This window comes from Coriobacteriia bacterium (assembly GCA_041658765.1).
Taxonomy (GTDB): domain Bacteria; phylum Actinomycetota; class Coriobacteriia; order Anaerosomatales; family JBAZZO01; genus JBAZZO01.
This window is the reverse complement of record JBAZZO010000010.1, coordinates 1-55,806: the sequence shown is the minus strand read 5'-3', so window position 1 is coordinate 55,806 and position 55,806 is coordinate 1. Positions and strand designations below refer to the sequence as shown.

Genomic DNA, 55,806 nt, shown 5'->3' with positions numbered 1-55,806 from the left:
GGACGACAACGCGCAAGGGGAGCTGTACTTGACCGACATGATCGCCCTGTTCCGCTCTGAGGGCATGAAGGTGATCGCCGTCGAGACCGACGAGCCCCTCGAGGCGATGGGCGTCAATAGCCGTGTCCAGCTCGCCGATGCGGCGCGGACGCTCCAGCGCTGGGTCAACGAGTCGCACATGCTCGCCGGCGTCACGATGACCGCTCCCGACCTGGTGTGGATCGCGCCATCGGTGCGTATCGGGCGCGACGTCGTCATCGAGCCCATGTCGTTCCTGATGGGATCCACCGTGGTCGGTGACGCGGCGACGATCGGGCCGAACGCGCGCCTGACCGACGCTCATGTAGGGCCCGGCGCTGTCGTGGACTCGTCCGTGCTGGTAGGTGCCCGGGTCGGTGCCGGTGCGAGCGTGGGTCCCGTGGCTTACCTGCGGCAAGGCACCGTCCTTGCCGACGGCGCGAAGGCCGGCGCATGTGTGGAGATCAAGAACTCCACCGTCGGTGAAGGCTCCAAGGTGCCTCACTTGTCCTATATTGGAGATGCGACCATCGGCGCGGACGTGAACGTCGGAGCCGGCACGATCACGTGCAACTACGACGGACGCGAGAAGCACCCCACGGTCATCGGCGACGGCGCCTTCATCGGCTCCGACACGATGCTCGTGGCGCCGGTGACCGTGGGCGAGGGAGCGACAACGGCCGCAGGCAGCGCGATCACGCGAGACGTGCCGCCGGGGTCCCTCGCGGTGGAACGGAGCGAACAGCGCACGGTACAGGGGTGGGCCGCGAAGCGGGCCGGCCGAGGGGACGACAGCGAGGAGAGCGCGCAGTGATGAGTCAAGCCGGCAAGCGGATGCTGGTCTTCGCGGGCTCGCACAACCCCGAGCTCGCGGAGGGTATCGCGAGCCATCTCGGCGTCGAACTGGGCAACATCAAGATCAAGCGCTTCGCCAACGGCGAGATCTACGTCCGCTACCTCGAGAGCGTGCGCGGCGCCGACGTCTTCATCGTCCAGTCGATGTGCGGACAGGTCAACGCGAGCATCATGGAGATCCTCATCATGATCGACGCCGCGAAGCGGGCGAGCGCGAGGTCCATCACGGCCGTGATCAGCCACTACGCTTACGCGCGCCAGGACAAGAAGACGGCGGCTCGCGAGCCCATCACCGCGAAACTCGTCGCGGACCTGCTCACGACGGCGGGCACCGACCGCGTCATCACCATGGACCTTCACCAGGGCCAGATCCAGGGCTTCTTCAATCTCCCCGTGAACCACCTCACCGCTCTGCCGATCCTCGCCGACTACTTCGACAGCCACGAACTCGAGGATGTCACGGTCGTGTCGCCGGATGTCGGACGCGTGAAGGTCGCCAAGAAGTTCGCCGACATGCTCGGCGGGGGCCTCGCCATCCTTCACAAGGGTCGTCCGGAGCACAACGTGGCGGAGATCACGCACGTGATCGGTGAGGTCGAGGGCCGGACGTGCATCATGATCGACGACATGATCGACACGGCGGGGTCCGTCATCGAGGGCGCGAAGGTCCTCGCGAAGCAGGGCGCCAAGGACGTCTACGTCTGCGCGACGCACGGGCTCTTCTCGCCTCCCGCGTACGAGCGGATCGAAGGCTCGGACATCGTCGAGATCGTCGTCACGAACACGCTCCCCGTTCCGGAGGCGCGGCTGCACGACAAGATCCGAGTGCTGAGCGTGGCGCCGTTGTTCGCTCACGCGATACAGAACGTGTTCGCGGACGAGAGCGTCTCCGAGTTGTTCGACCCCGATTTCCAGTTGTGACCGAGCGGGCTTCGTCGCCCGCGTGAGGAGGGATCCCCGTGGCAGAAGGCATGGACATCACCGCGCAGCCCCGTGAGCTCGTGGGCAAGACCAGCAGGCGTCTTGTCGCCGAAGGCAAGCTTCCCGCTGTCCTGTACGGACAGGGCCTTGCGTCGACGCCGCTCTCTCTCGACAAGCGCGACTTCGACAAGATGTACCAGCATGGAGGCATCACCTCGACGCTCGTCATGCTCCACGTCGAGGGGCGCGAGCCGGTCAACGTCATCGTCAAGGAGATCCGGCTCGATCCCGTGCGCGGCTCCATCGAGCACGTCGACTTTCAGGCCGTGGACATGAAGGCCGAGCTGCACACCTCCGTCTCGATCCACTTCGTGGGGCAGGCTGTCGGCGAGCGTACCGGTGGCGTCCTGATGCACACGCTGCGCGAGCTGCATATCGCGGCGCTGCCGAGCGACCTCCCCGAGAGCCTCGAAGCGGACGTGTCGGCCCTCGAGGTCGGCGACAACCTCCACGTCTCGGACATATCGGTCCCGGCGGGTGTCACCGTCCTCGACGAACTCGACGCCATCGTGTGCTCGGTCGCCGCGCCGAGCCTCGCGCTCGAAGAGGAAGAGGTCGTCGGCGAGGAGGCACCGGAGCCCGAGGTCATCGGTTCCGGCGAGGAAGAGGCCTGATCGAGAGAATGGCCCGACTAGTCGTCGGTCTGGGCAACCCCGGTCCCGAGTACGTCGAGACCCGGCACAACGCCGGGTTCATGGTCGTGGACCTTCTCGCCGAGAACCTTCGCGCGGCGTACTGGAAGGACCTCGCCGGAGCGAAGGCGGCTCTCGTGCGGATAGGGGACGAGGACCTGGTGCTCGCGAAGCCTCAGACGTTCATGAACGTCTCAGGCAAGTCCGTCGCTCGGCTGATGAGGTCCTACGAGGCCTCGCTCTCCGACCTCGTCGTCGTCCACGACGACATCGATCTGCCGGAGGGATGCGTGCGCGTTAAGTGGGCGGGCGGCCACGGTGGTCACAACGGACTGCGCTCGCTGGTCGAGACCCTCGGCAGCGGAGACTGGGCGAGGGTCCGCGTGGGGGTCGGAAGGCCGCCTGGACGGATGGACCCCGCGGACTACGTCCTCGAACCGCTGCGCCGAGAGGCGGCGGACAGGCTCGCCGCGGTGCTGCCGGAGGCGGCGCAGGCGGTCGTGCACGTGCTCGAGCACGGTGTCGACAGTGCGATGGCGGAATACAACGCGGGTTAGCCTGGGCGTTCTGGGTCGTTCTCGTCAGTCCAGGTAGCCCATCGGATTGACTGGCGCGCCGTTGACACGCACCTCGAAGTGAAGGTGCGGGCCGGTGGAGAGGCCGGTCGTGCCCACGGCTCCGATGCGCTGCCCGCGCGTGACCCGCGAGCCGACCGAGACGGCGATCGCCCTCTGGTGCGCGTAGAGGGTCACCACGCCGTCACCGTGGTCGATCATCACCGTGTTGCCGTAGCCGCCGCGGTATCCCGCGGAGATCACCGCTCCGCCACCCGCCGCCACGATAGCGCTGCCTTCTGCGGCCCCGATGTCGATCCCCGTGTGCAGGCGCCTGACGTTGAGGATAGGGTGGATCCGGTAGCCGAACGGCGAGGTGATGCGTTCGCTGGAGGGGACCGGCCAGGCCATCACGCCGTTGTAGTGGCCTCCACCGTGTGAGGTGTTCGCCAGTTCGGCGGCGATGCGCTCGCTCTCGCGGTCCTCGGCCTCGGCCTGCGCGCGCAGGCGCGCGGCGTTCGCCCGGTTCTCCGTGACCAGGCGCGCCTTCTCGTCCTTGGCGGCCTGTTCCTGGGCCAGGCGGCCGCGGTGAGCGGCATCGAGGCCGCGGAGTGCGCGCTCCTCGACGTTGGACTCCGCGCGTTTCGTCGCCACGGCTTCGAGGTCGCGTTCGAGCGCGATCTTGGCGTTCTCTAGGGAGACGCGCGTGTCGGCGAGGTCGTCGGCGATCTGGCGGTCGCGCTCGACGACGCGCTCCACCAGCGACGTGCGCGCTATGAGGTCGCCGATGTCGGCGCTGCCGAGCAGTAGCTCCAGATAGAAGAGATCGCCCTGCTTGTAGGAGTTGCGGATGCGCTGAGCGAGCACCTCTTGCTGGGCCTCGTACGCGGATTGCGTGCGGGCGATCTCGTCCTCGCGTTCCGCGACGTCCGCGCGCAGATGCGCGAGTTCCGCTTCGAGTCTGGCGCGGCGGACCGAGACGCTCGCGATCTGTGACTCGAGAGCGGCGACCTGGCTCTGGATGCCCGCGATCTGAGTCTCGAGGGCGCGCGTCTCGGCGAGCAGGCGATCGGCTCGCGCCTCGGCTTCCCGGGCCGCGAGACGCGCGGCTTCGGCGCGACGACGTGCGGCATCGAGATCGGCGCGCGTCACGGCGGACGCGGGCGGCGAGAGGACGAGCGCCGCGAGGGATGCGGCGACGAGGATCATGATGGCGCGGCTGCGAAGCATTGCTGCGGTTCCTCCGGTCGAGCTGGCTGCTACGACGTGTTCTTCCGCCGGAAGGCGCCGGTCGCCCTGGATTCTACCGCCGCGAACGGGGAAGATGCAATCCATGGGGTCCGGCGGTCCGGCGGCCGCATGACACGAGAGAGGTGGGTCCATGGCAGAGAACGAGGCTCCGGTCTTCTCGCAGGATCAGTCGGGTCCTGCGTCAGACACTAGCAAGCTGCTTGCCGCTCTGGGCTACGTCGTGTGGCCCGTCGCGCTCGTCGCGGTCCTCATCGAGCCCTACAAGGCGGAGCACTACGTCAAGTTCCACGCCGTGCAGGCGCTCGGGTTCAGCTTTGGGATGGCGGTCCTGTCGACCGTCGCGGTGGTCGTGCCGCTGATCGGCACCACGATCGTATCCCTCGCCTGGTTCGTGATCGCCGTCCTCTGGGCCGTGAAGGCCTACAACGGCGAACTCGCCCAGATGCCGCTGGTCTACGACTTGGTGAAGAGCTACATCCGGTAGCGTCAGCGCGAGCGCGGTTCGGCGACGGTCTCGAGCACGAAGCGCTCGTCGGGCGGGGCCGGTGTGATCCGGGCATGCCCCTCGTCGTCGACCGTGTAGAGCGCCAGCCCATGGTCGCGTGCATAGGCGTGGGCCTTCTCGACACCCATGACGAAGAGCGCCGTGGAGAGGATGTCCGAATCCAGCGCAGACATCGCTCCCGCCACGGTCAGCGAGCGTAGTCCCCGCACCGGCTTCCCCGTGCGAGGATCGAGGATGTGGTGGTACCGCACACCGTCGCGCACGAATCCCAGCTGGTAGTCGCCGGACGTCGACACCGAACCGAGCGTCGTCGTACCTTTCACCACCGCGACGATCCTCGCCGGTTCGCGCGGATCCTCGATGCCGATACGCCAGGCGCCCCCGGGTTTCCGCCCGACAGCGAGGACGGTGCTCCCCGCCGAGAGCAGCGCGCCGTCGATCGAGGGAGCCGTCCCGATGATCTCGCCCGCCCGCTCGATCGCGAGGCCCTTCACGGCGCCGCCGAGGTCGATCCCGGGCAGAGACGCGGATGTGCTCTCGGAGTCTGGAGCGCCACGGAAGCGTGCAGATGCGCCGCGACGCTCGAACATCCCGGAGGCCGCCACGACGCGCCGCAGCTCGCCGGGGTCCGGCACGCTTCCGGTACCGCCGAAGTCGTAGAGTCGCGTTGCGCCCCACAGCGTCGGCACGAAGGCCCCGCCAACGCCGAGACGGTCCATCTCGTCGAAGACCGTGACGGCACCGGCCGGGAGCCGCTGCCAAGCGTAGGGGTCGGCGTTGAAGCGAGAGATCATCGAGCTCGCGGTGTACGGATCGAGCTCTCGGTCGAGCACGTCGATCGCGCGGAAGGCGCGGTCGACGACTGCGCTCACCGCCGCCCTGTCCCTGCCGTATACGGTGATGGTCACGACGGTCCCGAGCGTGGAGCGGCTGACGGTCGTCGCCGGGGCCCGTCCTAGTCCGAGGCGCGAGCACCCGGTGGCGAGAAGGGCGGTCGAGACCAGGACGAGGATCAGGGGCGCAGCGATCCGCGGACGGGGTCCGGTCTTGCGCATGTGTGGGCTCATCGGGGTCTCCTCGAAGGTATGTTCGACACGGAAGAGTAGCACTCCTGCCGACGAGGGGAGTGGGGTGAGTTATGATACTCCAATGGGCGTCCTCGTTTCGGTGGTCATTCCGATGTATGACGAGGCGGCGGGAGCGGCCCGGACGCTCGCTGAGGTCGGCGAGACGCTCGGGCGTCGCGGGTGGGAGTACGAGCTCATCCCGGTGAGCGACGGCAGCCACGACGCGACACCCGCCGTCTTGGAGACGCTCTCCGTGCAGGACTCTCGCGTGCGACCCGTCATCTACCCGGTGAATCGAGGTCGCGGCTACGCCCTGCGCCAGGGATTCGCGCTCGCGTGCGGCCGGTTCGTAGCCACGCTCGACGCGGACCTCTCGTACTCGCCCGACCATGTGGTCGCGCTCGTGGACCACCTGCTCGAGCACCCCGGTATCGACTTCGTCCTCGGCTCCCCGTACATGCCGGGCGGGGGCTGGATCGGAGTCCCTCGCTTCCGCCTGGCCGTCTCGCGTCTCGGCAACCGGGTGCTGCGCAATGCGTTCTCCGAGCCGATCTACACGAGTACCGGCATCCTGCGCGCGTACCGCATCGAGGTGCTGCAGGCGCTGGATCTGGAGTCGGACGACAAGGATATCCACCTCGAGGTGTTGTCCAAGGCGCTCTCCCTTGGGTTTCGCTCGGCCGAGGTCCCGGCGACGCTGACGGCGCGCACGCGCGGATCCTCGCACCACAGGATGGGGGCGACGGTCGCGAGCCATCTTCTCTTCACCGTCCTCGCCCGCCCGGCGATGCTCTTCGCGTGGCTCGGGCTCGCGCTCGTGCTCGCCGGGGTCTCCATCGGGGTCTACTTGATCCACGTCTTCCTCACGGGGGGCCTGAATCCCGAGAGGCCGCTCGTGACGGTCGCCGTCGTGCTCTTCCTCGGCGGACAGAGCGCGCTCGGGTTCGCGGTCCTCGCGACGCAGACGATCCAGGTCCAGCGAGAGCTTCTTCGCATCCAGCGGGACGTCCTCGCGCTTCGGCGCGGCGGACGCGCCGGCGGCGACGGTTAGCGGGATGAAGGCATTCGTCGAGCTGACTCCCGAGTACGAGGACGCTTGGCGGACGTTCGTGGAGCGGACCGCCGGCGCCGGCCCGTACCACCACCTGGAGTGGGAGCGTCCGGCGGCCGTTCTCGGGCAGATCCCGCGCCATCTTCTCGCCCTCGACGGCGACGCCGTGAGCGGCGTGCTTCCCCTGTACGAGACTGGCCCGCGCCGTGCGCGGAAGCTCGTCTCCGTGCCCGCGCGGGACAGGGGCGGCCCGCTCGCCGCGGACGAAGCGAGTGCTAGGGGACTCGTCGAGGCCGCGGTGTCGCTCGGGGAGCGCGCAGGAGCGCGCCACGTCGAACTGCGTTCGGTCGGAGGGTTGCCCCCCGCGGTGGTCGCCGGATTCGAGGAGCGTCGCCACTATTCGACGTCGGCCATCGACCTTGCGGGCCGTGACGCCGGGAGTCTGTGGGCGGGGCTAGACTCGGACGAACGCGCTTCGGTGCGAAAGGCCGAACGGTACGGCGTCGAGACCGGTTGGGAGACGGACGCGTCCGCGATGCGTGCGTTCTACGGCGTCTTCCTCCGGACGAGGAGGAGACTCGGAGTGCCCCCCTACCCGCTCGAGTTCTTCGAAGCGATGAGGTCGGCCCTCGTCCCCGCCGGTCTCGCGCGGCTGGTGCTGGCTCGCGTGGACGGGCAGGCGGTCGGTGGGGTGATCGTCCTCGTCTCGGGCGGCAGGGCGGTGTACGGCTACGTCGCGGCCGATGAGCGCTTCTCCAAGATGCACATCGGCGACCTGCTCGTGTGGCGATGCCTGGAAGCCGCGGTCGAGGAGGGGCTCGCCGTGTTCGACTTCGGGGCCAGCTCGCCATACCAGACCGGTCTTCGGGCGTTCAAGGCGAAATGGGGCGGGCAAGAGGTCGACCTTCCGAGCTACCGGCGCGTCCTGGCCGGGCGGCCCCTTCCCGAGCGCGACAGCAACGCTCCCGGGTTCCGGTTCGCGCGCAGGGCTTGGAGCTGTCTTCCGCTGTGGCTGACGCGGCTCGCAGGTGCGCCCATCGCGAGACGGGCGGACTGACATGGCGCCGCAGGTCACGGTAGTCGCCTCGCCCGGGTCGCTCGCCGGGCTCCTGACGGTCCTGCAAGCCGAAGGGTTCGCTGTCGCTGTCGACGGAGACGTCGGCGGATCCGCGCCGCGCGTCGCGATGAAGGACGCAGCGGTACTCCTGACGGCGGACGCCGCGGTCGCCGCCGAGGCGTCCGCGCTCGTCGTCGTCCTCGACGAAGGCGGCCGGTTGGCGCAGCTCGCCTCCGATCGCGGGGTCTGCGACGTCACCGGCCGTCTTTCCGCGGACTTCGCGGAGATCCGCTGGGCGGACCGTTCGCGTGCGGGGGCGACGTTGCGGGAGTACGGACTCGATCCAGCCAGGGTGCCGATCCGCGGGATAGCCGTGTGCGAGCCGCGGCGGGACGCGGAGGTGCTCGCGGTCTTCGAGACAGAGGGTGCGGTGCTGCCCGCATCGATCCGATCCGGCAGCACGGTGGTGGTCGCCTTCGACGCGGGGCGGTCCATGGCGGACCTGCTCTCCGAGGCGTACGCGCAGCGAGATTCCGGGGCGATCCCGTTGCCCGGGTTCCTCGCGGCTGCGTACCGCCATGCGCCGTGGCGGTTGAGGCTGCTCGCGTACTCGAGACTCCTGCGGTCCTTGCGGCGTGACGTCGAGGCGAGCGCGAGGTTCTCGACCAAGTCTCCCATCGAGCCGTCCGGTTTCTCCCTGCAGAGTCTCGTCGTCGAGGCCTTGGATTCAGTCTCGGGAACGGTGCCCCGGGTCTGGAGATGGCCGTCGGCGGCGGGTTCCGCCGTGTGTCTCACACACGACATCGAGCCACGCAGGTTCGCTTTCGAGAAGGGCCTGCCCCGACTCCTCGACGAGTTGCGCGCCGCGGGGGTGCGCTCGTCTGTCGACGTCGTGGCGGATCCTGGATTCCCGCTCCCGCGCGAGACGCTGCGCCGCGCTGCGGGGGACGGACACGAGATCGTCTCTCATGGCCTGCGCCACGACGCGTCGTTCTTCGGTATCGCACCCGACCAGCGGGCCGTGGAGGTGCGGGTCTCCGTGGATCGGTTGCGCTCGACCGTCGGTGCGCCCGTGCGCGGTTTCCGGGCGCCGTGGCTCATGCGCACGCCCGACCTGCCCGCCGCGCTCGAGGAGGCGGGGCTCGCATACGGGTCGTCCACGGTGGACGCCGATACCTCCCTCAAGGCGGGCTGGCACGGTACGGGCGTCGGCTACCTCCTGCCCTTCCACCCCTTCGGGCTCGTCGGCAGGCACGGGATCCTCGAGCTTCCGGTCTGTGGCCCACAGGACATGGAGCCTGTCTTCGCCGGACTGTCGGTCGGCGAAGCCGAGGACGTCTTCGCGCGCAAGATCGGGTGGGTCCGCGATACGGCTTCGCTCGGGGTCATGCTGGTACATGCGGGAGTCTACGGCCGGGACGACCTGGAGACCCGGATGCGCCTTCTGCGCCGCGTGATCCTGGAGACGTCAGGTGAGGACGTGTGGCGCGTCCCGATGGGAGAGGTCGCCTCGTGGTGGATCGCCCGGGAGGAGGTGCTCGCCGTGCCCGCGCGGAACGGAGGTCCGGTGCGCGTCGTCAACCGGGGAGCGACCGGGATCGATGGGGTGACCCTGGCGTGGCCCGACGACGCCGCGCCCGAGAGCGTGGCGGTCGGTGGCGTCGGCCTTCCTCTGGTGCGGCGTGCGGGTCGCGTTCTCGCGGTCCTGCCGGTCTTGCCGCCGGGGTCGAGCACCGAGGTGATTTGCGGATGAGCGCCGAGACACGCCTGGCGTGTCCGGTCGACCACTCGCCGCTAGATCACGCGTCCGATACGGCGACCTGTCCGTCGTGCGGGAGACGTTTCGTGTCGACGGACGGGATCTGGCGGTTGCGCACCGGCACCGGCGGAGCGGCCGGGGTGGACGAGGTCGAGGCCTGGTTCGACGAAAGAGCCGAGCACATCGGCGACGAGCAGGTGCTGCGCGGCTTCTCCTCGAGATGGCACGAGCGGCTCTTCGAGATCGATGTGGCGGCGGTCGAGCGTCTGCTCGAGCCCGGTCCCGGCGACGTGCTGCTCGACATCGGATGCGGCAACGGTCTGTTCCTGGGTCGCCTCGCGCATCGTGTCTGCGAGGCGATCGGCGTCGACCTGTCGGCGAGCATGCTGCGCCGCGCCCGAGCGAACATCGGCGATGCCGGCGTCGTGTTGGCGCAGGCCGAGGCCGCGGCCTTGCCGATAGCGGATGGGAGCGTCGACCGGGTCGTGAGCATCGAGATGCTGCACTACCTCACGCTGCCCGAGGTCGTCGTCTTCCTGGCCGAGGTCCGGCGCGTGCTGTGTGGGGGAGGTCGAGTGTTCCTCGGCGGCATTCCCCTGAGGGGCAGCCTCCGCGCGGTGGAGGCCGCCATCGGCCATGCTGTCGCGGGGGCATTCCACCTGCACCTCTCCGACACGTACTTCAGCCGCGTGCCCACGACGCGCTTCAGGTTGCGCGAAGTGACCGAAGCGGCTCGAGCCGCGGGGCTCGAAGTCGTCGAGGCGGGCACGATGCACCATACGCTGCCGTCCGGACGCGTTCCCGGCCTCGGGCGCCTGGTCCCGCTTCGACTCCAGCACGTCCTCGCCCCGCTCGATTACCGGGCGTGCGTCCCGCTTGCGAGCGACACGGCCTACTGCGTCCTGCGGCGTTCCGAAGTCGACAACGGGACGGCGGCCACGCCGTGAGCCGCCACGGCGGGATCGACCTGCCCGACACGGGGGAGCGCACCCATCCTCCGAAGCCCGGTGAGCGACCGTCGCTGTGGTGGACGCGTCACCTTGCGCGATACGAGTTCGCGGCGCGGCAGGCCTCCTTGGGCGCCCGCGTTCTCGACGATGGATGCGGTACCGGATACGGCACGGCTCTTCTGGCCGAGCGTCTGAGGGGGACGACGGTCGGGGTCGACGTCTCGGAAGACGCGATCGGCTTCGCGCGCGGGTCGTTCGCTTCGCCGGACGTTCGTTTCGAGGTGGCGGACGCCGCGCGGCTCCCGTTCGAGGACGCGGTTTTCGAACTGGTCGTCTCGGTCGAGGTCGTGGAGCATCTCGAGCGGCAGGAAGCCTACCTCGACGAAGCGCGTCGCGTGCTGGTCCCCGGTGGGACGCTCGTGCTCACCACGCCGAACGGCACATGGATGCGTGAGGCCGGGCATCCCGAGAACCCCTTCCACACCCACGAGTTCTCACACGATGAGTTGGGGGACGCACTTCGCGCCCGGTTCGGCGATGTCGTGGTGTACGGCGAGTCCGTCGCCGACGCCGACGCGGAGGGCTACCAGGCCAGGGTAGACGGCATCCGGAGCCGGCTTCCCGGGCCGCTGAAGGCCCTGACGACGCGGCTGCGGCCCGATGGGCTGGTCGTGCGTCTCGCGCGCGCCGTGCTCGTCGGCGGGCCGCCGCCCCTGCGAGTCGAGGACGTGATCTTCAGCGAGGACGGCGCGAAGGGCGCCGCGTACTTCCTCGCCGTCGGCAGGCGCTGACTAGCGGCCGGTCTTCCGCGAGGCGAGCGCTTCGTAGAGCGCCTCGATGCGGCCGATCACGCCGCGCTGGTCGAAGAGACTCTCCGGCTCGAGGTCGGGCTCGCGGCGGCCCGGCTGCGGATGCGCAAGCGCCCGCGCGAGTGCGTCGACGAGGTCGCAGACGTCTCCTGGATCCACCACGCTGCTCCTCGGGTTCAGCGCCGCCACCTCGGCGGAACCCCCGACGCGGGTCGTGACGACCGGCAGACCGACCGCGGCGGCTTCCATGAGGCAGACGGGGAGACCCTCGCTCCAGCTCGGCAGGACGAGGACGTCGGCGGCGTCCATCCAGCGCGGCAGCTTCTCGTGCGGCACCCCGCCGAGGACGGTCACGCTCCCGGCCGCGATCTCGGTCACGAGGCGATCATGCACGAAGTCGGTGAGCGGTCCTCCCCCTGCCAGGACGAATCGCGCGTCCGGAACGGTGGCGAGGACTTGCGGGATCGCTTCCACGAGGAAGGGGATGCCCTTCCGCTCGGTGAGGTCTCCGACGAAGAGCGCCAGCGGCACGTCCGCCGCGAGTCCCTCTTGCTCGCGGGCGAGAACGCGATCGCCGGGGACGAAGATCCGGGTGTTGGCTCCGACGGGCCACCGGTGCACCGACGCGGCGGGCGCCGAGAACTCGCTGACGATGATCTCCTCCAGCTCCTCGCTCACCGCGATGGTCGCGTCGACGTGCCGGAGCGTGAAGCCGGTGAGGAAGTGAGCGATGCGCGAGCCTTCGGTCGCGAGGACGATGTCGGCCCTGTGGGCGGTGACGACGACGGGCCGGCGGAGGAGGTACCGGCCTGCCAGCAGGGCGATGAGGCCGGTCGGTATCACCCAGTGCCCGTGGAGGACGTCGCACCTCTCGCGGCGTCCGATCCAGACGGCGGCGGCGAGACCCGAGACGAGCAGTGTGGCGACCCGGAGCACGGGGATCCTCTCGTACTCCCCCAGCAGGTGTTGCGCCGACCAGAAACGGAAGCGGCGCACGGTCACGTCCCCGTCCCGTTCGAGGAGAGGGTCGTCGGAGAACAGGCGCGGCGCGAGGACCGTCACGTCGTGCCCGGCCGCCGCGAGGGCCTCGGCGTGGTCGCGGATGAAGACGCCGAGCGTCGGCGTTCGATGTGTGGGATACGAGGTGGTGAGCATCAGGACTCGCACGGGACCTCCTCGTCTCCTCTATCGGCCGGCCGCTTGAAGAGCAAGAGCGCGAGACCGAAGACGGCGGGTAGAGCGGCGATCACGCGGAGCAGGAAGATCGAGAGCAGCGCCACAGCGGCCGGCTCGCCGAAGCGCGCGAACGACCAGACGATCACCGCTTCGGCGGAGCCGAGGCCGGCGAGCGTGAGCGGGAAGAGGTAGGCAAGGTTGGTGAGCGGACCGATGACCATCACCCAGGCCCAGGGGATGGCTTCGGTGAACACGCGGTACACGCAATACAGGTCGGCGAAGCCGATGACCCACCCGGCGAGCGCCATGCCCAGCAGCACGGTCCTCCTGCGTGGCGACAGCGTGGCTCCTGCGAGCATGCGCTCGGGATCGAGATGGACCCGGAACAGCGCGGTGGTGACGCGGTCCAGCGTCCGCCAGGGCACGATGCGCGGCACGGTGTAGACGATCGACAGGGCGACGGCGAGTGCGCCGAAGAGCGCCGCGGCGTAGGGCACGTGCAGCGACAATGCGGCGGGAGCGCCGAAGAGGAAGAGGGCGAGCGCGCCCGCGACCTTGTCGATCATGCTCGACGCAAGGAGCTCCTCGCGCACGCCGTACCATCGGTAGCCGTAGTAGCACTTGGCGAAGTCGCCCCCCGAGGCTGGCAGGAAGGTGTTCAGCGCCGACCCGACGACGGTTAGCGCGAGCGCTTGACGGTAGCGGAGGCGGGCGCCGTCCTGGTTGACGACGAGGAGCCACCGCCAGGCGTTGAGCGCGACGCTCGCGGCGACGAGCGCGACGGCGGGCGCGAGGAAGCGCGCGTCGGCCTCGCGCAGGGCCTCGCGCATGTGCCCGATGTCGGCGAGTCGCAGGAGGTAGAGAAGGACGAGCGCGGACACGGCGGCCTTGAGCAGCGAGCCTCTGTCGATGCGGCGTCGCGTGGGAGCACTCATGGCGACGGCGTCGTCTCGCGAGAGAGCGCGTCTTCCACTATCGCGCGGACGAGCCGCATCTCGGAACGGTTGTCTGTGAGCTGCGCGTGCCACACCAGGTTGTACCCGATCCAGTAGATGCGCCCCTTCCCCAAGGGCTGCATCAGGATCGCCGGCTTGCCCGCGATCCGGGCGAGCACGCGGACGGGCGTCGTCACGCGCACGGGTTCGTAGAGAGCGCCGAACCATCGGCCGCCTCCCTCGTCGACGAAAGGAGCGGCGGCGATCCGGCCGAGTCCAGGATGGCGCTCGACGAACCACGGCGCGACGGTGAGCGGCGCATCGGGTTCGACGCCGCCTCGTCGGATGAGGGTGCCGAAGAGGATGGTGTCGGAGAGGACGAAAGGCGGGTCGCCCATGTTGCGCGATGCGTCGAGGATCAAAGAGCCGCCGTCGCGCACGTATCGCGCGAGTAGGCCCTCGATGCGGTCGCGCTCGTGCCATCTGACGCCGTACGCGGCGACCACGGGGTATCGTGCCAGCTGCTCGGGGGTGAACGCATCGAGGTAGGCCGTGCCGACCCAGCCGTACTGTCCCGCGTCGAAATCGAGGTAGATGCCGTATCCGGTGAGCCTCTCGAGGTAGTTCTGCCACGATCGGCCGAGATAGAGGACGCGCGGCAAGGGGCGGGGCCGGGCGCCGGGACGACGCCGGAGGACGGTGACCCCTTGCGCCGCGTCGACGGCGTCGTACCCCTTGAACGGCTTGGAGCGGGTCGTCACGTAGTACGCCGCGGCGTTCTTGTCCAGTTCGTGGTCGAACGCCGTGAGGTTCGTGAAGAACGGCATGGGCCGAGCAGCCGAGCCGAGATACCAGCTGGTGAGCGGCCAGAGGTCGGAGTAGACGGTCTCGGAGGAGACGCCGGGGTCGTGCTTCACGAGCCATCGCGCCGTCGATCTGGCCCCGGCGACGAGGTAGTCCGGCGTTCGCGACGTGTGCGCGGCGTTGAGCGCGACGGAGGCGAGTACGAGCGCGACGAGCGGTGCGGACAGCCACACGGCGGCAGTCGATCGGTGCGCGCCTCCCGCCGTCCGCGCGCGCGGGTCGCCGAGCGTCTTGGACCAGGAGTCCCAGCCGAGCAGGCACAGGAAGACGAGCGTCGGCGCGACCATGATCACGTAGCGCGGTACCCGGAAGAGGTCCAGGGCGTGGAAGTCCGCGTACGCGAGGGCCCAGGCGATCATGACCCCGGCGAGTGCGGTTCCCCGCGGGGTGCGCGGGTCCGCGCCGTCGAGGTCACGCGGGCCGACCCATCTCCACACGAGGTAGATGACTATCGGTATGAGGAACTGGCCGGCGAAGAGCCCGCCCTTGACCAGCCCGTATCCGAGCCCGGCGACCGCCGCAGCCGATAGGAGAATCCGGCTCCACGGGAGCCGGGACCGGTTCGGCGGCAGGACGCGCGAGATCAGGCCCGCGGCCGCCCCGACCACGATGAGCCAGGCCAACGGCGAGACCGGTGACGGGAGCACCAGCGCTGCGAGCGACTTGGCCTGTGCCGCGAAGCCGGTCCCGAGCAGGCCGGCCGCTGTGACCGGTGTGACCGCCGACGTGTCCTGGACCGCTCCGAGTGCCACGGCGAACGGGAAGAGCATGTCGGCGAAGCGACGGTGGTAGAAGACCCCCGCCGGCACGTACGTCGCGATGGCGAGCGCGATCGCGCCACCGATGCGGCCTGCGTCGCGGAACGGGCGCGCTCGGAAGACGAGCCACAACAGCATGGGGAACGCGAAGAGCAGGGCCGTGTAGCGAGTGAGGACCGCGAGGACGAAGACGGGCGCCGCCGCCAGGTACCAGCGGCTGTCCTCCTCGGTCGCTTTGGTGAGGAAGACCAGGGCCCACATGCTCAGGCCGACTGACGCGAAGTCCGTGTAGCCGGTCCCGATGTAGTCCCAGAGCGGCGGGAAGGCGAGCAGGGCGAGAGCTCCTGTCGCCGCCTTGGGCGCGGAGAACCGGCGCAGCAGCAGCAGGTAGAACGCGACGATCGCCGCGAGCGAGAGAGCCGCGTCGGCCCACTGGACGACCGCGGCGTTGCGCGCGGTGAACCGGAAGACGAGAGAGACCAGGAACGAGAGGAACGGCGGGCGGTGCAGCTCGGTGTACCCGACGCCCTTCCCGGCGAACTCGGCGGCGTTGACCAGGAAGGCGTACGAGTCCCAGCCGGGACCGACGCGGACCTGAGCGAGCGTCTTGAACGCGATCAGCGTTCCCGCCGCCAAGCCTGTGAGGGAGAGCATCTCGACCCGCAACGTGGCGCGGGAGCGGCGGGGTCGTGGCGCGCGCGGCATGGGTTATCGGGCCCCTCCATCCTGGGGCGGGTCGCCCCCGGTCCATGCTACCATGCTCACACGTCGCCCAAACTGAGGCGGGGACCGCTTCCAGGGAGCCCGGGTTGTTCGAAGTGGTGCACAAGCGCCGTCTCTCGGAGGCGGTCTTCGAGATGGGGGTGTCCGCCCCTCTCGTCGCGCGCAAGGTGCGCGCCGGCCAGTTCCTCATGCTCCGTATCGACGAGACGGGCGAACGCGTGCCGCTCACGTTCTCCGACTGGTCGGTGGAGCAGGGGTGGGTCCGCTTCATCTTCATGGTGGTGGGCAAGACCACCCGCAAGCTCGCGTCGCTCGACACCGGTGACTCGATCGCCGACGTAGTCGGACCGCTGGGAACGCCGACGAGCGTCGGGGGGCTCGGCCGGGTCGCCGTCGTCGGCGGCGGGGTCGGCGCCGCGGTCGCCTATCCCGTTGCGCGGGCGATGTGCGCCGCGGGCGCTCGCGTGACGGTCGTGCTCGGCGCGCGCAGCGCCGACCTCCTCATACTCGAGGACGAGTTCCGTGCCCTGCCGCTTGAAGGCCTCGTCGTCTGCACCGACGACGGCAGCGCCGGCCGGAAGGGGCTCGTGACCACTCCGCTGAAGGAGCTGTGCGAAGCGGGGACCATCGACCATGCCATGGCGATCGGCCCCGCGGTGATGATGAAGTTCTGCGCGGCGACCACCCGCGAACACGAGGTGCCGACCACGGTCAGCCTGAACCCCATCATGGTCGACGGCACCGGGATGTGCGGCGCCTGCCGGGTGACGGTCGGCGGTGTCACGCGATTCGGTTGCGTGGACGGGCCCGACTTCGACGGGCACGAGGTCGACTTCGAGGAGCTCATGAGCCGTCAGCGCGTCTACGTCGACGACGAGCGCGAGGCGGACGCCGACTACCAGCGGGAGTGCGCGTGCCGACCGGCGACGTGACGGGGCCGGGTCGCCGCCGGGCCTCGAAGGAGCCGCGCAATCCGATGCCGGAGCGCGATCCGCTCCTGCGTGCGGCCGACTTCGACGAGGTCTCGCTCGGATACGACGCGGCGACAGCCCTGGCGGAGGCGGAGCGGTGTCTCCAATGCGCGAACCCGACATGTATCGCCGGCTGTCCGGTGCAGGTCGACATCAAGTCGTTCATCGCAAGGATCCTCGACGACGACCCGGCGGGGGGCGTCGCGGTCCTCAAGGAACGCAACGCCCTGCCGGCGGTCTGCGGCCGCGTCTGCCCGCAGGAGGAGCAGTGCGAGGCGGCATGCGTGCTCGCCCGCAAGGGCGAGCCGGTCGCCATCGGACGCCTCGAGCGGTTCCTCGGCGACTTCGACCTCGCCTGCGACCTCGAGCACCGGTGCGTCCCCGTGCTCGGCGCGGACACCGGCCGCCGTGTCGCGGTCGTCGGCTCCGGCCCCGCCGGGCTCGCGTGCGCCGGCGAACTGCGCCGTCTCGGTCATGCCGTCACCGTCTTCGAAGGCCTGCACGCGGCGGGCGGCGTGCTCGTCTACGGCATCCCCGAGTTCAGGCTCCCGAAGGCGATCGTCGCGGCGGAGATCGAGGCGCTGCGGATCTCCGGAGTCGAGATCGTGCTCGACACGGTCGTCGGCGCCACGGTGACGGTCGACGAGCTTCTCGGGGAGTCGGGCTTCGACGCCGTCTTTCTCGGCAACGGGGCGGGCCTTCCGGTCTTCATGGGCATCCCCGGCGAGAACCTCAACGGTGTCTACTCAGCGAACGAGTTCCTCACCAGGGTGAACCTCATGCGCGCCTACGACTTCCCGCACCACGACACCCCGGTGCTGCGCGGCCGGCACGTGGCGGTGGTCGGCGGCGGCAACGTCGCCATGGACTCCGCGCGGACCGCTCTCCGTCTCGGCGCGGACGCGGTCTCCCTCGTCTACCGGCGCAGCGTCGAAGAGATGCCGGCGCGACGCGAGGAGGTGCATCACGCCGAGCAGGAGGGCGTGGTCTTCGAGACGCTCTGCTCTCCGGTCGAGGTGGTCGGCCGCGACGGCTGGGTGACCGGACTCACCGCGACGCGCATGGAGCTCGGAGAGCCCGATGCGTCCGGGCGCAGGGCGCCGATGTGCGTGCTCGGCAGCGAGTTCACCCTGGGATGCGACACGGTGGTCATGGCGATCGGAACGCGCGCGAACCCTCTGCTGACCGGGGCGACGCCCGGTCTCGAACTCGACGGGCGAGGTTACGTGATCGCGGGCGAGGACGGCGAGACCAGCCGCCCCGGCGTCTTCGCGGGCGGCGACATCGTGACCGGTTCGGCGACGGTCATCCTCGCGATGGGGGCGGGCAAGAAGGCCGCGCGCGCGATAGACGCCCGGCTCAACGCGCCATAGCATGGTCCGCGTGGTTAGTTGTGGGTGACGTGCGGTATACTCCGGGGCGACGTGCGGTTCACTGGGGGAGACGGAAGGGCGGGACCGATGGACACGGCCGTCAATGTCCTGGTCGTCGACGACGACACCTCGATCGTCGAGATGATTCGGCTCGGTCTCGAGACCGACGGGATGAAGGTCTACGGCGCCGGTGACGGCGCCGAGGCGCTCGACATCATCGGCCGTGAGACGATAGACGTCGTCATCCTCGACATCATGATGCCCAGGGTCGATGGTTGGATGACCCTGATGGAGATCCGCAACAACCCGAACACGGCGCACCTCCCGGTCATCATGCTCACCGCCAAGACGCAGGACCTCGCGAAGATCCTCGCGTTCAAGCAGGGCGTCCAGCAGTACGTCACCAAGCCGTTCAACATCCTCGAACTCTCCGCGCGCGTGAAGAGCCTCGTGCGCAACAGGCCGCGTCCCGTCGAGGGCGACGGCGGTGCCGAGGGCGAGTTCCGTAAGCTGGCCGTGCGCAAAGGCGGCCGCACGGTGCTCCTCTCCATCGACGACGTCGTCTACGTCTCGGCGAAGAACAAGTCGACGTACGTCCACACGTTCGAGAACCAGTACCTGGTCGATCTCACGGTGAGCGAGCTCGAGGAGAAGCTGTCCAAGGAGTCGTTCAACCGGATCCACCGCAGCTACATGATCAACCTGAACCGGATCAAGGAGATCCTGCGCGCCGACGGCGGGTATGCGGTCGTCGTGGCCGATCGCGACGAGACCCAGATCCCGGTCGCGCGGCGGCAGGTGCGAGGGTTCCGCGAGGCGGTCGGCATCTGATGACTCGCGCCGCCCGGTCCGCCCGCGCACGGTTCGCGGCGGCGGCCACCGTGGCGCTGCTCTCCCTACTGGCCCTCTCCCCGTCCGCCCGCGCCGATCGCACGGTCGGCCTGTCGACGGGCACGTTCGAGTTCCATGTGGCGTCGGGGCAGTCGGGCGAGGGCACGCTCGAGGTGACGAACGACGGAGACGAGCCGCTAAAGGTCCTCGTCTATGCCGCGAACCAGACTGTCGACGCGAAGGGCAATCCGCGATACGTGGCTCCCGACCGCAACGACCCGGAGACGTTCCTCCGTTCGCCTGCGTCCTGGCTCGTGATCAAGGTGCCCGAGCAGACGAAGACGATCGGCAACACACCCTATCTGGAATTGGATCCCGGCCAGCGCGTGCCGGTGGAGTTCTCGTTCACCGTCCCCGCCGGCGTGGCCCCCGGCGACCATCAGGTGCTCCTCTTCTTCGAGATGTTCGACCTGCCGAAGGACAGTCCCGGTGTCTCGTCGAACGTCGCCGGCCGTCTCGGCGCCCGGATCCGCTTCCGCGTCGAGGGCGTCGTCGCGCAGCGTATCGAAGTGCGGCCGTTCGTGGTGCGCAACCTGCTGATAGGCGACAGGCTTCCCTACGTCTTCGACGTGTACAACCTGGGCAACGTCGACACCGTGGTCGACGGTTCCCTCACGGTCTGGGACGGCAACGAAGTGGAGCGCGTCCGGCGGGGTGTGCTGGAGTCGTCGCCCGTGTACGCGGGGACGAACATCGAACGCTCGGGGAAGCTGGGACTTCGCGGTCTCGCTCCCGGGCGATACACCGTACGTCTGGTCGTGTCGTACGCGCGGGAGGGTGCCGCTCCCGGCGAGCTGCCCGTCGAGGTGAGGAAGACGCGCACGGTCTGGGTGGTGCCGCTGTGGCTTGCCGTCGCCGTCTCGGTCGTGGCCGGGGGGCTGGCCTTGTGGCTGGCGTGGCGCGGCGCGGTGAGATCCGCCGCCAGGCAAGCGGAGAAGCGCGCGCGCAAGGCCGAGCAGGCGGGCGGGGGGATCTCCTAGTCGAGCGCGAGCGCGAAGCCGGTCGAACCGGCCGGCAGCGGGATGTTCTTCCACTCTCCCGATGTCGGCGCACCCTCCACGGTGCGCGCGCCCTGCGGGGTCTCCAGGGTGAGGTGCCACCCGGCGTTGGCCCGCACGAGCACGGCGGTGTCGGTGAGGCGGAAGACGGCGCTAGGGCGGATCGTCGCGGAGACGGAGACCGAACCGGCGGAAGAGGCGATGGCGGACGGCACGGTGCCGAGCGCCAGTGCGAGAGCGAGCACCACGACCGTCGTGACCCGCGTCCTCCGCATCGCTCGCACCTCCCCGAGACCAGGTTATCCGCTCATCCTTACACACTCTCCTATCGGCAGACGAACGGCTGAGATTAGCGCGGAGCGGTCATTCTAGCGCGACGAAACGACGAGCGGTCGCTCGGAGGCGACCGTTCGGCGGGACGATGCGAGATGCGGGCGATAGCGCCAGGACGCTACTGGGGGACGACGGTGTAGCGGATCGAGCCGGCGTGAGACGAGCCGGGCGTCGCCGTCCAAGGCATCGCGACCACGACGGTGTCCGTGTACGTGCGGGTCGGCGGGCCGGTCCTGGGCTTCGCGCCCACGCCGGGACCGCTGACCGACAGCCCCATCGTCTCCGGAGAGCTCTCGATCACATCCCGGGTGATGGTGTACGCGTTGTTGTACGTGACCGAGAGTTGGACGGTGGCCGTGGCGCTCTTGCCGGGGTCGAGCGAGCCGACCGCCCATGAGGTGGGGGTGACGGAGACGGTGAGCTGACCCGTGGCCGCGGAGGAGACCACGCCGGCCTGGGCCGGCGGCACTGCGGCGGCGAACGCGAGAAGCGCGGCGAGCGCCAGAACCGGCTTCCAGCCCACCTGGTCACCTCCCATGCTCGAGTCCATCGCGACCTCGCGGACAAGTATCCGCCATCGGGCTTCCACGCGCACGGACGCCCGCCCCGAGAAGCGGGAGCGGGCGTCCGGGGAGAGGTAGGTACTGCGCGGGCTAGTTCTGCGCCGCGGTGTAGACGATCGTCGTGTTGGCCGTGCTGCTCGCGCTGACCGACCACGGGAGCGTCAAGCCGTAGGTGTCGGTGAACGCGTTCCCCGCGCCCTTGGTGCCGGCGGTCGAGAGCCCGAGGGAGGTGGTGAGCCCCATCGCGGCGTCGGCGGTCTTGTTCTTCGTCACGGTGAAGTCCTTGTTCGAGTCGACGTTGAGCGAGACGTTCTTCGTCGCCTGGGCCACTCCCGGGTCGACGTTGCCGAAGTCGACCGTGGTGGTGGAGACGGTCATCGTGATCTTCGGGTTGGCGAACGCCGTGACCGCCACGCTCTCCGGGTTGGCTGCCATCGCGAACGCGACGATTCCGAACATCGCGACGGCGACCACCGTGGCGACCAGCAGGGCTCTCTTCATGTCCGTTCCCTCCTTGTGGGGCACGCACCCGGTGGGTGCGTCTGCAAGCTTTCTTTGGCGTGCTGGACCCCACTAGTGCATCAAGCGAGCCACGACCCGTATATACGGGTGCTGTTCCGCCGTTCGGCAAGATACCGTGACGGGTGGCACAATGTATGCCGCGAACGCCGACGAGCGGACGCTCCGGCGACAGACGGTGTGGAAGGAGATGGGCCTGGCCCTCAGTTGCGGAGGCTGCCCAAGGGGGCCGGGAAGCGTCCGCCGCGGTGCGCGAGCACGCTGCCCGCCCAGCCGTTGACGGCCATCACCGGCGCGGCGCCGAGGAGGCCGCCGAACTCGACGCGGTCGCCGACGCTCTTGCCGGGCGCCGGGATCAGGCGGGCCGCGGTCGTCTTGTGGTTGATGACGCCGATGGCGCAGACGTCCGAGATGACGGCGGCGATGGTCTCCACCGTGGTGTCGCCCGGCACGGCGATCATGTCGAGGCCGACCGAGCACACGCTCGTCATCGCTTCGAGCTTCTCGATGGTCAGCGCGCCCGACTCGACCGCCCGGATCATCCCCGCGTCCTCCGAGACCGGGATGAACGCGCCGGAGAGGCCCCCGATGCTGCTCGTGCCCATCGCGCCGCCCTTCTTGACGGCGTCGTTGAGGAGCGCGAGCGCGGTGGTCGTGCCGGGGCCGCCGCACCGCTTCACGCCGATGGCTTCGATGATGTCGGCGACACTGTCGCCCTCCGCGGGGGTCGGCGCGAGCGAGAGGTCGACGATGCCCATCGCGACGCCGAGGCGCTTCGCCGCCTCGCGAGCGATGAGCTCGCCGGCGCGGGTGATCTTGAACGACGTGGCCTTGATCGCCTCGGCTACCGTGGTGAGGTCCGCGTCCTCGGGAAGGGCGCGCACGACGGCGCGCACCGCGCCGGGGCCCGAGATGCCCACGTTGACGACGGCGTCCCCTTCGCCCGAGCCGTGGACGGCGCCCGCCATGAACGGGTTGTCCTCGACCATGTTGCAGAAGACGACGAGCTTCGCGCAGCCGATCGCGTCCCGCTCGGCGGTGAGAGCGGCGGCCTCCTTCACGACCTCGGCCATGCGCAGGACGGCGTCCATGTTGATCCCGGCGCGCGTGGAGGCGACGTTCACGGACGAGCAGACGCGCTGGGTCGCCGCGAGAGCGCGCGGGATGCTGTCGATGAGCCGGCGGTCGCCGTCGCCGACGCCCTTGTGCACGAGCGCGGAGAAGCCGCCGATGAAGTCGACGCCGACCTCGCTCGCGGCGCGGTCCATCGCCTCGGCGAGAGGCGTGAGGTCCTCCTCGCGGCAAGCGGCCGCAAGATGCGCGGCGGGCGTGACGGAGATGCGCTTGTTGACGATGGGGATCCCGTACTCGCGCTCGAGGGCCTCGGCCACCGGCACGAGCCTCGCGGCACGCGCGGTGAGGCGGTCGTAGACGCGCCGCGCCATCTCGGGCAGCGAGTCGGTCGCGCAGTCCATCAGCGAGATGCCGAGCGTCACCGTGCGGATGTCGAGGTGCTGCTGTGTGATCATCAGCAGCGTCTCGCGGATCTCCTCCGGGCTGATCTGCATGCTCTCCCCCTACACGCGGTGCATGTAGCGGAAGACGTCCTCCCGCTGGAGCGTTATCTGCAGGCCGAGCTCGCCCGCGACGGCGGCGAGGCGCGCCTGGACCCCGTCGAACGGGGTGCGGTCCTCGTCCACCGTGACGAGCATCGTCATGGAGAAGACCCCCGAGATGATCGTCTGCCGGATGTCCTCGATGTTGGAGCCGGTCTCGGCGAGCGCGGCCGAGACGCCCGCGACGATCCCGACGCGGTCCTCGCCGAGCACCGAAAGTATGGCGCGTGTCTGCATGGGGGATGCCTCCTCGGTCGACTCACCGGCGCGGCGCGCCGAAGGCGGGTGACGTGTCCCCACAGGCTATACTCTAGTAACGGCTCCCTCAAGCGGAGGATACGGATGCCCGTCCCGATAACGCCCGTTCGCTCCGGCGACGTCGTGAAGCTGAAGAAGGCCCACCCGTGCGGCGCGAACGAGTGGGAGGTCTGGCGCGTGGGGATGGACATCGGGTTGGCGTGCCTCGGCTGTGGCCGCAAGGTGCGGCTGCTGCGATACGACTTCGACCGCCGGTTCCGCGGCTACCTGCGTCGAGCGGGCGAAGGCGCCGAGTAGGGTCGCGCTACGAGCCGCCGATGCGCTCGATCCGTCCGGGGACCCGCATGCGGTTCAGCTGCACGTGCACGTGGTCGCCGCCGTTGTCGGTGTATCCCGCCAGCTGGTGGTGGACCCGGTTCGAGAGGAGCCGCACTGCCGCTATCCGTGTCGTCCCGGCATCGACCCGTTCCCCGGCCCGGACTCTGACGCCGGTGATGTGGATCAGCACCACGTCCACCTCCGGCCAGCCGTCCGGCTGGATATGGACCTCGACGTCGGGCCAGCGGTCGTAGAGCTTGTACGGGTGGACGGCGAGGACCTTGCCGCTCACGGGCGAGTAGACGGGGGTGCCCGCGTCCGCGCCCACGTCCGCCGCGGTGTCCGGGAAGCCGCGCCTGCCGCTCCGCCAGAGCCTGAGGACGTCACCGCGGAGGACCGCGGGGTCGTCCTGCTCAGCCCCGTAGACCTCCGCCGCGTCCGTCGCGGGCGTCACCGTCGCGAGGGCGCCACGCGGCGCTCCCGCTTCGGGCAGGAGCGAGGTGATCGGGAACACGTTCTTCCCCGAAGCCTGGTGGTATGCGATGCGCGTGACGTCCTGTGGGCGGACGGGCAGGCGCAGGGGGAGGCTGCGGTACGTCGCGAACAGCGGTGTCGGCGTCTCGATGGTCTCGACGACCACGGCGCCGGTCGCAGCACGGCTCACTACCGCTCGTGCCGCTCGCGCCGGACGCGGTGGCTTCGAGGGAAGACGGGTGAGGACGAGCGCGCCGCCGCCGAGCGCGAGCACCACGCACGCGGCGATCACGAACGGCTCGGGACGCCGGGCCTTGCGGGGCTGCACGCGGGGGAGCGGGGTCTCGTTCATCGCGCGACCTCGGCGCGGTCGCCGGAGATGACGATCCGGGTCCCGCGCGCGGCGCTCAGCCGGCGAAGGCGCTCGAGGATCCTCTGCGCGGCGGTGCCGGTGACGACGGCCGGCGCGCCGTGGCCGTCGAGGTAGACCGGGACGATCCCGACCGACCCGACCCCGCTCGGACCGACCTCGGCGGTGAGGACGAACGCCTCGCCGGTCTCGCGGGAGTAGTGGTCGAAGACGAAGTCGCCCAGAGAGTAGGCGATCAGCCCGCCGTGGTACCTCTCGACGCCCTGGATGACGTGGGGGTGGTGTGCGAGCACGAGGTCGGCCCCGGCGTCGATGGCCCTGCGGGCGTCCCGCACCTGTTCGGCCGTCGCGTCGGGACTGTACTCGACCCCCCAGTGGAAGGAGACGACGACGTAGTCGGCGCGCCGCTTCGCCGCCCGAACGGCGGCGGCGACCTCGCCGGGGCGTCCCCGTCCCGGCGCGAGCCCGGGGCTGTCCGCGTCGGCGACGAACCCCGGCGGCAGCACGTGGCTGAAGGCGAGGTAGGCGACTCTGGCGCCGCGGCGGCTCACAAGAGCCGGTCGCCGTGCGGCGGCCGAGTCGGCCCCTGCTCCGGCGTGCGCGATCCCGGCCTCGTCGAGCGTCGAGACGGTGTCCGTCAGGGCGATGCCGCCGTAGTCGAGGACGTGGTTGTTCGCGAGCGAGATGAAGTCGAACCCGGCCGCGCGCAGTCCCGCGACCGCGCGGGGATCCCCGCGGAAGGTGACGTCCTTGCCCGGGAACCTCTCTCCGCGGACCGAGAGCGGGCTCTCGAGGTTGCCGGCCGTCACGTCCGCGCGGGCGAGGAGCCCGGCGACGCTCGCGAGCGGGGCCGCGCCCCCACGGTCGCGCACGAGCAGGGCGACGTTGCGGTCGAAGATCATGTCTCCGACCCCGGCGACCGTCAGTGTCGCCGCAACGGCGGGTACCGGCGCCGTCACCGGAGCGCTCGTCGGATGCGAGACGGTGGACGACGCGGGAGAGGGTGTCGGCGATGCGGCGCGCGAGACGGGAGGCGCGGCGTCGGGCGTGGGGCCACGGCTGCGGCGCGCCCAGGCCAAGGAGCCGAGGCCGATGACGATAGCCATCGATAGAAGGGTGAGGACCAGGGCCGCCCGGGTGCGACGGCGGCGTGAGGCGTGGCGGGCCGTGCGGGTCTCGACTGTGGGGGGCATAGGCTCGCGAAGAAGACAGGCGCGAAAGCGCGGGGGGACAGACCGAAAACGAGTATACTACGCCAATCGGCGTCGGCGGTCGGTCGTGCGAGCGGACCGGGGGACCGCCGGATACCTGCAAGGGGGACCGGATGGAGAAGCTAGAGAGCATCCTGCACGCCGAGGAAGAAGGCAGGGTCCTGCTCCGCGATGCCGGCGAGGATGCAGCCCGCATCGTCGCGGAAGCTCGCGCTGAGGCGGCCGCCCTCATCGAGCGCGAGAGGGCGTCGGCACTCGCGGAGGCGTCCGGCCTGCGCGAGCGGGCGGCGCGAGAGGCGGCTTCCCAGGCGGAGGACATCGTCTCCGCCGGCGAGCGCGAGCGGACCGATCTGCTCGCCTCGGCGAAGACCCGCGTGCCCGCGGCACTCGACGCGGTCGTGCACGGACTGACGGACTGACGATGTCCGTCGCGACGATGATGCGAGTCACCATCTTCGCGCACCGGGCGCGTCTCGACGACGTGGTGGCGCGGCTCCAGCGCGCGGGCGTCATCGAGGTCACCGCCGAGCCGGTCACGCACGGCGAGGACGCCGAGGAGTTGCCGGCCGTCACGTCGGCGCCCGGCGACGAGCGTCTGCGGCGTCTCGACGAGTACGCGGCCGACGTCCACTTCTTGCGCACGTTCCTGTCCAAGTATCGGTCGTCGGAACAGCCGTTCTCCTCGTTCGTGAGCGAGAAGTTCCACATGGACGAGGCGGAGTTCCTGCGGCTGAAGCCGGACACGGGTCTCTTGGGGCTCTACCGAAGGTGCGAGGCGATCTCCGACAAGTTGGCCTCGCTCGATCGCGAGCGCGCCCGCCTCCGCGGGCTGATCGCCGACCTAGCCCCATGGGTGGGCTTCCATCTGCAGATCGCCGAATGGCGCGGGACCGAGCACGTGGTCCTCATCACCGGTACGGTGCCGGCGCACGATGGCGCGCGCATCCGCCAGGGACTGCGAGAGATCGCGGACGAGGTCACGGTCGAGGAGCTCGGCCCGGTGGGCTCGCGCTCCGCATGGGCCGTCCTCGTCCATCGCGAGTCGCTCGAAGCCGTGCGCGCGGCGCTGTCGTCCTCGGACTTCGCCGAGGTCGGATTCGCGGGACTGTCCGACTATCCCGCCGAGGAGTCCGCGCGGGCCGAGGCGAGGCTTCTGGCGATAGAGGACGACTGCGAGGCGCAGGCGAAGCGCGCCGGCGAGTTGGCCGCCCAGAACTTCGACCACGTCGTCGCGCTCGACGACGCGATCGCCACGGCCCGTGAGGCGCTCACCATCCGCGAACGGTTCGCGGAGACGGAGAGGACGTTCGTGGTCTCCGGCTGGGTGCCGGAGTCCGCCCGTCCCCGACTCGAGCGCGCGCTCGCGCCCCTGGCCGAGGAGGTCGAGATCGACCTGCGGGAACCGACGGATGAGGAGCGGCCGCCGGTCGAGCTCGAGAATCCGTGGTTCCTGCGTCCCTTCGAGACGCTCACCGACCTCTACGGAAGGCCCAGCTACGGGGGTCTCGACCCCACGCCCCTGCTCGCGCCGTTCTTCTTCCTCTTCTTCGGCATCTGCATCGGCGACGTCGGCTACGGGGTCGCCCTCATGGTCGGGGCCTGGCTCATCAAGACGCGTCTCGACGTCGCGCCGGGCGTGAAGCGCTTCATGGACCTGCTCATGATGGGCGGCGTCGCCGCGATCCTCGTCGGCGTGCCGACGGGGTCGTATTTCGCGGCGCCGGCAGACCTGCTTCCCGGGTTCTTGCGCGCGCTCATCGTGCTCGACCCGCTCAACCAGCTCCTGATCTTCCTCGCCATCACCCTCGCCCTCGGCGTGACACAGGTGGTCTTCGGCGTGCTGATCGCCGCCTACGACGCCGCACGCCACGGCGACTGGAACTCGGCGGTGCTCGACCAGCTCTCGACGCTGCTGCTCTTCGCGGCGGTCCCGGTGGGGTTCCTGCTCCCGACCGGGCGGGTCGCGGTCGTGGTGATCACGCTCGCCGGGATGATCCTCGCGAAGGGCCACGTCTTCGAGGCGCCGTGGCGGGTCGAGGGCGCGGCGACGTGGGACCGCGCGGCCGGGGTCGCTTGGACGGCGCTGCTCACGGCGTGGGTGCTCGCGCTTGCGTTCCCCGTGCCGGTGTCGCTCGGATGGCCGCTGCTCGCGGCGACGCTGGTCGGCATGTTCGTTTCGCGAGCGGTGCGCGCCGCGTTCCTCGGCACCTTGGGCGGTCTCTACGAGGTCTACGGGATGTCGGGGCTGATCGGCGACATCCTCTCGTACACCCGCCTCGCCGCACTCGGGCTCTCGGGCATGCTCGTCGGCATGGTCTTCAATATCCTCACCGGCATGTTGTGGTCGATCCGGGGAGGGGTCGTCGCGACCATCGTGGGCATCGTCGCGGGGGTCGCGCTGCTGCTCGTCGGCCACACGTTCAACGTGGTGATCAACCTGCTCGGCGCGTTCGTGCACCCGGCGCGCCTGCAGTTCGTCGAGTTCTTCAGCAAGTTCTACGAGGGCGGAGGAAAGCCGTTCTCACCGTTCCGATATCGGACGAAGTCGTTGGTCCTAAACCCGGGTGCGGGTCAGGAAGGAGGAGCGTGATCGTGAAGGATACTTTTCTAGGGCTCGCTGGTCTCGATTGGGCGTTGCTCGGTGGAGGGTTGGCCGCCATCCTCGGCGGCATCGGCTCGGCTTGGGGCATCGCGATAGCGAGCGCGACCATCTCGGGCATCGTCGCCGAGGACTCCGAGAAGTTCGGCAAGCTGCTTCCGTTGGCCGCCATGCCGGGCACGCAGGGCATCTACGGTTTCATCGCGGCAGTGCTCGTGCTCATCTTCTTCAACATCCTCGGCGGGACGTCCACGCTGACGGCGCCGCAGGGATTCAAGGTCTTCCTGGCGTGCATGCCGGTGGCCTGGGCATGCTGCGTGAGCGCTGTGTACCAGGGCCTCACCGGCGCGTCGGCCGCCGGGATCGTGGCGCGGCGCGGCGAGGACTCCGGCAAGGCGCTCATCTTCCCGGCGCTGGTCGAGACGTACGCGGTCATCTCGCTCATCGTCACCATCCTCATGCTCCTCTCGCTGCGCGCGACGTTCGGGGCGTAGGGCATGGCGCTGCAGGACATCCTGGACAGGATAGGCGCCGACGCCGCCGCGGAGGCGGGCGCCGTGCTCGATGGCGCCCGTGCGGAGGCGGAAGCCCTGGTCTCGACCGCCCGCGCGTCCGCGGAGGCCGAACGAGCGCGGATCGTGGGCGCGGCCGAGACGGCCGCCGCGCGCGACGCCGGCCGGACGGTCGCTGCCGCCCGGCTCGCCTCGCGAGACGCGACGCTGGTCGCGAAGCGCGAGCTCGCCGAGAGCGTCCTCGACGCGGCCCGCGAGAGGGTGCTAGCGCTCGACGCCGCCGCGTACGCCGCTTGGATCGCCGCGAGGGTGGCGGCCGTCTCGCGTGGCGGCGAGTCGGTGCGCGTGGGCGCGTCGGAGAGCGCGAAGGTGCGCGCCGCGCTGCCCGCCGCGTTCGCGGCGGCCGGCGCGGAAGTGACGCTCGACGCTGCGGCGGCGGACACCGATCGCGGAGTCGTCGTGCTCTCGGCCGGCGTCCGCGCGGAGATCTCGCCCGAGGCCGCCTTGGCCGACGCCCGCGAGGAGTCGCTCCTGGCAGCGGCGCGGATCCTGTTCGACGAGACCGGGGGAGGCGCCTGAGACGATGGGCATGCGCGCCGCCCTGTCCGACCCCATCCGCTACGGCTTCGCCGTCGGACGCGTCCGCGTGCTCGAGACGCGCCTGCTCGGTCGCCCGACGTTCGAGCGCCTGCTCGACGCGCCGACGTTCGCGGAACAGCGCCGGGTGCTGTCCGAGACCCACGTCGGCCGGTACCTCGAAGGCGCGCAGACCTCCGCCGACGTCGAGCGCGGGCTGGCGGCCTCGCTCGCCGACCTCTACAAGGAGTTCCTTGAGGCGTCCGATCTGCCCGAGTCCGTCGTGAGCTTCTTCCGGCTGCCGCACGACTTCGGCAACGTCGTCTCCGTGCTCAAGGCCCGGCTTCTCGGCATCGAACCGGAGGGGCTGCTCTCTCCGCTCGGCAGCGTCGCTTTGGAGGCGCTCTCGGGTGACCTCGGCGAACTGCCCGCTGGGCTCGGCCCGTTCGCCGCGAGCGTCCTCGCGTCGGACCCGCCTCCGACGACGGCCGGGCTCGAGACGCTAGCCGACCGGGCGCTGTACGCATCGCTCACCGAGGCCGCGCTGTCTTCGCGCGTCCCGTTCCTCGCTCGGCTCGCGACCATGCGCATCGACCTCGCGAACGCGAAGGCGCTCCTGCGCGCCGGCTCGTTCGGCCTCTCTCCCGCGGAGGCGCTCGAGCGCGTCATCCCCGGAGGCGATCCCGGACTCGCCGCGCTCGCCGCGGACGTCCGGCTTCCGCTGGGCGACCTGGCGGCGCGCATCGCGGCCCGGCCGACGCTGACCGGCGCGACGGCCGCGGAACTCGCCGACCAGGACGGCCTCGACGTCGTGCTCGACGATCTCGCGGCGAGCGAGCTCGCGGACGCGCGCCGCGTGCCCTACGGACCCGCCCCCGTCATCGCGTACGTGCTCGCCCGAGAGGGCGAGGCGCTCGCGCTGCGCTCACTGCTGCTGGGCAAGCTCGCCTCCGTCGATCCCGCGGTGCTGCGCGCGCGGCTGAGGAGGTCCTTCCGGTGAGCGCGACCCGCATCGCCATCGTCGGCGACGCCGTGAGCGTGGCGGGATTCCGCCCGCTGGGGTTCGCCGCGTTCGCGCTCGAGAGGCCCGAGGACGCGCGCGGGCTCTGGGACGAGCTCGCGAGCGGCGCGTACGGCGTCGTATTCGTCACCGAACCGGTCTACGAGGCGATCGACGACCTCGTGGCCGAGGCCGCGGACCGTCCGGTCCCCGCGGTCACCGTCATCCCCGGCGCCGGCGGCGCCGGCGGGGTGGGAGCGGCGAGGCTGGCGCGCGCCGTGGAGCGCGCGCTCGGCACGTCGGTCCCGTTCTCAGTGGAGGAAGGCTAGATGGAGCAAGGGACGATCATCAAGGTCGCCGGACCGCTCGTAGTGGCGTCCGGGCTCGCGCATGCGAGGATGTTCGATCTGGTCAGGGTCGGCGAGGCCGGCCTCATGGGCGAGATCATCGAGATGCGGGGCGACCGCGCGTGGATCCAGGTGTACGAGGAGACCGACGGCCTCGGCCCCGGTCACCCCGTGCTCGCGACCGGCGCGCCGCTCTCGGTCGAGCTGGGACCGGGGCTGTTGGGGTCGGTCTACGACGGCGTGCAGCGTCCGCTCGACGTGCTGCGGGCGCAGGCCGGCGCGTTCCTCACGCGCGGCATCACGGCGCCGGGCCTCGACCCGACGTCGCGCTGGGAGTTCGTGCCGACGCTCAAGTCCGGGGCTAAGGTCTCTCCCGGCGACGTCATCGGCACGGTGCAGGAGAACCCCGTCATCGAGCACCGCATCATGGTGCCGCCGGGAGTCTCCGGCGTGCTCGAGTCGATCGAGGGCGGCACGTACACGGTGCTCGACCCGGTCGCGCGCGTGCGCACCGCCGACGGTGCCGAGAAGGACCTCACCATGCGGCAGGTCTGGCCCGTCCGCGTCGGGCGCCCCTACGGGCGCAAGGTCGCGTCGGGCGAGCCGCTCGTCACCGGCACGCGCGTCATCGACACGTTCTTCCCGCTCGTCAAGGGCGGCACGGCGTGCATCCCCGGGCCGTTCGGCGCGGGCAAGACGGTCACCCAGCACCAGGTCGCGAAGTGGAGCAACGCGCAGATCGTCGTCTTCATCGGATGCGGCGAGCGCGGCAACGAGATGACCGACGTGCTCATGGAGTTCCCCGAGCTCACCGACCCGTACTCGGGCCGGCCGCTCATGGAGCGCACGGTGCTCGTCGCCAACACCTCGAACATGCCGGTCGCCGCGCGCGAGGCGAGCGTCTACACGGGGATCACCATCGCCGAGTACTTCCGCGACATGGGCTACGAGGTCGTGCTCCAAGCCGACTCGACGAGCCGCTGGGCCGAGGCGATGCGCGAGATCTCCGGCCGCCTCGAGGAGATGCCCGGCGAGGAGGGCTTCCCCGCGTATCTCGGCACGAAGCTCGCCGCGTTCTACGAGCGCGCCGGGAAGGTCGACACACTCGGCGACCGCTCCGGCTCGGTCTCTGTCGTCGGCAGCGTCTCGCCTCCCGGCGGTGACCTCTCCGAGCCGGTCGTGCAGAACACCCTGCGAGTCGTGAAGGTCTTCTGGGCGCTCCAGGATAGCCTCGCCTATGAGAGACACTTCCCGGCCATCGACTGGCTGACCAGCTACTCTCTCTATCTGGACAAGGTCACGCCGTTCTGGGAGGAGAACGTCTCGCTGGAGTATCGGCAGCGCCGCGACCGCGCGATGGCGATCCTGCAGCGCGAGAACGAGCTCTCCGAGATCGTGCGTCTCGTCGGCCTCGAGGCGATCAGCCCCGAGGAGCGGGTGCTGATGGAGAGTGCGAAGTCGCTGCGGGAGGACTTCCTCCAGCAGAACGCCTTCCGGGACGACGACCAGTTCACGAGCCTGCGAAAGCAGGACCGGCTCCTCGAGACGATCCTGCTCTTCCACGAGCGCGCGCTGGTCGCCCTCAGCGCGGGGGCGTCGCTCGACGACATCCTCGCGGCGCAGGTGCGCGAGCGCATCACCCGTGCGAAGTACGTCGCCGAGGAAGAGGCGGACGCGCTGTTCGACTCTCTGGCGGGCGACATCGAGACCCAGCTCGTCGCGGGCGCGGCCCCGCGCAAGAAGGAGGGCGCGCGATGAGCCGCGAATACACCACCACCCGCGACATCGTCGGGCCGCTGCTTCTGGTGGAGCGCGTCGCCGACGTCACGTACGGCGAGCTCGTCGAGCTCGAGTTCCCGAACGGCGTGCGCTCGCTCGGCAACGTGCTCGAGGTCTCGGGCGACGTCGCGCTCGTGCAGGCGTTCGGCGGCACGAGAGGGTCGAACCCGTCCGAGACGAAGGTCACCTTCCTCGGCCGCGGGCTGGAGATCGGCGTCTCGCGCGACATGCTCGGCCGCGTCTTCGACGGGCTGGGGCGGCCGCGCGACGGCGGACCGGAGATCATCGCCGAGCAGCGCCGCTCCGTCTACGGCAGCCCGATCAACCCCACGGCGCGCGACTTCCCCGACGACTTCATCCAGACGGGTGTGTCGGCCATCGACGGCCTCAACCCGCTCGTGCGCGGCCAGAAGCTGCCGATCTTCTCGGGAAGCGGCCTGCCGCACAACGAGCTCGCGGCGCAGATCGCGCGTCAAGCGGCGGTGCTGGCCCGCAGCGACGACCCGACGCGGGCGGGCGAGAAGGCCGAAGGCGACTTCGCCGTCGTCTTCGCGGCGATGGGCATCACTTTCGAGGACGCCGACTTCTTCATGACGGAGTTGCGCGACACAGCGGCGGTCGAGCGCTCGGTGCTCTTCCTCAACCTCGCGGACGACCCCGCCGTCGAGCGGATCGCGACGCCTAGAATGGCGCTGACGTGCGCGGAGTACCTCGCGTTCGACCTCGGCATGCACGTGCTCGTCATCCTCACGGACATGACGTACTACTGCGAGGCGCTGCGCGAGGTCTCGGCCGCGCGCAAAGAGGTGCCGGGACGGCGCGGCTATCCCGGTTACCTCTACACCGACCTCGCCACGCTCTACGAACGCGCCGGGCGCGTGCAGGGGATGCCGGGATCGATCACGCAGGTGCCGATACTCACGATGCCGGACGACGACAAGACGCACCCCATCCCCGACCTTACCGGCTACATCACCGAGGGCCAGATCATCCTCGACCGCCCGCTCCACCGCCGCGGCGTCTACCCGCCGATCGCGGTGCTGCCGAGCCTCTCGCGCCTCAAGCAGAAGGGCATCGGGCCGGGCAAGACGCGCGAGGACCACGCCGACCTGAGCAACCAGCTCTTCGGCGCGTACGCCCGCGGTGTCTCGGCGAAAGAACTCGCCGTCATCCTGGGCGACGCCGCGCTCTCCGACACGGACAAGGCGTTCGTCGCCTTCGCCGACGCGTTCGAGGACCGCTTCATCCGCCAGGGCGACGGCGAGGAGAGAAGCATCGAGGAGACGCTCTCGCTCGGATGGGAACTCGCGGCGCTCCTGCCGCGCAGCGAGCTCAAGCGCATCAAGGACGAGTTCGTCGAGAAGTACCTGCCCGGCGGGGCGGAAGCGGGGAAGGCCTGAGAAGATGCGCGAAGCGCTGACCCTCATACTCGCGCTGCTGTTCGCGGCGGTCGTGGCGCTCCAGGTCTCGAGCGCCCGCGCGGCGCGACAGGCGGGCGCGGACCCGGCGCGCTGGATCTCGGCGCTGCGATGGGTGAACGTGACGCTGCTTCTCGTCGCGGCGGCGCTCGTGGTGTGGGGGGCGACCAGATAGCATGGCGACGCTGCGCGTGAACCCCAACCGGATGGAGCTGCTGCGCCTCAAGCGGCGCGGCGACGTCGCGGTGCGAGGCCACAAGCTGCTCAAGGACAAGCTCGACGAACTGATGAAGGCGTTCCTCTCGCGCATCGCCCAGGACCGCCGTCTGCGCTCGGAGGTCGAGCGCGAGCTCGCCTCCGCCTTCGGACTGCTCGCGGTCGCGCGAGGCGAGGCGGGCGGGTCGGCGCTCTCGAGGGCGCTGCTCGCCGGCGAGCCGGTCGACGCGCTGTCGGTGGGCGAGCGCAACGTGATGAGCGTTCGCGTGCCGGTCTTCGAGGTCGGCGAGCTTCCTCTTCGCGCGGGCTACTCGCTGGCGACGACGCCCGCCGTGCTCGACCGCGCCTTGGCGAGCCTGCGCGACGTCGCGCCGAGGATGGTCGACCTCGCGGAGCGCGAGAAAGCGATCGAGCTGCTCGCGGCCGAGATCGAGCGTACGCGCCGTCGCGTGAACGCGCTCGAGTACGTCCTCATCCCGCAGATCACGGAGACCGTGCGCGACATCCAGATGAAGCTCGACGAGGCCGAGCGCGGCAACCTGACCCGTCTCATGAAGGTCAAGGAGATGGTCGCGGCCAAGGACGACGAGACGCGCGACTGACGCGCCGTCCGTCGGCCAGAAAGTGCCGTTCAGGTTCGCTCAGGAACCGGCCGTCAGTAGTCGCGTGCGCTCGTCGAGCGGGGACTCATCGGCGCCCGCCCAGGATGCCGATAACCAGGTTGTCAGGGGCGAACGCCACTTCGCCTGACGAGTACGGGAGACGGTCCCGGGGAGCGGTCCCCTCCGCGAATCGGGAGAAGCTCCCACCAATTGCGAGGGCCCCGAGAGGATCGGACTCCGGGGCCCGAGCGCATTCCAGGGGGAGATCAGCTCGTGCGGCCGGTGAACGCGAAGCCCTCGACGAGCAGCGCGGGCACGAACGAAGCCGAGCCCCGCTCTCCGGCCAGCCGTCGCTCGCTCCCCACGCCCGTCACTCGGGCGAGCGCCTCGACGGCGCTCTGGGTGAAGCGCAGGTTCTTGAGAGGGCGAGTCGGCGACCCGTCCTCGATGAGGAACGTGCCGTCGCGCGTCATGCCGGTGAGTGTGGCGGTGACCGGATCCTCGACGTTGACGTAGTGGAAGCGCGAGACCCAGACCCCGCGCTCCACACTCGCGATCAGCTCCGCAGCCGTGCGTTCGCCGGGCTCCATCGCCAGGTCGAGCGGGTACGGGCCGAAGGAGTTCGGCGCCGGGAGAGCGTGACCGGTGTTCGGCCGGCCGGTACGCGCCGCCCAGTACGAGTCGGTGACCGGTCCGGAGACCACGCCGCGCTCGACGAGCGCGACGCGCCGCTTCGGGCATCCCTCGAAGTCGAACGGCAGGCCCGTCGCGTGAGGCGCGAGCGCGTCGTCGACTATGGTGACCCATTCGGGGAAGAGCCGCTCCCCGAGGTGGCCCGCCATGAAGGAGCTTCCTTCTTCGAGCGCTTTCGCCGAGAGGCCGGCATACGCGAGCATCGAGAGGATGTCGGCGACCGCTTCCGGCCCAAGGAGCACGGTGTAGGAGCCGGGCGGCAGGTCTTCGGGGTCCGCGGAGCGCACCGCGGTGAGCGCGGCCTCCTCGCCGAGGGCGGCCGCGTCGAGAGCCTCGGGACCGAGGCCGGAGAACGATGCCCAGCCCGAGCCGCCGCTCGCGCCCATCGCGAGCACGCTCGCGCCCGCCGACGTGACGGGCGCGCACGCATCGACGCCGCGCGAGTTCGCGACGGCGATCACGGAGTCGGAGACGTCCACCGCGCCCGCGGCGGTCAGGCCACGCTCGGCGCTCGGGGCGACGATCGCCGCGACGGCGGCCGCGCGTTCGGCGGGCCCGAAGGCCCGCGCTGCGGCGCTGACCCGGTCGGGGGCGGTGAGCGGCGCGGGGCCGGGGAGGCCGGGGAAGCTGGGGTCGTCGGGAGCGAGCGACGCTGCGCGCGCCGCGGCCTCGCAGCATTCGAGCAGAGAGTCGTCGTCGAGGCGGTTCGTGCTCGCCACACCGACGCGCGTGCCCACGACGGCGCGCACGCTCACGCGGGAGTCCTCCTCACAGACGTTCTGGTGGATGCGGTTGCCCGCGAACCGCGTGAGCGACTCGACTCCCGCCGTGACGAGAGCCTCGGCCTCGTCGGCGGGCGTGAGCGACACGGCGCGGGCGGCGAGCTCGCGCGCCTGGTCCGGCGTCATCACTTGCCCACCCCCACCTGGACGTCGCGGAACCTGGCGGGCGCGGCCCCGTGCGCGACGTGCGCCACCTGCATAGGCTGACCCTTCCCGCAGTTCGGAAGGCCCCACACCCGCCATTCGCTCGGGCCGCAGATCGCGTCGCACGAGCCCCAGAAGGCGGGGGTGATGCCGGTGTAGTTGGGGTTGCGGACCATCGCGCCGAGCCGGCCTTTGCGTATCTCCCAGCCGATCTCGGTGGCGAACTGGAAGTTGAGCCGCCGGTCGTCGATCGACCACGAACTGTTCGTCTCGAGGTAGAGGCCGTCGTCCGTGTCGGCGATCAGCTCGTCGAAGGTGCCCGCGCGGGGCTCGAGCGAGACGGTCGTCATGCGGATGATGGGAAGGCGGTTCCAGCCGTCGGCGCGCATGCAGCCGTTGCTCGGGCGGCCGATCGCGGCGCTGGCCTCGCGCGAGCCGAGGAAGCCCGCGAGCACGCCGTCGCGCACGAGATGGTCGCGCGTCGCAGGCACGCCTTCGTCGTCCCATCCGAAGGAGCCGAGCGATCCGGCGACGGTCGCGTCGGCGGTGACGGTCACGTAGGGGGAGCCGTAGGTCAGGCGCCCGAGGTCGCCGACGCCGACGAACGACGTCCCGGCGAAGGCGGCCTCGTCGCCGAGGACGCGGTCGAGCTCGGTCGGGTGGCCGACCGACTCGTGGACCTGGAGGGCGAGCTGGCTGCCGTCGATGACGACGGTCGTCGTCGCGGCCGGACACGGCTTCGCGCGCAGGAGCGCGGCTGCCTGCTCGGCGACTCTGGGCGCGTTACCCGGCAGGTCGAGCGCGAGAATCGCCTCCCAGCCGCCCTGAACGACCTGGCCGCCGTGGGAGTTCGGGTACGAGCGGCGCATCAGCTCGCCGTCGCCGAGCGCGTACGCGGTGATGCCCGCGCCCGACTCGACGTACGACTGCTCGAGGTAGGAGCCCTCGGTGGAGGCGAACGTCTTGGAGACCGCGAGGAAGTTCATCGAGCCCTCGCTCACGCGGACGTCGGGGGCGGTGCGCAGCGCCTCGTCGCCGGCGAGCAGGACGGCGAGCTTCTCCTCGACGCCTATCGCGAACGGGTCGATCTCGCACGGGCCGCGCCAGCTGCCGGTCTGCGCGGGGAGCGGTTCGAGGTGGACGAACTCGCCTCGAACGAGGGCGGAGGCGCGCGCGATCGCGACCGCTTGAGCGGCCACGCGCGAAGCGGCGGCCTCGGTCATCTCGGAGGAAGCGGCGAATCCCCAGGCGCCGTCGACGATCACGCGGACGCCGAAGCCGAGCGACGCGGACGAGGAGACGCCTTCGACGCGGCCCGTGCGCACGGAGATGTCCTCGGAGCGGGTGTCGACGATGCGCACGTCGGCGTAGGTCGCGCCGGAGGCGACGGCGGCATCGAGGCACGTGACGACGAAAGCCCTCATGGGCAAGGATCCCCCCTTGCGTTCGGTGCTGTCCCCGGGGCTAGCGAGCGGCCGGAGCCGGGGTGGTGGTCACGGTCTCGGCGCCTTGCACCGGCCCGACACGCGGCACCCACGGGTACCTGCGCGCGCCGGCGAAGTCTGAGCGGTCGGCGAGAAGGCTGACCTTCACGAAGTCACCCGTCCGCGGTGCGTGTACGAAGTAGCCTCCGCCGATGTAGATGCCCACGTGGTGTATCGGCGAACCGAAGAAGACCACGTCGCCTGGGAGGAGGTCGACGTACTGGACGGGCGTGCCGAGCAGGAACTGGCTGCCCGAGTAGTGCGGCAAGATGACGCCGTGCTGGCCGAAGACGTAGAGCACGAGGCCGGAGCAGTCGAAGGCGGCCGGGGTGGCGCCGCCCCAGAGGTACGGGACGCCGTGGTAGGAGAGCGCGGTCTCGACGACCGAGTTCGGCTCGACGGGGATGCCCGCCTTGCCGACGCCGGAGAGGATGGCGCGCAGCAGCGCGGCTTCCTCCTGGGAACGGCGCGAGGCCTCCTCGTCGAGGAGTTTGAGCAGGTCGGCCTGGGCGTTAGCGAGGAGCTCCTGGCGCTCCTCGATGCGCAACGTTATCTCGATCTGGCGCGCGTGCAGCGAGAACTCGAGGCCCTCGGCCTGCTGCTTGGAGTCCTTCAGGTCCGCCGCCGTGCGCAGGATCGCATCGCGCTGGGCGCGCATCTGTGCCGCGACGCCCGCGTCGTTCTCGCCGAGCGCGCGCAGGAAGGCCAAGCGCGAGACGAAGTCGGACAGCGACTTGGAGCCGAGGATGACGCCCATGGCGCTGAGTTCCTCGAGGTCGCCGTCGCGGTACATGGCGCCGACGCGCGTGGTGAGCATGCGCGACTGCCGGTCGTAGGCGAGTTTCGCGTTCTCGAGGTCGTTCTCGGTGATCGAGAGCTGCTCCTGGAACGAAGTCAGCTGGTCGGAGGCCTGGTTGTACGACTCCGCGGCGACGGCGAGCTGGCGATCGAGTTCGTCGAGTTGCGCCTTGAGTTCCTCGAGCCGGGCCTGGCGCCGCGCGAGTTCCTCACGGAAGGCGGCGGTGCGCGGGTCGACCGGGACGGGTACGGCCGAGGTGGAGTCGGCGGTGGTGGTGGCGATGGCGCCGCTGCGCGCGACCAGCGCGCGCGAGACTTCGATGAACGTCGCGTCCCTCGGCTCGGCCATCGCCGGAGCGACCGACGCCAAGGAGCCGACCAGTAAGGCCGTCGCTGCTATGAGTGCGGTTGCTCGAGCCGCGAGGCCCGTGCGGCGATACCGCGCCATTCCGTCCCTTCCTGCTCGTCACCCCTGCCGGATCCCGCGGCACGCCGCGGGGAGAAGGCAGTTCGACAGTTTACCATGCTTGCGAGGCCCTTACCAGCGAGAACCGGTTTAGAATCCGTGGGCTCCCCGATCGTACGCTTGCCGTCTTACCGGTTCCTTGCGAATACCTTGCCGAATGTGAACATCGGCACGTGTTGCCTCGTACTGGAGCGGGTGCTAACATCCTAGTCCGCGCTTGTGGAGAAGGTGTGTGCTAGCGCGAGAAGTCCGGAATCGTTGCGGGGTGGAGCAGTCTGGTAGCTCGTCGGGCTCATAACCCGAAGGTCGTCGGTTCGAATCCGGCCCCCGCTACCAAAGAAATCGCAGGTCAGACCGGGCAACCGTGTCTGACCTGTTTGCTTTGGCGCACGAGTGTCCAACGGGCTGTCCAACGAAGGTAGGGACAGACCGCCGCCGCACCGCCTGACGCTGCCCTAGCTGCGTATTCCGGTCCAAGCCGATCACCCATTCCGCTCGAAGCCGATCGGTGATTCAGGCCGTCGGCTACAGGCGTGTGCTGCGATTGGCCAGCGAGTAGGCCGTCAGCGGGTAGCGCAGGAAGCTCCTGACGACGTTCTCGGTGAAGACGATGGGGTTCAGGGCCATCGGGGTCAGGTTCCTTCCGAGAGCAGGCGAAGGTACTCCGAGTACGCGAACACGCGGTTCCGCTTCTTGCCGGTCACCTCGCGAGCGATTCCCAGTTTCTCAAGGGAGTCCATCGCGGATGCAGCGGCTGGGAACGACAGCCCGGAGCGTGTCACGACATCGGGCAGCAGCAGGACCGGCCTGGACTTCAGAGCGTCGTGCACGCGCAGAGCCGAGCCGGCCTTGCGTCCGAGGTCCTGGATCCGTCGCCTATCACTCTCGAACGTGCCGACCAGGCTGCGCGCCGTCCCGACCGCGTCGTCGGCCGTTTCCGCGACTCCCTCGAGGAAGAAGGCGACCCACGCCTCCCATTCGCCCTCGGTTCGACACCTGCTGAGCAGACGGTAGTACTCATCCCGATTCTGCTTCATGTACAGACTGAGATAGAGCAGCGGCTCACGAAGCACCCCGCCCTCGCACAGCAGCAACGTGACCAAGAGTCGGCCCACTCTCCCGTTGCCGTCAAGGAAAGGGTGGATGGTCTCGAACTGGGCGTGTGCAAGCGCCGCCTTGACCAGAAGGGGCAGGCTCGAGCCCTCGTCGTGGAGGAATCGCTCTAACGCGGCGATGCACGGCTGGACCTCCTCGTGAGGCGGAGGCACGTAGACCGCGTTCCCAGGCCTCGTCCCGCCGATCCAGTTCTGACTCCGGCGGAACTCACCGGGCTGCTTCTCACTGCCGCGACCTCGGGAGAGGAGAACCGCATGGATCTCTCGAATGAGTCGTGCGCTGATGGGGAAGCCGCCCCTCAGCCGAGCAAGGCCTTCATCCAGCGCGGCAACGTAGTTGCTGACTTCTACCACGTCGTCGAACGGTACGCCCGGCGCTTCCTCGAGTTCGAACAGCAGCAAGTCCGAGAGGGAGGACTGGGTGCCTTCGATCTGCGAAGACAGCACCGCCTCTTTGCGTACGTAGGTGTATAGGAACAGCGCCGTGTCCGGCAGCAGGGTCGAAACGCTGTCCAGCCGGCCAATGGCGATGGACGCGCGCTCGAGAGATCTTTGCAGTGCGGACAGGTCAAGCGGGGGATTCGGTGGCAACGGTTCCGGCACGAAGGCGCGAAAGGTCTCGCCGCCGATCGTGCTGACCTCGTACCTCCCCGACAGTCCTCGGCGCATCAGTCCCCCTACTCAGCCGAGTTGAATAGCGTTGAGCGCTATTTAGACTTCGTGGTTGAAGTCTAAATAAGCTGGAGAACGTTGGCAAGCCTTCCGCGTCGCGGACCCCCGTAAGCTGGTGACCGCCCGCCGATTGCGTGTCAGACCTGCCTCCCACGTGGCGTCAAAGGTAAGCTGGTCTCGTGGGAGTGCGCGTGTGGTTTTTTCCGGTAACCGTGTCTGGCCTGTTCGCTTTGGCGCACGAGTGTCCAACGGGCTGTCCAACGAAGGGCTGGTTCAGTCGTCTTCCGGTGCCGCGAGGAGCCACTCGTAGGCAGGCAGTACGTCGACCCCTGGCGCGTCGGCGCGTGCGAGCGCATCCCGGTCGAGCACCAGCAATCGTTGCGTAGCACGCGGATGGTCTTCCGCTGCTGCGGTCAAGGCTCGCAGCTCACGCGCGCGCGTCTCTGGACTCGACAGGTCTGCGCACACCTGGATCAATTCCTCTCCGCCAGCCGGTCGGCGCGCGAGGAAGTCCACCTCCAGCCCGTCACCCGTCTTCACGTAGCCGACCTCCATCCCGCGCCTCTCCAGTTCGTTGAGCACGGCGGTCTCGAGTGCGTGTCCGACGTTCGAGCGGCCGCTGGCGTCGAAGGCCTTGATGAGGCCAGGGTCTGCGGGATAGAGCTTGCGCGGGTTCGAGTTGCGACGGCGCTCCGATTCGGTCGCAAGCGGCACGGCGCTGAGCAGGAAGGCGTCCAGGAGATGGCCGAGCATCGCGTGCACGGCCTCGTTCGCCACGCCGTGCCCTTGGGCCTTCAGGTCCTGGTGCAGGCGGTGGACGCTGAAGCTCCCGGCCGGATTGCGCAAACATTGACGCACTAGCCAGCGGAGGGCCGCCACCTGCGACACCCCGTAGCGCTCGACAACGTCGAGGAAGAGCACGGTATCCACGTAGCCCTGCAAGAGCTCGATTCGAAGCGTGGCTGGTATTCCCTGCGTCTCGGGGAACCCGCCCTCGACCAGGTACTCCCGAAAGCGCTTCTCGATCAGCGACCGCTCGGCCGGTGTCCAGCGTCGAGGTTCGCTGCCGGGCTCCTCACCTCGGTAGCGCAGGAACTCACGGAAGCTGAAGGGCCGGATGACGGTCGCCATCCCGCGACCGCGCAGGGAGGTGTGGACCTCGCGCGAGAGCATACGCGCCGAGGAGCCGGAGACGACGATCTCGACTCTCTCTGAGTCCAGTACCCGTCGGACGAAACGCTCCCAGCCGGGCACGAGCTGGATCTCGTCGAGGAACCAGCTCACTGTCTTGCGCCCTCGCATCGCGGGATAGCGCCGGTAGTATTCCTCGAGCAGGAAGTCGAGCTGCTCCAACTCGAGGCCGGCTAGCCGGTCGTCGTCGAAGCTGAGATAGACCGCCTGCGGAGCAGGTAGGGTAGCCCGGCGCTCGTCCAGCAGTTGGCGCAGGAACATCGTCTTCCCCGCGCGCCGCATCCCGATCACCGCGTGCACCTTGCCGGCCACGGCTGGCAGCCGGGCGTCGCGCCGGGTGAGCGCGACCGGCGGTACTTCCGCCAGTGCAGCGCTCAGCTTCTCGTCGAGTACCGGGTGCAGGCTCATGCCGCCACGCTAGAGCGCAGGTGTCCGTCTGTCAAGGGCGCATTCTGCGGAATCTGTACTTCGCGTAGGGTCACCATGGCCACCTTACCGGAATCGCAGGTCAGGCCGGATCCGGAACACCATGAAAAACAGTTGTGCGATGGCGGATTCACGTGGTGCTGTCCGACCACATCGACACTCCGAAGGCCTTGGTGAGTCATCCGAAGCTCGGCGCGTCCTGGGAGGGGTTCGCGATCGAGCAGGTGTTGGCGAGCGAGCCGCATGACGAGGCGTTCTTCTGGGCGACCCATCAGGGTGCCGAGATCGACCTGATCCTGCGCCGGGGAGAGTGCTTGGTGGGGGTGGAGTGCAAGCGTTCCGATGCGCCGAAGATGACGCCGTCGATCAGGATCGCTCTGGATGACTTGGGGTTGGATCGCGTCGCCGTGCTCTACCCTGGTGAGAAGCGCTATCCGCTCGCCGACAGAGTCGAAGCAGTCCCGGTGGTCGAGCTCGCGGTTCATGGCCGTCTCTTCGCGGAGCATGAGTAGTCGGCGCCCGGCGGGGGCTTGTGGCGTCTCAGGGCAGTAGCCGGACCGCGCACTCCTTCAGCCGAGCGTGAGCCCTGTCCGCGGTGACCAACTCGCAGCCGAGCTGGATCGCGAGCGCAGGGAAGAGTGCGTCGTAGATGGTGAGCTTGTGCTTGCGAGCGAGCACCGCGGCCTCGCAGAGGAGATCACGGTCCCACGCAGGGTAGAGCAGTTCGCTCTCGGCCAGACCTTCAGCGGCGGTGACCAGTTGCGTCGAGGTCACCTTCGGGCGGCATCCCAGGGCATTGAGCACCTCGGCGGGCAGGTGGGCCGGTGCGATGAGTGTGATGCGGCCCGAGAGGTGGTCGGCGAACAGCGCGAGGGCCTCATCGACGGAACTCTCGTCGTCGCTGCAGAACCACTTGAAGGCGACCGAGCTGTCGACAACCACATAGCGGGGACCGCTGCCGCTCACCGCTGCTCCCAACGCGACGGTGCATCGCGGATCTCGCGGATGGCTTTCGCCGAGCCCGGCGCGCCCACCACCGGCGCGAGCGAGCGCATCTTCTGCAGTGCGTGACCAACACGCTTGGCCCGGGCGGCGCACGCCGCCTCTTCGTCGAGCGCGGTCAGGTAGTGTCCCGCGGCGTCCTGGAGGAAGCCGCTGCGGGTGGCGCCGGCTGCGCTTGCTCGGCGGTCGATCTCCTCGAGCATGCCGTCGGGAAGCGAGATGTTGATCTTGCCCATGGTGGTCCTTGCGGTAGTGCCGATGGTAGTACCGAGAATACTACCCGGCGTTGACACACGCAAACGGAGGATCGCGCCCGCACTCGAACTGATCGAAGCCCCGGTCGCTTTGACCGGGGCTTCTTCCTTTGCCCCTGGCGGAAGATTCTTCGCGAATTGGTGTTGACACGTTGGAACATCACGTGTCAGGATACGCTGACAGGTAAAGGAGAGGACATGACGGACGATCGGACCGGCGACCAGTTGCTCCAGATGCTGAGCGCCCTTGCGAACCCTCATCGGCTGCGGATCCTCGCAGCCCTGAGAAGTCGTGAGAGCTACGTCAGCGAGTTGGCCCGGGAGCTCGGGATCGGACGTCCGCTCCTCCACATGCACCTGCAGGTACTGGAGAAGGCGGGACTCGTGGTCGGACGCCACGAGATCTCGGAAGACGGAAAGGCGCTTCGCTTCTTCAGCGTGACGGACTTCGACGAGCACCTGACGCCCGAGCGCGTCACCGATGCGACGAAGACCCTGAGCGCGGACAGCGAACCAACCGGAAGGGGAAAGCAATGACGATCGATGGACCCGCGGCGTTTCTCGTCGTGATGTTCGTGATCCTGGGGATCAGCGTGGTCACCACGCCCTCGCGTCGGCGTCACCAGATCCAGATGGAGGAGATCAAGTCGCGCAGCGGCGCGCAGTTCGAGGAGCTGAACGCCGAGTACACCAGACTCGCCCAAGAGACGCGCGAGACGCAGTCGAGCATGCAGGCCGACATCGGCGCGATCCGCACGTCGGTCGAGTCCATCGAGAAGATGATGCGCGATGTCGGCTAAGCGAACGGACGGCGCGATCACCGATCGCCGGGCTGCCACCATCATCGGCGTGCTCTACATCGTCGGCACCGCCTCGGGCGTGCTAGGCATGGCCATCATGCCTTCGTTCGCCGCCGGCACGGACATCCTGGCGCAGATCGCCGCTCACCGCACCGCGACGGTCGTCGGCGCGCTCCTCGTGCTCACCATGGGCTTCGCGCTGTCGGCTCTGCCCGCGGTCTTCTATCCGATCGGCCGCCGCTTCAGCGAAGTGCTCTCGATGGGCTACGTCATCTTCCGAGGAGCACTCGAGGGCATGACGTACGTCATCAGCGCATTCATCTGGCTCGTGCTCATCGCCATGAGCGCCGCGCCGTCGGCCGCGGCCGCTCCGGTCGCGGCGATGCTGCAGACCGCCGAGGGGCTGGTGTGGGAACAGCTCATCGCGCTGCCCTTCGTCATCGGCGCTCTCATGTTCTACTGGCTGCTCTTTCGCGCGCGACTCGTCCCTCGATGGCTCTCGATCTGGGGACTTGTCGGAGCGGTCTTCTACCTCGTAGCGCCCCTCGCGCGGATGGCGGGCCTCTCGCTCGACTTCCTGATGTTCCCGCTCGCGGTGCAGGAGATGGTGCTCGCGATCTGGCTGATCGCCAAGGGCTTCAGCCCCGGCACGATCGCTCCCGAAGGCGATCGGCTGCCACTCGCTGCGTGAGATGCGGCCGGCTTCGCGGGCTGGGGCGCGCGTAGCAGGCACGTCAACCTGACGTACGTTCAAGGTTTGCGCTCTATGCCAGTGTCGGCGCGCGGTCGAGCGCCAGACGCCAGGCACGCCGCACGGGACAAGCATCGTCAGACGGAGGTGAGATCGGCGTGGACAGCAAGTTCTTTGTGCCCATCGCAACCATGCTCGCGGGGATCGTCGTGTTCGTCGCCTTCGCCATCTGGTACGCCGCGAGGGGCAGGCGCAAGCAGTTGTCGCCGCGGGTGCTGGCGGGAGTCTGTCTGGTGGCGGGGGGCCTCGTGGTCGCGTCCGGCTTCGCCTGACTTCAGGCTGGCGGACCGGCCGTGGGCCAGGTCGTGCGATTCGTGCTGCTTTCGGTCATGGCGGGCTACACGTACCGGAAGATCGGTCCTGCTGCTGCGGGCGCTCTCGCCGCCGAAGCGGCCGTCGTAGGCACCCTGGCCGTTGTGGCATTCGTCTAGGGGTGGAGCACGCCACCTAGCAAGAGAGCTTCAACCTGACACGTCTCGGTCAGGTTCTCAGGACGGGACACACGAGAGTTGACGAGGAATGGGAAGTCGATCATGAGCAAAGACAGGCGAACAGCGGTAGTCGCAGGAGTGCTCTTCATAGTCGCTACGACTGCAAGCTTGCTCGGCAGGGTGGTGCTTCTGGATCCGATCCTCAAAGGGGCCGACATCCTTGCCAAGATCGCCGCACACCAGAACCAGGTGGCTGCGGGAGCGCTCTTCGGGCTGGTCGCGTTCTTCGCGTCCGCCAGCATCGCGATCGCGCTGTATCCCGTGTTGCGGCGATACAGCGAGGGTCTGTCGCTCGGCGCCGTCGGCTTGAGGATCATCGAGGCAGTTCTCTACAGCATCGGGGCGATCGCGGTGCTATCGATGGTGACATTGAGTCGTGGGCTCGTGGAGGCCGGCGCTCCGGCTTCGTCGTACCTTCAAGCCTCAGGCGCACTGCTGATGGCGGTCCGGAGTTGGGCGGGCATGGCAGGGACCTTGGCCTTCTACCCAGCCGGCCTGATGTACTACCTCGTGTTCTATCGATCGAGGCTCATCCCTCGATGGTTGTCCGGTTGGGGGATCGTTGCAGTCACGCTGGGCTTCACGGCAAGCATCTTGGTCGTGTTCCAGGCCATCGATCCCATGTCGGCGCCCCAGATCGTCTTGAATCTCCCGATCTTCTTGCAGGAGATGGTTCTGGCGGTGTGGCTGATCGCCAAGGGGTTCAGCCCATCCGCGATCGCTTCCCTCAAGGGCGCAGAGTGAGAGCAGTAGTTTGCACGCGCTACGGCCCGCCTGAGGTTCTCCGGGTCGAGGAGATCGCGACTCCAGCTCCTCGGAAGAACGAGGTGCGCATACGCATCTTGGCTACCCCCGTGGCATCGAGTGATACCTACGTCCGGGGGCTGAGACTGAGTCCCGCTTACCGGATCATGGCGCGGCTCGTGCTCGGTTGGAACGCACCGAGGCAACCGGTTCTCGGCATGGTGCTCTCAGGGGTGGTGGATGCGGTCGGACCGGACGTTAGGTCGTTCAAGGCGGGCGACCGCGTCTTCGGCTTCAATCGGCACCTCTTCGGGACGTATGCGCAGTACGTGTGTTGGCCGGAAGACGGACTTCTGGCAACGCGACCGGCCAACCTCACCGACGAGGAGGCGGCAGCCATTCCCTACGGTGGCCTCCTCGCTCTCAGCTACCTTCGCAAGGCCGGCGTTCGAGCGGGACAAAGCGTCCTCGTCTTCGGGGCGTCCGGGGCCGTGGGCACGTCGGCGGTGCAGCTCGCCCGGCACCTCGGCGCGGAGGTGACGGGTGTCTGCAGCACTGCGAACGTGGAGCTTGTGACATCTCTCGGCGCCACGAGGGTGGTCGACTACACCGTCGAGGACTTCGCGGACGGGGCGGAGCGCTACGACCTGATCTTCGACGCCGTGGGCAAGAACAAGAGCGCCAGTGCCCTTCGGAGGTGCCGGCGAGTGCTGGCTCCCGGCGGAGCCTGCGTCTCGGTCGACGACGGCTCACCGAAGCTCCGGCGCGAGGATCTGGTGTTGCTCGCCGAGTTGGCGGCGCGCGGTGAGATCAGGCCGGTGATCGATCGCACCTATGCACTGGACGACATAGTCGACGCGCACAGGTACGTCGACACGGGGCACAAGCGCGGCAACGTGATCATCAACGTGGCGTAGCGCTCGACTTGTGTTATACGCAGCATCGACGTATTGTGCGTATAACTACAAGGAGGTGAACCCCTGCAGCGTCAGCCGCTCGAAGTCCAGACGATCTACGCCGAGCTTCTTGAGCAGATCGCTGTCTATGAGGCCTCGCGTACCATCGGACATACCGCCGGCTCCTTCGTGACGAAGATGGTGAAGGGCCAGGAGTACTACTACTTCCAGCACATGGGGCCTGGCGGGACGAAGCGCCAGACCTATCTGGGCCGTCGGGACGCCGCGCTCGACGAGTTGGCCGATCGGTTCGCCGAGGGGAGAGCCAACGTCGCCGCCGACCAACGATCCATCGAGCGGTTGGCGGCTCTGCTGCGCGCAGGTGGCGCGATGGTCACCGATGCGCCCTCGGCCCGAGTGCTTCGTGCGCTCGCGGACGCGGGGGTGTTCCACGCCGGCGGAGTCCTTGTCGGGACTCACGCGTTCGTCGTGCTCGGCAACCTTCTCGGGGTCCGCTGGGGCACCTCTCTGAGGACTCAGGATGTCGACATAGCGGCCGATCCCAAGCTCGATATCGCGGTTCCGGGCGTCGACGCCGACCTGCCTTCAGCACGGGATAGCCTGGAGATGGGGTTCCTGCCGGTCCCCGGTCTCGATCCCAAGAGTCCGACCACCTCGTTCAAGGTGCGGGGGCGAAGCTTGCGGGTGGACCTTCTGACGCCGGCCGCAAGGGCCCGATCGCGTCCCGTGAGCCTGCCCAGGTTCGCCGCCGCCGCGCAGCCCTTGAGATTCCTGGACTATCTCATCGACTCGTCCGTGAGGGCGGCAGTGGTCGGCGGCGGGGTCGTCGCGGTGAACGTGCCGGATGCGGCGCGGTTCGCTCTCCACAAGTTGATGATCGCGGGGGAGCGTCCTGTTGCGATGCAGCCGAAGCGGGAGAAGGACCTTTCACAGGCGGCGCAGATACTCGAGGTGCTGCACGCAGACCGGCCGGGGGATCTCGTTCTTGCCTGGGAGGCGCTTGCCGTGAGGGGAAAGTCGTGGGCGAGCCGGGTGGCGAAGTCGGCCTCCGCGCTCGATCGCATCTCGCCTGTCGCAGCGCAGAGCGTTCGCGATCTAGTCGGATAGGCGGCAGGGCGCCTACACCCCTAGCATCCAAGCCCGTGCGGGCATGACGTGAATGATGCCGCCTTCGACGTCGATGTCTTCGTAATGTGTCCTTGGCGCAAGGAAACAATATGCCAGATGTGTCCTTGGACTAAGGAAACCATCGGCCTAACCATGAGATCGCTCGCGTCCGCGAGGTCCCGGTCGACAACCGCCAACAGCCGCTGGATCTCAGCGCGATCCGCTGCTTGACGCTTGATGCGACCCTTCTCGAGCCAGTCGCTCGAGCTCATCCCGATCACCTGTCACCCAGAGTCGTGGCTTCGACATCACATCGAGGACGAAGTGGTTACGCTCATCGACCGCGCGCGTGAGACGGTCACGGTGGCACCCAGTGACCGGGTTCCAGGTCGCCTCGGTCCACTCGATCGATGTGGGGCCGGCCATGTCAGCCGCGAAGCTCTGTGATGAGAGCCCGGACCCGCTCGTATGCGTCGCGCTTGATACGCTCAGCCTCCTCGCCTTCGGCTTCAAGGAAGAGGGCGACCGATACGGGACCGAAATGCTGTGGCGAGGCGAACTTGTCGTCGAGGAGTGCAAGAGCTTCGAGTACTAGCCCATGGGTCGCGAAGAGCTTGAACTCCTCGACGACAGCAGCGGCACCGCCGGGGTAGTTGGCCAACGTGAACCAGATGTCGTACGCGTCCTTCTCCTTGACCCTGGAACCCAGCGCCGAGCTCTTCATGACCAGATAGGGCACCACGCCAGCGACCTTCACCGTGACCATGTCGATCGCGCCGTTCGGCAGTCGTGCCTCGATCTGACGCTCGACGGATCCATCGAGAAGCAGATCGGCGCCCCGCGCCTTCCGCGGTCTCATGTCCTGGATGCGCTGAGTGCGGTGCTCCTTGTTCGTGCCGCCGTACTCTCCGGCGAGGAAATCGACCTCGACCCTTGCCGCATCCGCGCCTTCGAACCCCACGTCCTTGAACCAGATGAAAGGCTGGCGTGCATCCTGCACGTAGCCGTGGTCCCTGAGCAACTCGCTGATCCTGGCGTAGACCTCGTCGGTCTCCGCCAGGTGGTTGAGCGCGATGTCGACGTCGGTGCTGCCGACGTGCCCGGCAGCATCCGGCATGAGGAGGAACGGCACCCATCCGCCTACGATGACCATTTCGTCGCGGTACTCGCCGAGGATGTGGGCGAGTTCCACCAGCACCGACTTCGCTGCTTCGACCGCGTCGGGCGGGTAGTCCAGTCTGCTCTTCACCATGAGGGCCGCAGCTCTCGCTCGAGGATCTCCTGAGCGGCCTCTTCTCCGCGTCCCGGCATGGAACGTAGATCCAGATAGAGCTGCACGGCCGAGACCGTCCGAAGTCCGTAACGATACTCCGACCCGTCATAGACGCCGTCATCGAATGGCTGGAGCAGCAGAACGTTGGCTCCCGTGTCGACCGGTTTCAGCCGGGCACCGTCGGCTGCACTGCCGAGGCGGGAACTCACGTAGATGGTGGCTCGGTCGTACCGCACTCGAGGGGCGAGCAGGCGTGCGCCGGAGAAACCGGTCAGTGCGTAGTCCACGCCGCTCTCCCGGCACCATTCCGCGACGGACGTCTCCGCTTCGCCGATCTCGTCGAGCGTGTAGTACTGGAAGACGCGATTCTGTTTGTAGCTGTACGCAGCGGCCCACGCTTGGAGCATGACCTCGGGCTGGGCAAGCCTCACCCCGCCCTCTCCGGCCGCGATCCATTCCCGCTCCTCGAGCTGGCGCTTGATCCTGGATGCCAGACCGATGCTCACCCCAGCGACCTTTGAGATCTGCTGCACCCGCCACTCGCGGCGAGGCTCGTTGAGAAGCAGCCGCAGGATCCGAGAGGACTTCGCTGAGAAGATCGAAGGCTCACCCCGGTTCTCTTTGAAGGGGTTCGGCCCAGACGCCCGTTCGATGTAGACGCCATCCAGAGAGAAGCGGCAGTTCCCGGCCAGGTCGAAGTATCCACACCCAGAATCGCGACAGATGATCCTGGCGGCCTCGGACACGTAGGGCGCCGCAAAGACGGGGTAGGCGCCTTTCAGTCGCTCGTCGAGGAGCAGACGTCGCAGCTGGTCGACCGCTACTCGAGCACTCTTCGGCTGGCCGCTGCTTTTCGCCTCGACGACCATGGAGCGTGCGCGCCCGAGCAGCTGGAGCCGCACCACCAGGTCGGCTGTCGCGCCGCCTGCGCGGACTTCTCGCTCCACGGATCCGATCGCGGTCTTCGGCACCCCGTCGAGGCATGCTTGCAGCGCGGCGGGGAGTCTCTCGAGAATCTCAGGTTCTTTCACTGCAAATGCACCTTTCACCAATCGGTGAAACAGAGCATATCAGTGAAACTTCGGCGACGTCAAGCCAGAGAAGCGCGACGTGCCCGACTGGTTCGGCGACAGCAGGGCTCCCAGTCTGTCGGTCTCGAATCCGGGAGTTCTGGGCAAGTCCCTGTGCGTTGCAACGGTAATGCGAATGTGGGCGGCGATTCACGCCGCTGGTCTCCAGCGGCTCCTTTGGGCCATCGCACCAAACCGTGCAGGCACGTTCGGTTCGTCACGTAGCCTCGGCACTCGTATCAGACACGCCCGCACCGAAGGGCCAAGGAAACTGCGGGCACCTGCTATCCTGACAGGCGGAGGAGGTCGATGTGCCTTACGAGAGTCTGCAGGATCGGGTGAGCCGATGGTCCGAGGGTCAGGATCAGCAAGGCCCGACGGCGCACTCGACGCTGGAGCAAGTTCGGTTTCTCGCCGATTACCGTTTCTGTGAGTACCTCCCCGCGGTCGGGCCTCCCGCCCCGCCCTTCACGACACGGCTTCGCCATTGGCTCGACTGTGTCGATGATGATCGACAGAGACTGCTGCTGGCCCTCGTTCCCGAGTTGATGTTCGCTAGCTTCCGCGACTTCGTGTCGCTGTACCGAGCTGCGTTCCGTGGTCCGGTTTCCCGCTGGCTGCTGGAACAATGCGAGCCATTCTCCCTGGACGATGAGGACTTGGCCGAGAGAATAGAGGCCGCATCCAGGCTGTCTTGGTACTGTCCGGTCACTGACAGCATGGACATCGCCAGCTTCTACCATGCGAACAACATCGAGGGCGCGCGTTTTCGGCCCGACTGGTACTCGCTACGTGGACTTGGTGACCTGGCCAAGATCGAGAACCACATGGACTCCTGCGGGTTCCGCTTTCTAATACTCCTAGAGGACTTCGTCGGCAGCGGATCCCAAATGAACTCGGCCGTTACGTGCGCCTTGGCGCTACCCGACAGATTCAAAGTGCTGCTTGTGCCGCTGTTGGTGTGCCCAGACGGGCACCAACGCGGACTCGAACTGCAAGCTGCTCACCCCGGCCGGCTAACGTTCAGTCCCGTCTTTGTCTTGCGGGGTGGGGCGACCGTTCTCTTGCCCGCAAGTGGGACGCAGGGCGACCTGTTTCCTCGAATCAGGCAGATTGCAGCGGATCTCTACACGACGATGACCGGTCAGCACGCTCCAGACCCATGCGTGAAGCCGTACGGGCCAGATGGCTTCGAGGGAACTGGGTCGCTATTGGTGATGTACAGCAACACTCCTGACAACTCGCTTCCGCTCCTGCACTACTCGTCCGACACATGGAAACCTCTTTTTCCCCGCTCATCGAGGGTGTGATCTAGGTGGCACGAGAGAAGAACCCATTTGAAGAACTCTACGTGGGCGAGATGGTCAGCGACGAGCACTTCGTCGATGTCTTCAGTCCGAAGCTGATGGATCATGCGCTTGCGATGTTCAAGAACACCCATGTGGTTGTGCAGGGAACCGAGGGGGCAGGAAAGACGATGCTTCTTGCCCTGCTCAAGCCAGAGGTACGGGTGGCCTACTACCGCAGAGGCATTCCCTTTCCTGCCCCGGATGACCTTTCGACGTTCATTGGGGCGGGGATGAGCCTGCGGAGGAGTGCTGCGGCGGACTTCGGGCAGCGCCTTCCGAAGACGGAATCGGAGGACCCTGAAGTCCTGGCGGCCATCTACTTCGGTGACTTCCTCAACTACTGGCTGGTGCGCGACATGCTGAACTCGGCAGACACGCTTGGGACTGAGTTGGAGGGCGCTGTCGGACGAGGAATCGGGATGGGCTACTCGGCTGCGAGCATGGACGAGGCCGCCAAGCGAATTGCGGTGAGTGATGTCTGGCAGGGGTACCTTGATGGAGTCACGAACCGAGAGCAACTTGAGGAACGGCTGCGTGGCAGAATCGCGGACTACCGAAGGTACTTGAACTACAGCTCCAGCGAATTGCCGAACCGACTGGCCGAAAGCATAAGCCCAATTGGTGAGCCTATCTCGGTCGCAGCATCGGCCTTGATTGAGGCGGGAGTGGTCTCGGACGAGACGTCCGTCTACGTCCGAATCGACGAGTACGATCAACTTTCGCGTATCGGGCGTGCATCATCTTCGCTCGGAGCGAACATGCGGCAGATGGTTAACAAAGCCCTGAGTCTTCGCGATCCTCGCGTGAAGTACCGGATAGGCACAAGGCCCTATGGGTGGCGCGACACCTTGGTCTTCGGGACTTCGTACCACCTTGAGAAGGCTCGAGACTTCGACCTTCTGGACATCGACGATATCCTGCAACGGGTTGGATCTAGCGAGAAGCAATGGCTCTTTCCAGTGTTCGCGGAGGACGTTATCAGTCGCAGGCTTCGTCGCACGGAGTCGTGTCAATCGCCGCTACACGACGATGTCCTCGTCGGTCTATTCGGAGAGAGTCCTTCGCTTGAAGAGAAGGTGGCGAGATACGCCGGAGAGCAGTCGTTGACAAGCGGATTGCGGCTTGAGGCAGAGGGGTCGCTCGAGGGTCATGTCCCCCCAGAATGGAAACCGTTCCTGCGTGACCTTGCTCGAGAGAACCCTCTCTCTGGCAAACTGGGTGAAGCGTGGGTTCGTCAGAGGACGAAGAGAGGTGCGAAGGTCCCTCCCGTGCCCTCCGATCGTCTTCCGTGGAAGACGCCCGGGTGGTGGGAGCCGGATCGACGCCAAGTAGCAGCAATGCAGGTGGCGTCTGTCTGCCGCGCTCGGATGCTGTGGTATGGCCGAGACGACATCCTCAGTCTGAGCGGCAATCACATCCTCGTGCTTCTAAGTATGTGTCGTCACGTTTGGGCCGCGTCGATGAGAGTGCAGGTCGAGGACCCAGGAGGGCCGTCCCTGGCCTTCCCTATTCCGTCGCGCCTCCAGTCAGCCGGAATCGACGCGGCGAGCGCCGAGTGGCACGACAAGGTGCTGGAGTCCGATCAGGGCCATTCCCTTCAGGACTTGATGGACTATCTCGCACGCTACTTTCGCTCCGCTCTTCTGCGCGACACGGCCATAAGCTACCCCGGTCGGAACGGGTTCTCCATAACACGAGATCAGTTGTTCGCCGACGAGAACGACGACATCTACCGCTTCCTCTCGGCAGGCACAGACTACGGTCATCTCGTGAGCTTCGAGCACAGCACCAAGGAGCGAGATCGGCGCCCGCGCATCAAGTACTACCTTCGTCCCATACTGTCGCCGTACTACCAGCTCCCCGCGCAGCACCGGCAGGAGCCGCTATACATCACAGCTGTTCGGCTTCGGAAGCTGATTCGAGAGAGCCGAGAACAGGCGCTCGATGCCTCCACGGTGGTGGAGAGGGAGCAACAGGACTCCTCCGGTACGGGTCAAATGCGGATGTTTCCATCGGACCCCTCGTGACTTCGCGCCTCGCTTTCCGGCCATGGGGCTCGATTGACTGGATTCTTGATCGTCTTCCCGATCGGGCATGGAGTCTGGTCGGATCCGTCGGCCCAGAGGACCGTGCGCTTGCCGTGAGGGAGTACCTCAGCAGCAGAGGTCTCTTGGGCGAGGAGATGCTGTACGAGATTGAGGATCGTGACTCCAAGTACTCTCCTCCGCAGAAGGGGGCAATGGCAGCAGCTCGCGCGCGGTATGCTGGCTCCGGCGGCTCACTTCCGCGGCTTGTGACGAGAGACGTGTTCTGTACTCCTGACGATGTAATTCCGCCTCTGGAGCAGTTCCTGGCGGATGTCGAGAACCGGCGCAGCGTATTGCTGGACGTCTCATCGCTGCCGAAGCGAGTATTCTTCCCGGTCTTGCGTCGGTTGCTCGAATCCGACGCGATTGCGGACATCGCAGTCTCGTACACCTTTCCGCAGTCGTACGCGGATGAACTTGCGGTCAACTATGCCGACGCAGACGATCTTCCCGGGTTCGGTCGCCCGTTCCCCGAGCCCGAGAACCAACTTGTGCTGGTGTCGCTCGGCCATGACTACGTCGGTGCCGCGAAGGCACTCAGAATGGTTGCCGATAGAGCGAGCCGTCGTCAGGTCCTACTGCCGTTCCCCGCTGGTCCGGCCTCCCTGAAGAAGGCTTGGGAATCCGTGCGTGCGTTGAAGCCGTACCTAATTGACTCGGAGCAAGAGCCGGTCAGAGTTGACCCTCGCGACGTATCCGACGCATTTGACATCATTTGTGGTCTGTCGTCAGAAGCGGGGCAAACGCTGGTGCTCGTTCCATCCGGACCCAAGACCATCTCTCTAGCCATGTGCCTGTACGCAATCGCGCGTCCTGATACCGGCGTCGTTTACAGCCAGCCGTCTGCGTATAACCCGGAGTACTCAAAGGGCGTCGCTTTGCTTCCAGGGACTTCCTCGGGCGCACCCGAATGCTACGCATACTGTATCCGGCTTGCCGGCCGGGACTTCTACAACTTGGAGGGGCCTGCGGGCACCGCATAGTGCCGAACGCATACTCGGTGAATTCAAGCGGTCGTCGCAACACCTCGAATACGAGGAGTTGCGATGGGATCGAGAAGAGTTCGACGCGGGGATTGCGCACTTCGTCCTCCGATGCGTTCGCCCGGTCGACCTCCTGGCTGGCGCCGGGAGCACCTCCAGCAGTTCTGGGAAGCGATCGGACGCGGAGCATCTACCTGCGTTCCGCAGCTAATTGCCCTTCTGGGCCACGTCCGAGGATAAAAGTGCAGGTCAGGGGTTTGCGACCAGTCGGAAATCGCGAAATGTCATAGATACACGTTTCGTGAATTGCGGGTTGCA

General features: G+C 68.2%; 58 protein-coding genes and 1 tRNA gene (1 of these 59 only partly in view). 38 read left to right on the top strand and 21 right to left on the bottom strand.

The features are described 5' to 3' along the window. The 4 genes in view from glmU to pth are tightly spaced (at most 38 nt apart) and all read left to right on the top strand, a layout consistent with a single transcriptional unit that may run on beyond the window. Positions 1-832, top strand: partial view of a bifunctional UDP-N-acetylglucosamine diphosphorylase/glucosamine-1-phosphate N-acetyltransferase GlmU gene (glmU, locus tag WC971_07245; protein ID MFA5844609.1) — the 3' portion only. The gene continues 560 nt to the left of window position 1, outside the view; the window shows 832 of its 1,392 coding nt (coding positions 561-1,392); the start codon falls outside the window, past its left edge; the stop codon is at positions 830-832. Next, positions 832-1,794, top strand: coding sequence for a ribose-phosphate pyrophosphokinase (locus WC971_07240; protein MFA5844608.1), 963 nt, complete (start codon positions 832-834; stop codon positions 1,792-1,794). Before glmU ends, WC971_07240 begins: the two co-directional genes overlap by 1 nt. 38 nt (positions 1,795-1,832) lie before the next feature. Further along, positions 1,833-2,468 (top strand): 50S ribosomal protein L25, encoded by a 636-nt coding sequence (locus tag WC971_07235; protein MFA5844607.1) that lies wholly within the window; start codon positions 1,833-1,835, stop codon positions 2,466-2,468. 8 nt (positions 2,469-2,476) lie between these two features. After that, positions 2,477-3,043: an aminoacyl-tRNA hydrolase gene (pth, locus tag WC971_07230; GenBank protein MFA5844606.1), complete on the top strand. Its 567-nt coding sequence runs from the start codon at positions 2,477-2,479 to the stop codon at positions 3,041-3,043. 24 nt (positions 3,044-3,067) lie between these two features. On the opposite strand, the gene WC971_07225 is transcribed toward pth, so the two are convergent. Continuing rightward, positions 3,068-4,270, bottom strand: a complete 1,203-nt coding sequence (locus WC971_07225) for a peptidoglycan DD-metalloendopeptidase family protein (protein ID MFA5844605.1) — start codon at positions 4,268-4,270, stop codon at positions 3,068-3,070. Between the two features lie 151 nt (positions 4,271-4,421). On the opposite strand from WC971_07225, the gene WC971_07220 reads away from it, so the two are divergent. Further along, positions 4,422-4,775, top strand: coding sequence for a DUF4870 domain-containing protein (locus WC971_07220; protein ID MFA5844604.1), 354 nt, complete (start codon positions 4,422-4,424; stop codon positions 4,773-4,775). A gap of 2 nt (positions 4,776-4,777) precedes the next feature. Here WC971_07220 and WC971_07215 read toward each other — a convergent pair whose 3' ends face one another. Next, the gene (locus tag WC971_07215; protein MFA5844603.1) at positions 4,778-5,863 is read right to left on the bottom strand and encodes an FAD:protein FMN transferase; all 1,086 of its coding nucleotides are present in this window, start codon (positions 5,861-5,863) and stop codon (positions 4,778-4,780) included. Between the two features lie 82 nt (positions 5,864-5,945). On the opposite strand from WC971_07215, the gene WC971_07210 reads away from it, so the two are divergent. From WC971_07210 to WC971_07190, 5 genes are all read left to right on the top strand, one after another. After that, positions 5,946-6,914: a glycosyltransferase family 2 protein gene (locus WC971_07210; GenBank protein MFA5844602.1), complete on the top strand. Its 969-nt coding sequence runs from the start codon at positions 5,946-5,948 to the stop codon at positions 6,912-6,914. 4 nt (positions 6,915-6,918) lie between these two features. Then, a complete protein-coding gene (locus WC971_07205; protein MFA5844601.1) occupies positions 6,919-7,971 on the top strand; it encodes a GNAT family N-acetyltransferase in 1,053 nt (350 codons plus the stop codon). Between the two features lies 1 nt (position 7,972). After that, a complete protein-coding gene (locus WC971_07200) occupies positions 7,973-9,724 on the top strand; it encodes a polysaccharide deacetylase family protein (protein MFA5844600.1) in 1,752 nt (583 codons plus the stop codon). A 92-nt stretch (positions 9,725-9,816) separates the two neighbouring features. Continuing rightward, positions 9,817-10,677, top strand: a complete 861-nt coding sequence (locus tag WC971_07195; protein MFA5844599.1) for a class I SAM-dependent methyltransferase — start codon at positions 9,817-9,819, stop codon at positions 10,675-10,677. Next, positions 10,674-11,471: a class I SAM-dependent methyltransferase gene (locus WC971_07190; protein MFA5844598.1), complete on the top strand. Its 798-nt coding sequence runs from the start codon at positions 10,674-10,676 to the stop codon at positions 11,469-11,471. Before WC971_07195 ends, WC971_07190 begins: the two co-directional genes overlap by 4 nt. Here WC971_07190 and WC971_07185 read toward each other — a convergent pair whose 3' ends face one another. The 3 genes from WC971_07185 to WC971_07175 are packed head-to-tail and all read right to left on the bottom strand — an operon-like array spanning position 11,472 to position 15,927. Beyond that, positions 11,472-12,656, bottom strand: coding sequence for a glycosyltransferase (locus WC971_07185; protein MFA5844597.1), 1,185 nt, complete (start codon positions 12,654-12,656; stop codon positions 11,472-11,474). Then, positions 12,644-13,600: a lysylphosphatidylglycerol synthase transmembrane domain-containing protein gene (locus WC971_07180; protein ID MFA5844596.1), complete on the bottom strand. Its 957-nt coding sequence runs from the start codon at positions 13,598-13,600 to the stop codon at positions 12,644-12,646. The genes WC971_07185 and WC971_07180 overlap by 13 nt, the downstream gene beginning before the upstream one ends. Beyond that, a complete protein-coding gene (locus tag WC971_07175; GenBank protein MFA5844595.1) occupies positions 13,597-15,927 on the bottom strand; it encodes a glycosyltransferase family 39 protein in 2,331 nt (776 codons plus the stop codon). The genes WC971_07180 and WC971_07175 overlap by 4 nt, the downstream gene beginning before the upstream one ends. Positions 15,928-16,031: 104 nt before the next feature. Here WC971_07175 and WC971_07170 point away from each other — a divergent pair, with 104 nt between their 5' ends. From WC971_07170 to WC971_07155, 4 genes are all read left to right on the top strand, one after another. Further along, positions 16,032-16,877, top strand: a complete 846-nt coding sequence (locus WC971_07170; protein MFA5844594.1) for a sulfide/dihydroorotate dehydrogenase-like FAD/NAD-binding protein — start codon at positions 16,032-16,034, stop codon at positions 16,875-16,877. Positions 16,878-16,921: 44 nt separating this feature from the next. Further along, positions 16,922-18,289, top strand: a complete 1,368-nt coding sequence (gltA, locus tag WC971_07165; protein ID MFA5844593.1) for an NADPH-dependent glutamate synthase — start codon at positions 16,922-16,924, stop codon at positions 18,287-18,289. 87 nt (positions 18,290-18,376) lie between these two features. Then, positions 18,377-19,120, top strand: coding sequence for a LytTR family DNA-binding domain-containing protein (locus WC971_07160; GenBank protein ID MFA5844592.1), 744 nt, complete (start codon positions 18,377-18,379; stop codon positions 19,118-19,120). Beyond that, on the top strand, positions 19,120-20,160 hold the full coding sequence (locus WC971_07155) for a hypothetical protein (protein MFA5844591.1): 1,041 nt from the start codon (positions 19,120-19,122) through the stop codon (positions 20,158-20,160). The genes WC971_07160 and WC971_07155 overlap by 1 nt, the downstream gene beginning before the upstream one ends. Here WC971_07155 and WC971_07150 read toward each other — a convergent pair. The 5 genes from WC971_07150 to WC971_07130 form a co-directional block, all read right to left on the bottom strand. After that, entirely contained in the window at positions 20,157-20,453 is a 297-nt protein-coding gene (locus WC971_07150) for a hypothetical protein (GenBank protein ID MFA5844590.1), read from the bottom strand. The genes WC971_07155 and WC971_07150 overlap by 4 nt on opposite strands. 176 nt (positions 20,454-20,629) lie before the next feature. Beyond that, the gene (locus WC971_07145) at positions 20,630-21,034 is read right to left on the bottom strand and encodes a hypothetical protein (protein ID MFA5844589.1); all 405 of its coding nucleotides are present in this window, start codon (positions 21,032-21,034) and stop codon (positions 20,630-20,632) included. A 130-nt stretch (positions 21,035-21,164) separates the two neighbouring features. Continuing rightward, on the bottom strand, positions 21,165-21,575 hold the full coding sequence (locus tag WC971_07140) for a hypothetical protein (GenBank protein ID MFA5844588.1): 411 nt from the start codon (positions 21,573-21,575) through the stop codon (positions 21,165-21,167). 221 nt (positions 21,576-21,796) lie between these two features. Continuing rightward, the gene (locus tag WC971_07135) at positions 21,797-23,161 is read right to left on the bottom strand and encodes a PFL family protein (GenBank protein ID MFA5844587.1); all 1,365 of its coding nucleotides are present in this window, start codon (positions 23,159-23,161) and stop codon (positions 21,797-21,799) included. 9 nt (positions 23,162-23,170) lie between these two features. After that, positions 23,171-23,446: an ACT domain-containing protein gene (locus tag WC971_07130; protein ID MFA5844586.1), complete on the bottom strand. Its 276-nt coding sequence runs from the start codon at positions 23,444-23,446 to the stop codon at positions 23,171-23,173. 105 nt (positions 23,447-23,551) lie between these two features. Here WC971_07130 and WC971_07125 point away from each other — a divergent pair, with 105 nt between their 5' ends. Next, on the top strand, positions 23,552-23,764 hold the full coding sequence (locus WC971_07125) for a DUF951 domain-containing protein (protein ID MFA5844585.1): 213 nt from the start codon (positions 23,552-23,554) through the stop codon (positions 23,762-23,764). A 7-nt stretch (positions 23,765-23,771) separates the two neighbouring features. Here the strand turns inward: WC971_07125 and WC971_07120 are convergent, their stop codons facing one another. Beyond that, complete coding sequence (locus WC971_07120; GenBank protein MFA5844584.1) at positions 23,772-24,611, bottom strand: hypothetical protein; 840 nt, start codon at positions 24,609-24,611, stop codon at positions 23,772-23,774. Next, a complete protein-coding gene (locus tag WC971_07115) occupies positions 24,608-25,735 on the bottom strand; it encodes a CapA family protein (protein ID MFA5844583.1) in 1,128 nt (375 codons plus the stop codon). The genes WC971_07120 and WC971_07115 overlap by 4 nt, the downstream gene beginning before the upstream one ends. Positions 25,736-25,953: 218 nt before the next feature. On the opposite strand from WC971_07115, the gene WC971_07110 reads away from it, so the two are divergent. The 10 genes from WC971_07110 to WC971_07065 are packed head-to-tail and all read left to right on the top strand — an operon-like array spanning position 25,954 to position 34,889. Next, positions 25,954-26,259, top strand: a complete 306-nt coding sequence (locus WC971_07110; GenBank protein ID MFA5844582.1) for a hypothetical protein — start codon at positions 25,954-25,956, stop codon at positions 26,257-26,259. Between the two features lie 2 nt (positions 26,260-26,261). After that, a complete protein-coding gene (locus tag WC971_07105) occupies positions 26,262-28,430 on the top strand; it encodes a V-type ATP synthase subunit I (protein ID MFA5844581.1) in 2,169 nt (722 codons plus the stop codon). Next, positions 28,427-28,933, top strand: coding sequence for a V-type ATP synthase subunit K (locus WC971_07100; GenBank protein ID MFA5844580.1), 507 nt, complete (start codon positions 28,427-28,429; stop codon positions 28,931-28,933). The genes WC971_07105 and WC971_07100 overlap by 4 nt, the downstream gene beginning before the upstream one ends. A 3-nt stretch (positions 28,934-28,936) precedes the next feature. Beyond that, a complete protein-coding gene (locus tag WC971_07095) occupies positions 28,937-29,530 on the top strand; it encodes a hypothetical protein (protein MFA5844579.1) in 594 nt (197 codons plus the stop codon). Positions 29,531-29,534: 4 nt separating this feature from the next. After that, positions 29,535-30,527, top strand: coding sequence for a V-type ATPase subunit (locus WC971_07090; GenBank protein MFA5844578.1), 993 nt, complete (start codon positions 29,535-29,537; stop codon positions 30,525-30,527). Then, entirely contained in the window at positions 30,524-30,856 is a 333-nt protein-coding gene (locus WC971_07085; GenBank protein ID MFA5844577.1) for a V-type ATP synthase subunit F, read from the top strand. The genes WC971_07090 and WC971_07085 overlap by 4 nt, the downstream gene beginning before the upstream one ends. Next, positions 30,857-32,632, top strand: coding sequence for a V-type ATP synthase subunit A (locus WC971_07080; GenBank protein ID MFA5844576.1), 1,776 nt, complete (start codon positions 30,857-30,859; stop codon positions 32,630-32,632). Next, positions 32,629-34,053: a V-type ATP synthase subunit B gene (locus WC971_07075; protein MFA5844575.1), complete on the top strand. Its 1,425-nt coding sequence runs from the start codon at positions 32,629-32,631 to the stop codon at positions 34,051-34,053. Before WC971_07080 ends, WC971_07075 begins: the two co-directional genes overlap by 4 nt. 4 nt (positions 34,054-34,057) lie before the next feature. Continuing rightward, positions 34,058-34,246 carry a hypothetical protein gene (locus tag WC971_07070; GenBank protein ID MFA5844574.1) on the top strand — a complete coding sequence of 63 codons (189 nt, stop codon included), beginning with the start codon at positions 34,058-34,060 and terminating at the stop codon, positions 34,244-34,246. Between the two features lies 1 nt (position 34,247). Continuing rightward, positions 34,248-34,889, top strand: coding sequence for a V-type ATP synthase subunit D (locus tag WC971_07065; GenBank protein MFA5844573.1), 642 nt, complete (start codon positions 34,248-34,250; stop codon positions 34,887-34,889). Between the two features lie 266 nt (positions 34,890-35,155). Here WC971_07065 and WC971_07060 read toward each other — a convergent pair whose 3' ends face one another. From WC971_07060 to WC971_07050, 3 genes are read right to left on the bottom strand one after another with little or no spacing between them, the layout of a single operon-like run. Beyond that, the gene (locus WC971_07060; protein ID MFA5844572.1) at positions 35,156-36,490 is read right to left on the bottom strand and encodes a TldD/PmbA family protein; all 1,335 of its coding nucleotides are present in this window, start codon (positions 36,488-36,490) and stop codon (positions 35,156-35,158) included. Further along, complete coding sequence (locus WC971_07055) at positions 36,490-37,932, bottom strand: TldD/PmbA family protein (GenBank protein ID MFA5844571.1); 1,443 nt, start codon at positions 37,930-37,932, stop codon at positions 36,490-36,492. The genes WC971_07060 and WC971_07055 overlap by 1 nt, the downstream gene beginning before the upstream one ends. A gap of 40 nt (positions 37,933-37,972) precedes the next feature. Continuing rightward, on the bottom strand, positions 37,973-39,238 hold the full coding sequence (locus WC971_07050; protein ID MFA5844570.1) for an NlpC/P60 family protein: 1,266 nt from the start codon (positions 39,236-39,238) through the stop codon (positions 37,973-37,975). 277 nt (positions 39,239-39,515) lie between these two features. On the opposite strand from WC971_07050, the gene WC971_07045 reads away from it, so the two are divergent. After that, a tRNA-Met gene (locus tag WC971_07045) sits at positions 39,516-39,592 on the top strand. A 296-nt stretch (positions 39,593-39,888) separates the two neighbouring features. Here WC971_07045 and WC971_07040 read toward each other — a convergent pair. Further along, positions 39,889-41,040, bottom strand: coding sequence for a Fic family protein (locus WC971_07040; GenBank protein MFA5844569.1), 1,152 nt, complete (start codon positions 41,038-41,040; stop codon positions 39,889-39,891). A 276-nt stretch (positions 41,041-41,316) separates the two neighbouring features. Beyond that, positions 41,317-42,642: an ATP-binding protein gene (locus tag WC971_07035; GenBank protein MFA5844568.1), complete on the bottom strand. Its 1,326-nt coding sequence runs from the start codon at positions 42,640-42,642 to the stop codon at positions 41,317-41,319. Between the two features lie 134 nt (positions 42,643-42,776). Here WC971_07035 and WC971_07030 point away from each other — a divergent pair, with 134 nt between their 5' ends. Then, a complete protein-coding gene (locus WC971_07030; GenBank protein MFA5844567.1) occupies positions 42,777-43,172 on the top strand; it encodes a DUF4143 domain-containing protein in 396 nt (131 codons plus the stop codon). 28 nt (positions 43,173-43,200) lie between these two features. Here the strand turns inward: WC971_07030 and WC971_07025 are convergent, their stop codons facing one another. Together WC971_07025 and WC971_07020 are read right to left on the bottom strand one after the other, a co-directional pair. Continuing rightward, positions 43,201-43,626, bottom strand: a complete 426-nt coding sequence (locus WC971_07025; protein MFA5844566.1) for a type II toxin-antitoxin system VapC family toxin — start codon at positions 43,624-43,626, stop codon at positions 43,201-43,203. After that, a complete protein-coding gene (locus WC971_07020) occupies positions 43,623-43,898 on the bottom strand; it encodes a type II toxin-antitoxin system HicB family antitoxin (GenBank protein MFA5844565.1) in 276 nt (91 codons plus the stop codon). The genes WC971_07025 and WC971_07020 overlap by 4 nt, the downstream gene beginning before the upstream one ends. 216 nt (positions 43,899-44,114) lie before the next feature. Here WC971_07020 and WC971_07015 point away from each other — a divergent pair, with 216 nt between their 5' ends. The 8 genes from WC971_07015 to WC971_06980 all read left to right on the top strand — a co-directional run bounded on the left by WC971_07015 (position 44,115) and on the right by WC971_06980 (position 48,726). Next, a complete protein-coding gene (locus WC971_07015; protein MFA5844564.1) occupies positions 44,115-44,453 on the top strand; it encodes a winged helix-turn-helix domain-containing protein in 339 nt (112 codons plus the stop codon). Next, a complete protein-coding gene (locus WC971_07010) occupies positions 44,450-44,716 on the top strand; it encodes a hypothetical protein (protein ID MFA5844563.1) in 267 nt (88 codons plus the stop codon). Before WC971_07015 ends, WC971_07010 begins: the two co-directional genes overlap by 4 nt. Then, on the top strand, positions 44,706-45,407 hold the full coding sequence (locus WC971_07005; protein ID MFA5844562.1) for a DUF4386 domain-containing protein: 702 nt from the start codon (positions 44,706-44,708) through the stop codon (positions 45,405-45,407). The genes WC971_07010 and WC971_07005 overlap by 11 nt, the downstream gene beginning before the upstream one ends. 158 nt (positions 45,408-45,565) lie before the next feature. Continuing rightward, positions 45,566-45,739 (top strand): hypothetical protein, encoded by a 174-nt coding sequence (locus WC971_07000; protein MFA5844561.1) that lies wholly within the window; start codon positions 45,566-45,568, stop codon positions 45,737-45,739. Positions 45,740-45,760: 21 nt separating this feature from the next. After that, positions 45,761-45,898: a hypothetical protein gene (locus WC971_06995; protein ID MFA5844560.1), complete on the top strand. Its 138-nt coding sequence runs from the start codon at positions 45,761-45,763 to the stop codon at positions 45,896-45,898. A gap of 102 nt (positions 45,899-46,000) precedes the next feature. Continuing rightward, positions 46,001-46,702 carry a DUF4386 domain-containing protein gene (locus WC971_06990; GenBank protein ID MFA5844559.1) on the top strand — a complete coding sequence of 234 codons (702 nt, stop codon included), beginning with the start codon at positions 46,001-46,003 and terminating at the stop codon, positions 46,700-46,702. Beyond that, a complete protein-coding gene (locus WC971_06985) occupies positions 46,699-47,619 on the top strand; it encodes an NAD(P)-dependent alcohol dehydrogenase (GenBank protein ID MFA5844558.1) in 921 nt (306 codons plus the stop codon). Before WC971_06990 ends, WC971_06985 begins: the two co-directional genes overlap by 4 nt. Positions 47,620-47,796: 177 nt before the next feature. Next, positions 47,797-48,726 carry a GSU2403 family nucleotidyltransferase fold protein gene (locus WC971_06980; protein MFA5844557.1) on the top strand — a complete coding sequence of 310 codons (930 nt, stop codon included), beginning with the start codon at positions 47,797-47,799 and terminating at the stop codon, positions 48,724-48,726. Positions 48,727-49,153: 427 nt separating this feature from the next. Here WC971_06980 and WC971_06975 read toward each other — a convergent pair whose 3' ends face one another. After that, complete coding sequence (locus WC971_06975) at positions 49,154-49,978, bottom strand: hypothetical protein (GenBank protein ID MFA5844556.1); 825 nt, start codon at positions 49,976-49,978, stop codon at positions 49,154-49,156. Then, a complete protein-coding gene (locus WC971_06970) occupies positions 49,972-50,946 on the bottom strand; it encodes a type IV toxin-antitoxin system AbiEi family antitoxin (protein MFA5844555.1) in 975 nt (324 codons plus the stop codon). The genes WC971_06975 and WC971_06970 overlap by 7 nt, the downstream gene beginning before the upstream one ends. 434 nt (positions 50,947-51,380) lie before the next feature. Between WC971_06970 and WC971_06965 the strand changes: the two genes are divergently transcribed. From WC971_06965 to WC971_06955, 3 genes are all read left to right on the top strand, one after another. Continuing rightward, positions 51,381-52,379: a hypothetical protein gene (locus WC971_06965; GenBank protein ID MFA5844554.1), complete on the top strand. Its 999-nt coding sequence runs from the start codon at positions 51,381-51,383 to the stop codon at positions 52,377-52,379. Between the two features lie 5 nt (positions 52,380-52,384). After that, positions 52,385-54,445 (top strand): hypothetical protein, encoded by a 2,061-nt coding sequence (locus WC971_06960; protein ID MFA5844553.1) that lies wholly within the window; start codon positions 52,385-52,387, stop codon positions 54,443-54,445. Between the two features lie 113 nt (positions 54,446-54,558). Next, positions 54,559-55,488 (top strand): hypothetical protein, encoded by a 930-nt coding sequence (locus tag WC971_06955; GenBank protein MFA5844552.1) that lies wholly within the window; start codon positions 54,559-54,561, stop codon positions 55,486-55,488. Positions 55,489-55,806 lie beyond the last annotated feature (318 nt).

Coding starts and splice junctions, on each gene's coding strand:
- WC971_07080 (MFA5844576.1), top strand. CDS start 30,857: ATGGAGCAAGGGACGATCATCAAGGTCGCCGGACCGCTCGTAGTGGCG.
- WC971_07105 (MFA5844581.1), top strand. CDS start 26,262: ATGTCCGTCGCGACGATGATGCGAGTCACCATCTTCGCGCACCGGGCG.
- WC971_06975 (MFA5844556.1), bottom strand. CDS start 49,978: ATGGTGAAGAGCAGACTGGACTACCCGCCCGACGCGGTCGAAGCAGCG.
- WC971_07135 (MFA5844587.1), bottom strand. CDS start 23,161: ATGCAGATCAGCCCGGAGGAGATCCGCGAGACGCTGCTGATGATCACA.
- WC971_07180 (MFA5844596.1), bottom strand. CDS start 13,600: ATGAGTGCTCCCACGCGACGCCGCATCGACAGAGGCTCGCTGCTCAAG.
- WC971_07215 (MFA5844603.1), bottom strand. CDS start 5,863: ATGAGCCCACACATGCGCAAGACCGGACCCCGTCCGCGGATCGCTGCG.
- WC971_07160 (MFA5844592.1), top strand. CDS start 18,377: ATGGACACGGCCGTCAATGTCCTGGTCGTCGACGACGACACCTCGATC.
- WC971_07055 (MFA5844571.1), bottom strand. CDS start 37,932: ATGAGGGCTTTCGTCGTCACGTGCCTCGATGCCGCCGTCGCCTCCGGC.
- WC971_07125 (MFA5844585.1), top strand. CDS start 23,552: ATGCCCGTCCCGATAACGCCCGTTCGCTCCGGCGACGTCGTGAAGCTG.
- WC971_07010 (MFA5844563.1), top strand. CDS start 44,450: ATGACGATCGATGGACCCGCGGCGTTTCTCGTCGTGATGTTCGTGATC.
- WC971_07015 (MFA5844564.1), top strand. CDS start 44,115: ATGACGGACGATCGGACCGGCGACCAGTTGCTCCAGATGCTGAGCGCC.
- WC971_06990 (MFA5844559.1), top strand. CDS start 46,001: ATGAGCAAAGACAGGCGAACAGCGGTAGTCGCAGGAGTGCTCTTCATA.
- WC971_07040 (MFA5844569.1), bottom strand. CDS start 41,040: ATGCGCCGAGGACTGTCGGGGAGGTACGAGGTCAGCACGATCGGCGGC.
- WC971_07150 (MFA5844590.1), bottom strand. CDS start 20,453: ATGCGGAGGACGCGGGTCACGACGGTCGTGGTGCTCGCTCTCGCACTG.
- WC971_07175 (MFA5844595.1), bottom strand. CDS start 15,927: ATGCCGCGCGCGCCACGACCCCGCCGCTCCCGCGCCACGTTGCGGGTC.
- WC971_07205 (MFA5844601.1), top strand. CDS start 6,919: ATGAAGGCATTCGTCGAGCTGACTCCCGAGTACGAGGACGCTTGGCGG.
- WC971_07075 (MFA5844575.1), top strand. CDS start 32,629: ATGAGCCGCGAATACACCACCACCCGCGACATCGTCGGGCCGCTGCTT.
- WC971_07020 (MFA5844565.1), bottom strand. CDS start 43,898: ATGGGCAAGATCAACATCTCGCTTCCCGACGGCATGCTCGAGGAGATC.
- WC971_07140 (MFA5844588.1), bottom strand. CDS start 21,575: ATGAAGAGAGCCCTGCTGGTCGCCACGGTGGTCGCCGTCGCGATGTTC.
- pth (MFA5844606.1), top strand. CDS start 2,477: ATGGCCCGACTAGTCGTCGGTCTGGGCAACCCCGGTCCCGAGTACGTC.
- WC971_07200 (MFA5844600.1), top strand. CDS start 7,973: ATGGCGCCGCAGGTCACGGTAGTCGCCTCGCCCGGGTCGCTCGCCGGG.
- WC971_07110 (MFA5844582.1), top strand. CDS start 25,954: ATGGAGAAGCTAGAGAGCATCCTGCACGCCGAGGAAGAAGGCAGGGTC.
- WC971_07155 (MFA5844591.1), top strand. CDS start 19,120: ATGACTCGCGCCGCCCGGTCCGCCCGCGCACGGTTCGCGGCGGCGGCC.
- WC971_07115 (MFA5844583.1), bottom strand. CDS start 25,735: ATGGCTATCGTCATCGGCCTCGGCTCCTTGGCCTGGGCGCGCCGCAGC.
- WC971_07060 (MFA5844572.1), bottom strand. CDS start 36,490: ATGACGCCGGACCAGGCGCGCGAGCTCGCCGCCCGCGCCGTGTCGCTC.
- WC971_07240 (MFA5844608.1), top strand. CDS start 832: ATGAGTCAAGCCGGCAAGCGGATGCTGGTCTTCGCGGGCTCGCACAAC.
- gltA (MFA5844593.1), top strand. CDS start 16,922: ATGCCGGAGCGCGATCCGCTCCTGCGTGCGGCCGACTTCGACGAGGTC.
- WC971_06980 (MFA5844557.1), top strand. CDS start 47,797: ATGGTGAAGGGCCAGGAGTACTACTACTTCCAGCACATGGGGCCTGGC.
- WC971_07120 (MFA5844584.1), bottom strand. CDS start 24,611: ATGAACGAGACCCCGCTCCCCCGCGTGCAGCCCCGCAAGGCCCGGCGT.
- WC971_07225 (MFA5844605.1), bottom strand. CDS start 4,270: ATGCTTCGCAGCCGCGCCATCATGATCCTCGTCGCCGCATCCCTCGCG.
- WC971_07070 (MFA5844574.1), top strand. CDS start 34,058: ATGCGCGAAGCGCTGACCCTCATACTCGCGCTGCTGTTCGCGGCGGTC.
- WC971_07065 (MFA5844573.1), top strand. CDS start 34,248: ATGGCGACGCTGCGCGTGAACCCCAACCGGATGGAGCTGCTGCGCCTC.
- WC971_07035 (MFA5844568.1), bottom strand. CDS start 42,642: ATGAGCCTGCACCCGGTACTCGACGAGAAGCTGAGCGCTGCACTGGCG.
- WC971_07220 (MFA5844604.1), top strand. CDS start 4,422: ATGGCAGAGAACGAGGCTCCGGTCTTCTCGCAGGATCAGTCGGGTCCT.
- WC971_07005 (MFA5844562.1), top strand. CDS start 44,706: ATGTCGGCTAAGCGAACGGACGGCGCGATCACCGATCGCCGGGCTGCC.
- WC971_07130 (MFA5844586.1), bottom strand. CDS start 23,446: ATGCAGACACGCGCCATACTTTCGGTGCTCGGCGAGGACCGCGTCGGG.
- WC971_07050 (MFA5844570.1), bottom strand. CDS start 39,238: ATGGCGCGGTATCGCCGCACGGGCCTCGCGGCTCGAGCAACCGCACTC.
- WC971_07095 (MFA5844579.1), top strand. CDS start 28,937: ATGGCGCTGCAGGACATCCTGGACAGGATAGGCGCCGACGCCGCCGCG.
- WC971_07090 (MFA5844578.1), top strand. CDS start 29,535: ATGGGCATGCGCGCCGCCCTGTCCGACCCCATCCGCTACGGCTTCGCC.
- WC971_07210 (MFA5844602.1), top strand. CDS start 5,946: ATGGGCGTCCTCGTTTCGGTGGTCATTCCGATGTATGACGAGGCGGCG.